This window comes from Rubinisphaera margarita, from assembly GCF_022267515.1.
GTDB classification, from domain to species: domain Bacteria; phylum Planctomycetota; class Planctomycetia; order Planctomycetales; family Planctomycetaceae; genus Rubinisphaera; species Rubinisphaera margarita.
Genome location: NZ_JAKFGB010000012.1, coordinates 980,418 through 1,038,088, shown reverse-complemented (window position 1 = coordinate 1,038,088; position 57,671 = coordinate 980,418). Strand labels below are relative to the sequence as shown.

General features: G+C 57.8%; 31 protein-coding genes (2 of these 31 cut by a window edge). 17 read left to right on the top strand and 14 right to left on the bottom strand.

The window, feature by feature from the left end; translation table 11 throughout:
- The 4 genes in view from L1A08_RS12350 to L1A08_RS12335 are tightly spaced (each overlapping or abutting the next) and all read left to right on the top strand, a layout consistent with a single transcriptional unit that may run on beyond the window.
- On the top strand, positions 1-2,211 hold the 3' portion of the coding sequence (locus L1A08_RS12350) for a transglutaminase-like domain-containing protein (protein WP_238756707.1). Its footprint begins 150 nt before the window's first position; the window shows 2,211 of its 2,361 coding nt (coding positions 151-2,361); its start codon lies beyond the left edge, outside the window; its stop codon occupies positions 2,209-2,211.
- Positions 2,208-3,194 (top strand): AAA family ATPase, encoded by a 987-nt coding sequence (locus tag L1A08_RS12345; RefSeq protein WP_238756706.1) that lies wholly within the window; start codon positions 2,208-2,210, stop codon positions 3,192-3,194. Before L1A08_RS12350 ends, L1A08_RS12345 begins: the two co-directional genes overlap by 4 nt.
- The gene (locus tag L1A08_RS12340) at positions 3,191-3,640 is read left to right on the top strand and encodes a hypothetical protein (protein WP_238756705.1); all 450 of its coding nucleotides are present in this window, start codon (positions 3,191-3,193) and stop codon (positions 3,638-3,640) included. Before L1A08_RS12345 ends, L1A08_RS12340 begins: the two co-directional genes overlap by 4 nt.
- Positions 3,633-5,195 carry a permease gene (locus L1A08_RS12335; RefSeq protein ID WP_238756704.1) on the top strand — a complete coding sequence of 521 codons (1,563 nt, stop codon included), beginning with the start codon at positions 3,633-3,635 and terminating at the stop codon, positions 5,193-5,195. The genes L1A08_RS12340 and L1A08_RS12335 overlap by 8 nt, the downstream gene beginning before the upstream one ends.
- Before the next feature lie 146 nt (positions 5,196-5,341).
- Here the strand turns inward: L1A08_RS12335 and L1A08_RS12330 are convergent, their stop codons facing one another.
- Positions 5,342-6,616, bottom strand: coding sequence for a right-handed parallel beta-helix repeat-containing protein (locus L1A08_RS12330; protein WP_238756703.1), 1,275 nt, complete (start codon positions 6,614-6,616; stop codon positions 5,342-5,344).
- A 310-nt stretch (positions 6,617-6,926) separates the two neighbouring features.
- On the opposite strand from L1A08_RS12330, the gene L1A08_RS12325 reads away from it, so the two are divergent.
- The 4 genes from L1A08_RS12325 to L1A08_RS12310 all read left to right on the top strand — a co-directional run bounded on the left by L1A08_RS12325 (position 6,927) and on the right by L1A08_RS12310 (position 17,750).
- Positions 6,927-8,972 carry a S9 family peptidase gene (locus L1A08_RS12325; RefSeq protein WP_238756702.1) on the top strand — a complete coding sequence of 682 codons (2,046 nt, stop codon included), beginning with the start codon at positions 6,927-6,929 and terminating at the stop codon, positions 8,970-8,972.
- Between the two features lie 553 nt (positions 8,973-9,525).
- Entirely contained in the window at positions 9,526-9,813 is a 288-nt protein-coding gene (locus tag L1A08_RS12320; protein ID WP_238756701.1) for a hypothetical protein, read from the top strand.
- Positions 9,740-11,230 carry a mannitol dehydrogenase family protein gene (locus L1A08_RS12315; protein ID WP_238756700.1) on the top strand — a complete coding sequence of 497 codons (1,491 nt, stop codon included), beginning with the start codon at positions 9,740-9,742 and terminating at the stop codon, positions 11,228-11,230. Before L1A08_RS12320 ends, L1A08_RS12315 begins: the two co-directional genes overlap by 74 nt.
- A 469-nt stretch (positions 11,231-11,699) precedes the next feature.
- Positions 11,700-17,750: a beta strand repeat-containing protein gene (locus L1A08_RS12310; RefSeq protein ID WP_238756699.1), complete on the top strand. Its 6,051-nt coding sequence runs from the start codon at positions 11,700-11,702 to the stop codon at positions 17,748-17,750.
- 78 nt (positions 17,751-17,828) lie between these two features.
- On the opposite strand, the gene L1A08_RS12305 is transcribed toward L1A08_RS12310, so the two are convergent.
- Positions 17,829-18,794 (bottom strand): DUF808 domain-containing protein, encoded by a 966-nt coding sequence (locus L1A08_RS12305; RefSeq protein ID WP_238756698.1) that lies wholly within the window; start codon positions 18,792-18,794, stop codon positions 17,829-17,831.
- Positions 18,795-19,013: 219 nt separating this feature from the next.
- Here L1A08_RS12305 and L1A08_RS12300 point away from each other — a divergent pair, with 219 nt between their 5' ends.
- The 4 genes from L1A08_RS12300 to L1A08_RS12285 all read left to right on the top strand — a co-directional run bounded on the left by L1A08_RS12300 (position 19,014) and on the right by L1A08_RS12285 (position 28,463).
- Positions 19,014-20,222 carry a GNAT family N-acetyltransferase gene (locus tag L1A08_RS12300; RefSeq protein WP_238756697.1) on the top strand — a complete coding sequence of 403 codons (1,209 nt, stop codon included), beginning with the start codon at positions 19,014-19,016 and terminating at the stop codon, positions 20,220-20,222.
- Between the two features lie 173 nt (positions 20,223-20,395).
- Positions 20,396-21,781: a DUF1501 domain-containing protein gene (locus tag L1A08_RS12295; RefSeq protein ID WP_238756696.1), complete on the top strand. Its 1,386-nt coding sequence runs from the start codon at positions 20,396-20,398 to the stop codon at positions 21,779-21,781.
- Between the two features lie 307 nt (positions 21,782-22,088).
- Positions 22,089-27,020: an FG-GAP-like repeat-containing protein gene (locus L1A08_RS12290; RefSeq protein WP_238756695.1), complete on the top strand. Its 4,932-nt coding sequence runs from the start codon at positions 22,089-22,091 to the stop codon at positions 27,018-27,020.
- A 225-nt stretch (positions 27,021-27,245) separates the two neighbouring features.
- Positions 27,246-28,463, top strand: a complete 1,218-nt coding sequence (locus L1A08_RS12285) for a right-handed parallel beta-helix repeat-containing protein (protein ID WP_238756694.1) — start codon at positions 27,246-27,248, stop codon at positions 28,461-28,463.
- 84 nt (positions 28,464-28,547) lie between these two features.
- Here L1A08_RS12285 and L1A08_RS12280 read toward each other — a convergent pair whose 3' ends face one another.
- Entirely contained in the window at positions 28,548-32,843 is a 4,296-nt protein-coding gene (locus L1A08_RS12280; RefSeq protein WP_238756693.1) for a tandem-95 repeat protein, read from the bottom strand.
- A gap of 515 nt (positions 32,844-33,358) precedes the next feature.
- Here L1A08_RS12280 and L1A08_RS12275 point away from each other — a divergent pair.
- Positions 33,359-34,090: a YebC/PmpR family DNA-binding transcriptional regulator gene (locus tag L1A08_RS12275; RefSeq protein WP_238756692.1), complete on the top strand. Its 732-nt coding sequence runs from the start codon at positions 33,359-33,361 to the stop codon at positions 34,088-34,090.
- A gap of 399 nt (positions 34,091-34,489) precedes the next feature.
- Here L1A08_RS12275 and L1A08_RS12270 read toward each other — a convergent pair whose 3' ends face one another.
- The 4 genes from L1A08_RS12270 to L1A08_RS12255 all read right to left on the bottom strand — a co-directional run bounded on the left by L1A08_RS12270 (position 34,490) and on the right by L1A08_RS12255 (position 41,144).
- The gene (locus L1A08_RS12270; RefSeq protein ID WP_238756691.1) at positions 34,490-35,530 is read right to left on the bottom strand and encodes an HtaA domain-containing protein; all 1,041 of its coding nucleotides are present in this window, start codon (positions 35,528-35,530) and stop codon (positions 34,490-34,492) included.
- Between the two features lie 118 nt (positions 35,531-35,648).
- Entirely contained in the window at positions 35,649-37,355 is a 1,707-nt protein-coding gene (locus L1A08_RS12265) for a TolC family protein (protein WP_238756690.1), read from the bottom strand.
- 184 nt (positions 37,356-37,539) lie between these two features.
- A complete protein-coding gene (locus L1A08_RS12260) occupies positions 37,540-38,985 on the bottom strand; it encodes an HlyD family secretion protein (RefSeq protein ID WP_238756689.1) in 1,446 nt (481 codons plus the stop codon).
- A 53-nt stretch (positions 38,986-39,038) separates the two neighbouring features.
- On the bottom strand, positions 39,039-41,144 hold the full coding sequence (locus tag L1A08_RS12255) for an ABC transporter ATP-binding protein (protein WP_238756688.1): 2,106 nt from the start codon (positions 41,142-41,144) through the stop codon (positions 39,039-39,041).
- A 387-nt stretch (positions 41,145-41,531) separates the two neighbouring features.
- Between L1A08_RS12255 and L1A08_RS12250 the strand changes: the two genes are divergently transcribed.
- Positions 41,532-41,888 carry a helix-turn-helix transcriptional regulator gene (locus tag L1A08_RS12250; protein ID WP_390896869.1) on the top strand — a complete coding sequence of 119 codons (357 nt, stop codon included), beginning with the start codon at positions 41,532-41,534 and terminating at the stop codon, positions 41,886-41,888.
- Between the two features lie 42 nt (positions 41,889-41,930).
- Here L1A08_RS12250 and L1A08_RS12245 read toward each other — a convergent pair whose 3' ends face one another.
- Positions 41,931-43,193, bottom strand: a complete 1,263-nt coding sequence (locus tag L1A08_RS12245; RefSeq protein WP_238756686.1) for a PQQ-like beta-propeller repeat protein — start codon at positions 43,191-43,193, stop codon at positions 41,931-41,933.
- A 137-nt stretch (positions 43,194-43,330) separates the two neighbouring features.
- Between L1A08_RS12245 and L1A08_RS12240 the strand changes: the two genes are divergently transcribed.
- The gene (locus L1A08_RS12240; protein WP_238756685.1) at positions 43,331-44,500 is read left to right on the top strand and encodes an FG-GAP repeat domain-containing protein; all 1,170 of its coding nucleotides are present in this window, start codon (positions 43,331-43,333) and stop codon (positions 44,498-44,500) included.
- A 15-nt stretch (positions 44,501-44,515) separates the two neighbouring features.
- On the opposite strand, the gene L1A08_RS12235 is transcribed toward L1A08_RS12240, so the two are convergent.
- Both L1A08_RS12235 and L1A08_RS12230 read right to left on the bottom strand, forming a co-directional pair.
- Entirely contained in the window at positions 44,516-45,019 is a 504-nt protein-coding gene (locus L1A08_RS12235) for a carboxypeptidase-like regulatory domain-containing protein (RefSeq protein WP_238756684.1), read from the bottom strand.
- A gap of 73 nt (positions 45,020-45,092) precedes the next feature.
- Complete coding sequence (locus L1A08_RS12230) at positions 45,093-46,049, bottom strand: DUF1559 domain-containing protein (RefSeq protein ID WP_238756683.1); 957 nt, start codon at positions 46,047-46,049, stop codon at positions 45,093-45,095.
- Between the two features lie 384 nt (positions 46,050-46,433).
- Between L1A08_RS12230 and L1A08_RS12225 the strand changes: the two genes are divergently transcribed.
- Both L1A08_RS12225 and L1A08_RS12220 read left to right on the top strand, forming a co-directional pair.
- A complete protein-coding gene (locus L1A08_RS12225; protein ID WP_238756682.1) occupies positions 46,434-47,726 on the top strand; it encodes a Gfo/Idh/MocA family protein in 1,293 nt (430 codons plus the stop codon).
- Between the two features lie 248 nt (positions 47,727-47,974).
- On the top strand, positions 47,975-50,131 hold the full coding sequence (locus L1A08_RS12220; protein ID WP_238756681.1) for a dienelactone hydrolase family protein: 2,157 nt from the start codon (positions 47,975-47,977) through the stop codon (positions 50,129-50,131).
- Positions 50,132-50,727: 596 nt separating this feature from the next.
- On the opposite strand, the gene L1A08_RS12215 is transcribed toward L1A08_RS12220, so the two are convergent.
- From L1A08_RS12215 to L1A08_RS12200, 4 genes are all read right to left on the bottom strand, one after another.
- Positions 50,728-52,194: a DUF1501 domain-containing protein gene (locus L1A08_RS12215; RefSeq protein ID WP_238756680.1), complete on the bottom strand. Its 1,467-nt coding sequence runs from the start codon at positions 52,192-52,194 to the stop codon at positions 50,728-50,730.
- A 10-nt stretch (positions 52,195-52,204) separates the two neighbouring features.
- The gene (locus tag L1A08_RS12210; protein WP_238756679.1) at positions 52,205-55,324 is read right to left on the bottom strand and encodes a PSD1 and planctomycete cytochrome C domain-containing protein; all 3,120 of its coding nucleotides are present in this window, start codon (positions 55,322-55,324) and stop codon (positions 52,205-52,207) included.
- A 214-nt stretch (positions 55,325-55,538) separates the two neighbouring features.
- A complete protein-coding gene (locus L1A08_RS12205; protein WP_238756678.1) occupies positions 55,539-56,957 on the bottom strand; it encodes a DUF1501 domain-containing protein in 1,419 nt (472 codons plus the stop codon).
- Positions 56,954-57,671, bottom strand: partial view of a serine protease gene (locus tag L1A08_RS12200; protein ID WP_238756677.1) — the 3' end only. The gene runs 1,556 nt beyond the window's last position; the window shows 718 of its 2,274 coding nt (coding positions 1,557-2,274); its start codon lies beyond the right edge, outside the window; it ends in the stop codon at positions 56,954-56,956. The genes L1A08_RS12205 and L1A08_RS12200 overlap by 4 nt, the downstream gene beginning before the upstream one ends.

Sequence of the window (57,671 nt, the reverse complement as noted above, 5' to 3'; positions counted from 1 at the left end):
GGTCTGCTGGTGGCGGGATTCTGCTGGCAGTCGATCCGCCGGCAATGGCAACCGAGTTCCGCCACCACGCTGATGGCTCTGCTCGTGATGGGACTTCCCCCGGTGATCGAGCCCTTTTGGCGGTGGTCGTTTCAGAACGGACATGCGTTCGAGATCCAGTTACTGATCGGGTTTCGGAATCTTTCGCTGCTCGGGGTGGTGTTTGCCCATGTCCCCCGATTTGAACGACTGGCGGTCTTCACGAGTCTGTTCTCCGTGCTGTTCTGCATTTCAACCTCGCAGGATGCCAGCATGGCATGGATTTGCGGGCTGTATCTGCTGACGGGCGTCACATGGCTCTCGACGACCTACTGGTCGGTATTGCGCACGGATCGAATTTCGGGCAGCATTTCGGTGGCACCGTGGTGGATCATGGCCGCTGCTTCGGTGCTGCTCCTCGCGGTGCTCTTCACGATCGCTCTGCCAACTTCCGTCCGGTTGCGGATGGTCGAAGGCTTCATGCCGAGTTCTGGGGGAACGGGATCTGCTGATGCGAATGCCCGGTCGGGAGTCGGTGATGGTGATGCGCTCGTCGCTGCAACACAGGAAGCACTTACGTTTGCGCCGATTGAAGATGCCCCGTTTCTCGAAAGCGATCAGCCAAGTCTCTACGACGTCTTTCAAGACACATACAGTCCGCCGAAGCCGCCCAGTCGGTTTGAACGAGCAGTGTCGTTGCCGCCGGATCTGTTCAAGCAGAATCATCATCGGATGGCTCAGGCCCGCAAGGCCTCCCGCAGCTTTTCGCTGGATCGTGAGCAGACGCAAAAGAAGGAGCACCGACATCTTAAAGACACTGCATCAGATGCATTGCTGCATCTCGTCGGGCCAGTTCCCGCTCACTTGAGGCACACAGTCTACGATCTGTTCGATGGAACCGAATGGTACCCCGCTGAGAAACGGACCTTACACGAACGGGCCCTCAAGGTCGAACAGCATGGTGACAAACCGTGGATCACCTGGTCGGACCGTCCTTATCCCATTCTGAATGTGCGGGCTGAGCGACACGCGCTCCGGATTCTGAAAGTAGACACGAATCGCGTCCTGGCCCCAGCGAATCTCAACGGCGTACATATTGACCGTTGTGACCGGGCGGATCTGTTTGAGTGGGCGCAGGAAGACGTCCTGGCCATGGAGCGCAGTTCCCTCCCGCCAATGAGTGTGATTCATGTCGTCTCAACGAGACTCGATTCCGACGAACTCTCCCGCAGCCGAACGATGCTCGGATTTGGACTCGAAGAATACCGGACCATTCCGGAAGGTCCGGGAATGCGGGAGATCCAGGCGGCGGCGCGGGAGTGGACACGTGGCACAACTTGCGGGTGGGACAAAGTGTGCGCCATCTGTGATCGGCTGCGGACGGAATATCGACTCAATCCCGATGTGCGTGTCCCCGACGGTTGCGAGAATCCCGTGCATTGGTTTCTCACCGAATCGCAGGAAGGGCCGGACTATCTGTTTGCCACCGCCTGCGTGATGTTGTGTCGGTCGATCGGCATTACGAGCCGGGCGGTCAGCGGACTTTACGCCGGCCCCAATCAGTTCGACTTCAGTACGCAGCAGACATCGGTCAGGGCGGAAGATGCTCACTGGTGGGCTGAAGTGTACGTCGGCAGTCAGGCCTGGGTCACTGTCGAGCCGACGCCCGGCTACGCCGTTCGCGATTTCCCGCGAGGATTCCTGGCACAGGCCGGGTTATGGACGTACCAGTTGGGCCGTCTGGCGATGATCTACTGGCCGTTGACTCTGTTCTCAATTGGTGCTGCCGCAACCGGAGTCCGTCAACGGTGCTCAATTCTCACCCGTTGTCAGACCTGGTGGTGGGACTGGAAGTATCGCGAGGCGGCTGCTTCGTCGGCACAGCTGCGCAGCATGCTGCTGGATGCCGGCCGCCTGCTGGATCGCAAACTGACTCTGACCGGGACGCCGCGTCCCGCGTCACAGACTCTGGCGACTTTTGTTACTCAGCTGCAGGACTCTGAACATGTTTCCGCTGACGTTAGCGGGCTCCTGAAGCGGGCCTTCGAGTGGGCCGCCTATTCCGAATCTGATCCTTCGCCGGTCGGACTTCCGGCCTCGAGAATACGGGAAATCTGTCGATCGATGCTGCATCGGCGTCGGACGAATCGTGACGAGGGGAACCTACAGCCATCAACGGGAACGAACTTATGAGTGCGTTAGAACTTCAAACTCCCGACCTGCGAGCCGAGGAGCTTCGCGAAAAGCTGATGCAATTGCGGCGGCGGCTCAATGCAACGCTCAAAGGAAAGGCGGACACTATCGAGCAGGTTCTCGTCTGCCTACTGGCTCAGGGGCATCTGCTGCTGGAAGATCAACCCGGATTGGGAAAAACGACACTTGCCAAAGCCCTGGCAGAAGGGGTGGGCGAACGTTTCGCTCGCGTTCAGTGCACGCCTGATTTGTTACCCAGCGACGTGACCGGCTTCAGCATCTTCAACCAGAAGTCGCATGAGTTCGAGTTCCGTCAGGGGCCTGTGTTTGCTGAACTTCTGCTGGCCGATGAGATCAATCGGGCGACGCCGCGAACGCAGTCGGCACTGCTCGAAGCGATGGCCGAACGCCAGGTGACGATCGACACGGAACGCTATCGGCTGTCTCCGAGTTTCTTCGTCATTGCCACGCAGAACCCCATCGAACAGCATGGCACTTACCCTTTGCCGGAAGCACAGCTTGACCGTTTCGCGATGAAACTGAGCATTGGCTATCCCGAAGCCGAAGATGAGATCGCCATGCTCAGCCGCGCGGTTTCTTCCGGAACGGACGAGGACGAGGAAATCGAAACCGGATTCGGCCCTGGAGACCTCCTGCTTCTGCAACAGGAAGTGGCATGCATTCCAGTGAGCCGCAACGTGCAGGAATACCTCGTGGCTCTCGGCCGGCTGACTCGGCGTCATGCCCGTGTTCATTTGGGGTTGAGTCCTCGCGGACTCCTGACGTGGCAGCGATGTGCCCAGGCCTGTGCCTATCTGGCCGAGCGGCGTTTCGTCACGCCCGACGATCTTCAGCACGTTGCGCTGCCGGTCCTGTCCGTCCGCCTCGGCATCGATGATCTCGATCCTGAACGTGTCATTCAGGAGATTATCAACGAAGTTCCCGTTCCCGTCGCTCCCAGCTCCGAAGGGACTCGATCATGAGTTTCATATACAAGACATACCCGAGACTCTGCGTCGTGGCAGCCTCGTTATTGCTTTCTGTCTTCAGTGGTTGCATATCGTCAAAAGAGGATGAAGAGCACGGCGAACACGTTATTCCTGCTCATAAGCCAGCCGACTTTGTCGTGGCGGTCGACATTCTTCATTCCCGCATTCATTCCAGTCTCGAGACCGAGGAATCGGTCCTGGAACTGCGGGATATTATCGGCTGGTTGCCTGAGCTGGCGGCGCAGACCGACCTTGCCAAAGACGAATGGGACCGGGTTCACGAAGTATCGAGAACGCTCGCCAACGTCGCCTGGAAGAATGGAGCCGTGACCACCGACGAGATCGAGCGAGAAATTGATCGGTTGCGTGTGCTGGCTGACCGGGCTGCCGAGATTGATCAATACAACTCCTTTGAAACGAAGGATGGCGACAATGTTTGAAGCGATCATCTGGGGGGCGATCCTCCGAGTGGCTCAAGCGGTCAGCCAGGCCGCTCCGTTCATTCTCACAGGCTATATCGTCGCTGCCGTCTTTCGGAAATGGATCGGCCCGACCAATCTGCGAAAGCTGTTCGGTGAAGGAACGTGGCGGGCCTTGCCGCAGGCCTGGGCGCTTGGCATGTTGCTTCCCGTCTGCTCGCTGGGCGTGATCCCCGTCATGCGGGAAATGAAGCGGGCTGGTTTGAGTAGCGGAACGATCCTGGCATTCGGACTGACCGCGCCCCTGTTCAATCCGCTGTCGGTTCTCTATGGACTGACGCTCTCGGAGCCGTTTACCATTCTGTCGTTCTCTCTTTGCTCTCTGCTCGTGGTCACAGTAATCGGAGTCGTCTTCGACTGGCTGTTCCCCCGGACTGCCGATTTGCCGTCCGAAGAGCCTCCGGTCCCGCAGGGGATCCGTCGGATCGTGGGGGTTTTCGTGGCCATGGGCCGTGAGTTCTGGAGTTGGTCGACGATTTACATTCTTATCGGGCTCACAGGGATTGTTCTGCTGAACGTAATTTTGCCCAAAGGCTCGTTTCAGTCTTCTGTCAACGGAGGGGATCTCTGGGCACCAGTTCTGATGACCGGCGTGGCAATCCCCGTTTACGCGACGCCGATGTTGGCGATGTCGCAGTTGGGGACGATGTTCCAGCACGGCAACTCGGTTGGCGCCGCATTCGTGCTGCTCATCCTCGGGGCGGGCCTGAATTTTGGAATCATGGCATGGATGCTGTGCGCCTACGGCTGGAAGCGATCGGCCGGCTGGATGGTCCTGTTGCTGAGCGTCGTCATCGGACTCGGTTATGCTTTAGAAAAGCCGCTCTATCCGACTGATATCGAAGCGGCCGACCACTCCCATGCGTTCGACGTCTACTGCTGTCCGTTTACAGCTGACGAGACTGCATACGCCTCCCAGGTCGTTCAGAAACTGAACGACGACCTTCGGGCCGAGGAACTGTTCAGCCTGTATGTCTTGTTAGCCATCGCGGTCATCGGCCTGGCCGTCCGACTGATCGGACGATCGTTCGATCTCGATCGCTGGTTGACATCCGCGGAAACTCCAAACGATCCGCCCGCTGGGAACTGGGATCTGGTGCTGCCCAACTGGATCCTTGGTGGCGTGTCGATAATGGGGCTGGTCGTCGCCAGCGTCGCGATGTGTTATGCCTACTATCCTTCTCCCGAGGAATGCCTGGACGAGATCTTTATCGTCAAAGGAGAAGTCCTTTCGGCGGCGATGAGCGGCAATGCCCCTCACGCTTTGTATTGGATCCCTGTCTGGGAAGACTGGAACCGGCGGCTGCAGGTCGGCGTTTACCTGCGGGGAATGGCTTTGAGCGACTACCATCGCATGAAGGCCCGGATTGTCCGCGATCAACTCGAGATGCTCGAACACGCGCTCGAAGACGATGAGCATGAGGAAGTCGCCCACTACACAAGGCAACTTGCCCGGGCCCACGGCCGGTTGACGCGGGCATATCAACCCGCGCCTTCGAGCACCGGGAAACTGTGACTATCGTTTCGAACTTCGCAAGCAACTGGCCGGACCTCCTTTGTCTACGCAGCGTGCGCGGCTGGCGAATCTTCGCATTCCGGGCGTCAGCCGCTGCGGGACGGAGAGCCGGATGGAGCAGGGCACGCAGGAAGCAGGCGTGAAACCTACCGAGCCGCGGACACATTCTCCTGAATGACGACTGCGTCCGTTCGTGGGCCCTCGACGAGTATCTTTGTGTTCTCGCCGATCAGCAGATTGCCACGGATAACGATGTTACTCAGTTCCGGTTCGGTATCGATGCGAATCGCGGCGATCTGATGGCTGTCCGTTTCGATGATGTTGTCGGCGATCAGGTAATGCGCGGTCGGAGTGTCGAGCTTGTCTCCGCGAGCTTCGTTAATTGTGATGTTGGCATTCCAGATCAGGTGGCGTTCTTCGCCGTTCTCCTTGCGTCCGTTGAGCGAGAAAGCGTTCCCAGTGACCACGCAGCGGAGAGAATCGGGAATCCACAGGCCTTCCCGCCCGCTCCCCTGGATCGTATTTCCGGTCAGCGTGCAGAACTGGCTGCCACGTTCAATCGTAACGCCGCGCGAACCGTTGTCTCGAATGACGTTGTTGACTGCCAGCACGTGCTGGCAGCTTTCCAGAAAATAGCCGCCCATTTGTGCGCGAGCGATGCGATTGTCGCTGATATGGCCGTTGCGGCAGAAATAGAAATGCGTACCGTCCGAGCGGGAGTTCTCCATTCGACAGCCCCTCACGACAAAGTCATGTACGTGATAAAGAGCGACAAGTCCCTGGTCCTCTCGAGTGGATCCTTTCTCCGGTCCTCTGCGAGTTGGAGGCGGCGCCTGGTAGTCGCCATAGAAGTTGCAGCAATTATCAATAATGGTGTCTTTGATCCAGACGTCAGTCGCTGGATGCTGCTCGTCGGCCGCGAAGATGCCAATGCCATTGCTGGAGAGATCGCGGATCTCCATGTTCTGGATTCGAATATTGCGGCTCGCCCCTCTCAGATGGATTCCCCGGATGTTCACGCCCGTTGACCACGAACCGTTGTGTCCCACGATGCTTCCGCCGGAGACTGTCAAATTCTCAATGTTCTCTCCGTAGAACAGCTGACCATCGGAGTCGCACTCTTCGCCGAAGATGAACTGAGCCCCCTGCAGTCTCAAGGAACAGTTGGATCGGATCGTCAGTCCCCGCGGATTGTCGATGAGGTAGACCATAGGAGCGAAGACGATCTCGCCGCCACGATCGGGAAGGGCATCAATCGCTCGCTGCAGGTGCTTCTGGTAGGAGACGGTACCATCTTCGACGTGGTCCCCGGGAAGGAAGTCGACGACGTGAATTGGACGGCGGTACTCTGCTGATCCGACAAGGGGATGCAACAGGATGGTGAACGTCGCCAGGAATCCGACCGAGAGAAGAGAGCGCATCAACGAACCTCGCAGGCGTGAAATGTCGAAGTGTGAGAGACAGGGGCTGATTTAACGTAGTCGCCCTTTCCTTGAGACGCCAGTCCCACAGCCCGGCTCGGGGCTCTGCCGAACTTCTGCGTAGAGCAAAGCTGCGCCGCTGCCCGTTTTGTATTGCCGCAGTGTCGAGGAGAGGCGGCCAGGTCCGAAACGAGTGAAACTCTCGGCGGAAATCTGCTATCATCCGTGACGTGGGGCAGTAGGATCTCCCCATACGATGCGACTGGTCGCTCGTTTTTCAGATTGCACCTTTCTTCTTTGAAGAGTTTCCATGTTGAACGCATTTAAGTACCACCTGATGGCGATTCCGTTGGCTATTGGTTTGGCAGTTTGTGGGAGCTTCGAGTCGAACGCTCAAGCCGAAACACCGTTGCTGGATCGGGAGCTGTTCTTTGGCAACCCGCAGATTTCGAGTGGCCAGCTGAGTCCTGACGGAAAGTTCATTTCATTCATGAAGCCGTATCAGGGCATCATGAATGTGTGGGTCAAAGAGTTCGCCGAGCCGTTCGATAAGGCTCGCCCGCTGACCGACAGCAAGCGTCCTTTGTATGGTTACACCTGGACCGAGGACGGCAGGTACATCCTGTTCGTGAAGGACTCGGACGGCGACGAGAACATCAATCTGTTCGCCGTCGATCCGAATGCGAAGCCCGCTGGCGGAAAAGAGACTCCGGAGTCTCGCAATCTGACGCCAATGAAAGACGTCACGACGCGAATTGTGCACGCCAGCCAGAAGAATCCCGATCTGTTGTGGGTCGGCCTGAATGATCGGGACAAGGCGTGGCATGACCTGTATCGGCTCAACATCTCCACTGGCGAACTGAGTCTGGTTTATAAGAACGAAGATCGCATCACCGGTTATGAGTTCGACTGGGATGACAACCTGCGGCTGTTGAGCCGCACGGATCAGGCGGGCAATGAAACCCTGTTGCGGAAAGATGGCGACGAGCTGGTGCCGATCTATGAAACCTCGGTGACCGAGAGCGCCGGAGTCCGTGGATGGGATCCTGAGAATGAGAACTTCTACCTGACCACCAACAAGGGCGATCTTGATCTGACAACTCTGTTCAAGATGAATCCAGAGACCAAAGAGCTGACGCTTCTGGAGAGTGATCCGGAGAATCGGGTTGATTTTGGCAGCCTGCGAGTCGACCGAAACACGCGTGAGATCATTTCGACTTCCTACACCGACGACAAGACGCGTTACTACTGGCGCGACAAAACCTGGGAAGCGAACTACAAGTTTCTCCAGGAGCAGTTCCCCGGTCGAGAGATCGCGTTCCAGAGTGCGACCAACGACTACAGTAAGTTTTTGATCGCCGTGCACGGCGACAAGTACGCAGCAGAGGCGTGGTATTTCGATGCGAAAAAGCGGGAGTTGATTCACCAATACACGCCGCGGCCGGAACTGAAAGACGTCGAAGAGCATCTCGCTCCCATGAAGCCAATCCGGTACGCGAGCAGTGACGGCCTGGAAATTCCGGGATACCTGACGCTGCCCACCGGCAAGGAGCCAAAGAATCTGCCGGTTGTGGTTCTCGTGCATGGTGGCCCGAAAGGCCCCCGCGATTCCTGGGGTTACGACGCTCAGGCTCAATTCCTGGCCAACCGGGGCTATGCCGTGCTGCAACCGAATTTCCGGGCCAGCGGTGGATACGGAAAGAAGTTCCTCAACGCAGGCGATCTGCAGTGGGGCAAGTTGATGCAGGACGACATCACCTGGGGCGTGAAGTATCTGATCAAGGAAGGCATTGCTGACGAAGACCGCGTGGCCATCATGGGGGGAAGCTACGGCGGCTATGCGACGCTGGCGGGACTGGCCTACACCCCCGAACTCTACGCCTGTGGAGTCGATATCGTCGGACCGAGTAATATCTTCACCTTGCTCGATTCAATTCCTCCTTACTGGGAAGCAGGGCGCGCCTTCCTGTATGGCATGGTCGGAGATCCGAGCACTGAGGAAGGCAAGAAGCGGATTCGAGAAGCCAGCCCGCTCTTCAGTGCAGACAAGATCTCGAAGCCTCTGCTGATTGTGCAGGGAGCAAATGATCCCCGAGTGAAACAGGCCGAAGCCGACCAGATCGCAATCGCTCTGCGGGATCGAGGACACGAAGTCAGTTACCTGCTGGCAGATGATGAAGGTCACGGCTTTGCCAAACCTGTGAATCGGATGGCCATGTACGCCGAGATCGAAGCTTTTCTGGCCGACCAGATCGGCGGTCGTTACCAGAAAGAGATGCCCGACGACGTCGCCAAACGACTGGAAGAACTGCGGGTTGACGTGAGCAAGGTTAAGTACGAAGCGGCCGAAGAGTAACAGGAGCAGAGTGGAAACTCGTTACTGGTGAGGACTGTTGCGATCGAAGGCGGAGCCATTCGCGCAACGTGAATGGCCGACTTTTTCTCCCGGCTTGGAATGGGGCAGTTCGAACCCACTCGAAGCCGGGAGTTCTCTTGCGCGTTTGTCCTCACAAGCTGGTCGCCGGCGTATCTGCAGAGAGTTCTTCTGGACGAACTCACCGGAGTCAAACCTCGTAGCAGAATCCAGTGCATCGAACGGCTATCCACTCGTGGCCGCTTCGACGAATTCTTTGGTGCGACGCTGTTAGGCACGACAATACGCAATCGGCGACATCCTGCCGCCGATACGGATCGCTTTAAAGGGCAGGCTTGAACGAAGGTGAGTCGGCAGCCTCGGCCGATCGCCGTCCCGCGAACTCGTATGGTTCTACACGCTGCTCGCAAGTCGGTACGGTGCGGCCCAAAGTTACCCTGAGGAAGAAGCGGCTGAACGTGAGTGGGATCAAGCGGTCCGAGACTATCATGCTAAGCAGGCTCTTTCAGAACGTGCTCCGGAACACGATTATTCAATGCCATCCCTCATCCTGCACACGATTGCGTGGCTGGCTCTTTCGGTCACGTTGGTGCTGGCTATCATCGTGATGTTCGCCAGTGCCGACATGGCCGATTACAAGCAGAATGTCGGGGTGTTTTACACCTGGAGCTTCGTCTGCACGATCATCTATTTCGCCGCCTCGTACTGGGCTCTGAAACGAACAAAGAAACTCAATCAGGCACACACGCATGAATTCGTCCCTCCCACTGAATCAACAGAACCTGTCGCGGCTTCCCGGGGAGATCACTCGCCCGGGGTATGACCGGAGTCGACTCACCACGGGAATTGTGCATGTGGGGGTCGGCGGTTTCCATCGGTCTCACGAAGCGTTCTATATCGACGAACTGCTTCAGTCAGGCGATGCGTCAGAGTGGGGGATCTGCGGCGTCGGATTGCGTGAAGCCGACCGCCGAATGGCGACGATTCTGCAGGAGCAGGACTATCTGTACACGTTGATCGTCAAGCACCCCGATGGTCATCGAGAGACTCGTGTGATTGGTTCGATCATTGATTTTCTGATGGGCTGCGATGACCCGACTGCGGTCATCGACCGGATGGCCGCTGAAGAAACCAGGATCGTTTCGCTGACCATCACCGAAGGTGGCTACAACGTGGATCCCGACACCGGCGAATTCGATCGCTCCAACCCCGATGTCCAGTACGATGTCACGAATCCAACAACGCCGCGACTGGTCTTCGGCTACCTGACGGCTGCTCTGCGAAAGCGGCGTGAAGCGGGACTGACGGCGTTTACGGTCCAGTCGTGTGACAACATTCAACACAACGGGAATCTGACACGTCGGATGTTGCTCGGCTTTGCCAGAATGCAGGATCCAGAACTGGCGGACTGGATCGAAAGCGAAGTCCATTTTCCCAATGCGATGGTCGACCGGATCACGCCGGTCACAACTGACGCCGACATCGAATACTTGAAGAGCGAGCATCATCTTATCGATCGGTGGCCGGTCGCATGTGAACCGTTCTGTCAGTGGGTGATTGAAGATCAGTTTTCCGCCGGACGTCCGGCTCTGGAGAACGTCGGCGTGCAGTTCGTTCCCGACGTGACGCCGTACGAGACAATGAAGCTTCGACTTTTAAACGCTGGGCATTCGGTGCTCGGCATTCCCGGGGCAGTGTATGGCTACCAGACGATCGACGAATGCATGCGGGACGATCTGTTCGCCACGTTCCTGCGACAGTTCTTCGACAACGAAGCGACGCCGGTACTCGATGCCGTGGCTGGGATCGACCTGGACGAGTACAAGCAGACGCTGGTCGAGCGATTTGGCAACCCGAGCATCTCCGACAATCTCTCACGAATCTGTCTGGGGAGTTCCAGCAAGTTGCCCGTGTTCCTGCTGCCGACGGTTCACGAGAACCTGCAGCGAGGCGGACCGATTGAGCATTCCGCTTTTGTTCTTGCCGCCTGGTGTTATTACAGCGACCATCACGCCGACCGCCACGGCAAGGCACTGGAGATTAACGACGATCAGGAAGCGGCGCTGCAGGAAGCAGCCCGAAAGACCGTGGACGATCCGCTGGCGTTTCTTCGCCTGAAATCCGTTTTTGGTGACCTGGTCGAGAACGAGAGGTTCGCGAATTCCTACGAACGGCTGGTCTCGGAAATCTATCGCAATCCGGACGTAACGGTATCGATGCGCGCGATCAACCAGACCTGAAACGACCTGACTGGTTAACTGGGCATGCTGAGCCGGCCTCATCGTCTGCCGATGGGCATCCCGGCTGGCGTAATCTTCTGGTGCCGACCAGATCGATCCACAGTCGGCGGCTGCCGCCCGCCTGCGCACTCATCGTGCTCCTCCTGGAAGATCCGGTCGCCGCGACGGATGCATCGTCGTTGACCGCTGTTTCTTTTCAGTTTCCGAAAGGTCTAATCCAAGGAACAGGAATGTTTGAATGTTCGCGATTTTTTTGAATTATGCCTTAGCATAGATCGTTCGGCCCTGTACGGTACAAGAGGCTGGAGAAGATGCCCCGATCGGGCCCACGTAGTTCAGGGCTGCTCCGGCTGTCGCGCACAAGATGCTGATGCCGCCGTGGTCTTCGAATCGATTGTCGCGCCATGTGCGGTCCCGCCTCAGCTTCCTGCCGACAGATGACTAAAGTTTAAGACAAGGTTAAAGACACATGCCTCGCTGGACCTCCTTTTCCAGTCGTTTTGCTCATTGTCCCATGTTTCAGGCCTTCGCGTTTCGCGCGTTACGGCAGGGTGCCGCCCGGCGGTTACGGCGGTCACACCACGAACGCTCTGTTGGTCTGACGGACAGTTGCGAAGCCCGCGTCCTGCTGGCAGCGATCACGGTCGATGATTCTGGCGGAGCGGACTATACGACGATCGGAGCTGCTGTAAGCAACGCTGCCGCCGGGGATGTCATCACAGTCAATGACGGCGTTTACAACGAGACGGTCCCGCTGCAGAGCATCGGGGCGGGCGGCACGCTCACAATTCAGGCGGCAAACCCGCAGCAGGCATTGTGGAACGATAACGGCATGGCGTTCACAGCCAGTTCAATTACCGGGAATTTCGTCATTTCGGGATTCGATCTCGGGAATTCGCTCATCGACGACGTGAGCGGCGTGATAACGCTGCACGATAATCGGTTCGACAATGTCTCCACCGGTCATGCCATCAGTGCGTTCGTCTCCGGCACGATCGATACCGGGCTACACGTGCTCGACAATCAATTCGTGAACGTCAGCACGTTCGATGCGATTGTTGCCAGAGCCGGCACGAGTGCAGGCGGAAGCCTGGATGTGGTCGTTGATGGAAACACTTTCAGCGGGTTGACTTCTGAAGGCCTTAGTATCGAGGAAACCGCTCAGCTCAGCGGAGGGACACTGACTGCGCGGGTGACCGATAATGTCTTCAGCAATCGAACCGGCTCTGGAACCGACATCTCGGCCATTGTGGGAGGGAACAACAGCGTTGGTTATTTCAGTTCGATTCTGATTGATAACAACCGCACGAATCTCGGCTCGGCTCCCGCTCAGGCTGGCGACGCCCTGTGGGTCGATTTCGATGGAGACAATACGACACTGCATCTGACGGTGTCCAATAACAACTTCAATCATCACGTATCGGGGATATACCTCGACGGGGACTCGACGGAGAACGGCGGACTCTTCAATTCCCGACTGGATGGGAACACGCTCGCCAATATTGAGTTCGAAGGGATTCATCTCCGGCCGTTCAGTGCTTCAGGAGGAAGCCGGACAGTCTGGAATTCCGTGGTGACAGGGAACACCTTAACGAACATCAACTCTTCGCTCTTCAGCGGTCAAGCCGGGATCGAAATCGAGGTCGATAATCCCTCCAGTCCTGATTACACGCTGAATCTCGATCTCGACGGGAACAACGTGTCAATGGCCAACGGGAGTTCGAATGCTCCGTTCGTTGTGGATGCGAATGCGACCAGTACTGCGACCGTAAACATTGAGCGGGATATCGCTTCGAACAACACTGGAGCCGTGACCATCGACGATCCCGGGATGATCGTCACGATGCCTTCGGCGAATGCGGTGACGGACAGTAATGAAGTCCGCACGATCTCCGGATTCGTGTTCAACGACAGCAACCAGGACGGCAACCAGACAGGGGAAGTCGGGGTTGGCGGCGTTCCGGTGACTCTGACGGGCACGCAGGCGGTCGGCGGTTCGGTCAACCTGACAACCTATACCGACATCAACGGCAATTATTCGTTCCCGTCCGTCGTTCAGCCAAGCGGGGCCGGCTACACGTTAACGGTCGGCACCACGCCTGAACTCAGCTCTTATACGTTGCAGAATGCGGTTGCGGATCACATTGACAGCGATGTGAATCCGACCAACGGGCAATTCAACGTGATGTTCGTCGGAGCCGGCCCTGCAATTGATGTCGACGCGGGACTGTACTCCATTCCCGATCCGAGCATCGATGGTACGTCTGGTAACGATACGTTCGATGTTTCCGTCGACGGAACTGAACTGGTTGTCGAACTGAACTCGACGGAAGTGTTCCGACAGGCATTGAGTGTGACCGACTCGCTGACTCTTAACGGGCTCGATGGGAACGACACCTTCAACATCGACCATTCCGGTGGCGTTGTCGATCTGCCCATCAACGTCGCAGGAGGAGCCCCATCGGGGATATCGGGCGATGTCCTGAGTGTCTCGGGCGGATCCTTCACGAATGTAACATACGATTTCACCAACGCCAGCGATGGCACGATCGATTACGACGGCACGTTGATCACCTACACCGGACTGGAGCCGTCCATCGATACGTCCACCGCGATGAATCGAACGTTCGAGTTCAATGGCGCGGCGGAAACAATTCAGCTGTCTAACAGTCTGGGCGATGGGGAAATGGTCATCGACTCCACCCTGGGAGCGTCAATGGCCTTTGCTGCTCCAACGGACACCTTGCGGATTGACTCCACCACAGGAACTGGCGCCGACGGAATTGAGATTCTCGAGCTCGATGGGACGTTTACGGGGAATCTGACCATTGTCGGCGACAGTGATTCCGGCGAAGAGGACAGCGTGACAATCGAGTCGAATGCTCTTTCAATCGGAGCCGGGAATCTGAGCGTCACGGCGAGCCAGATTCTTCTGGGCAACGACATCACGACCAGTTCGGGAACACAGACCTTCACCGGAGCCGTCCAGCTGACCGACGATGTGCAGCTCAACTCAACGGGGGGAGCCATCACGTTCGTCGGCACGGTCGATGCGGACCTGGAGAGCAATACCCGCATTCTCGCAATCGACTCCGGCTCAGGAGCGGTCGAGTTCCAGCAGACGATTGGCGGTAGCGAAGCCCTTGGAAGCCTGTCGGTTAATTCGACGTCGGGAACCGGAGCGATCACCGTCGGCAACATCGGAACCTCGATGGATGCCGGCATCACCGGCGAAACGACGTTCGGTAACTCCTCGGAAACGGCCTCGCTGCTTCTCGAGGGAGTCAACTACAACACGTCCGGCAATCAGATCTATCGAGCGGGCAGCGGTCAGGAGATTCTCATCGATGCTGAGGCTGCGGTCTCCTTCGTGGCGACCGAGGACACGATCACCTTTACCCGAACGGTCCGCCTCGGGGACGGCTCAGATCTCACGATCAACGCCGGGGTCGGCAGTGGAACAATCGTTCTGCTTTCAGGCGTTCGTGGCACGAGTGATGAGACTGTAGACGTGGCTGCCAACGTCGTCCAACTGGGGCAGGTCGGCAGCGGCAATGAGATCCTCTCTGTGCAGGTTACGGGAGTGATTCTCGACCTGAGGGGCAACATTGTGACCAGCAGCACGGCGTCGGGGAACTTAGTTTCGCTCGGCTCGTCGTTTACGCAGTTGCAGGTCGGGGGCAATGATATCACCATCGATACCTCGGCAGGAAATGGCGATATTTCCATCGGGACCATGCAGGGCGGACAGCGGAATCTGACGCTGAATGCCGGCGATGGAGACGTTATTGCGGGCGGTCAGTGGGGGCTTCCCAATCAGGAAATGCATACAGTCGCTGTTACGGCAAGTACTCTCACGCTCCGCGGCGGGATCGTGACGGCTGCCCGCGACGAATCCGGGACCGACGCGCCCGGGAATATCAACCTGAATGTCGACCTGATCAACTTCACGGCCAGTTCGAAGTTCACGACGACCGACGACACGGGCGGAAGTGTTGCCGATGGAACGCTGAATGTGTTCGGAGCCCCGTTCGATGCGAGCGGCTTCACAACGATCTTCGACGTGGGGACGACGGATCTTGTCCTGAGCAATGCGGCGAACAACTTCGGTACGCTGGATGTTACTGCAAACACCGCGACCATCGTCGATACCAACAGTGTGACAATCTCCGCGGCGACGATCGGAGCGACGACCGGAACGGGGCTCGATGTGACGTCGGGGGCGGAGCTGCACGTGAGTGGAGCGGTGACAACCTCGGGAAGCGATGTCGATCTGACAGCGACCGGGAATATCACCACACCGGGTGGCGCCAATGCCTTCGCAATCACTGGCGGAACCGTGGCTCTGAATGGCGATGTCGCCCCGGGGGCTTCGCCCGGCGATCTGGTGATTGATGGCGATGTGACCTTCAACGGCAGCGATTCCTTTGAAGTCGACATCAATGGAGCCACGCCGGGAACGGGCTACGACCAGGTGCGGGTGACTGGAGCCAATCGGACCGTCACGTTGAACGGCGTGACGCTGTCGGCCTCAATCGGCGGAGGTTATGAGCCAGCCGAGGGAGTGCAGATTGTTCTCATCGACAATGTCGAGGCCAGCTCAACGGTCAGCGGGACATTCGCGGGCCTCGCGGAAGGGGACAGCATCACGATCGATGGCTATGTGTTCCTGCTTTCCTATGCCGACGGAACGGACGGGAACGACGTCACTCTGACTTTGACGTCATCACCGTCTCTGTCGACCCAGAACTTCAACGCGGCGGAGAATCAAACGGCGATTGGAACCGTGGTCGCTACCGATGCCGATTCCCCCAATGACACGGTGACGTTCTCGCTGACCGGCGGGGGAGCCGATGCGGGGCTCTTCTCGATCACCGCAGGCGGCGTGCTCACCTTCGACAGTGCTCCGGATTATGAAGCGCTGGCGGATGCCAACATGGACAACGTCTATGAAGTCGAAGTCCAGGCAGCCGATTCGTACGGGAACAGCACCACAGCGACGATGTTGGTCACGGTGACCGATGTCAACGAAGCCGCCACGCTGTCCGTCACGAATGTGACCAGCACGATCTCGCAGGACGTCAACAACGCGAATCGCATTTTCGTCGAGAGCGTGAACATCATCGATGCTGATGCGGGGATGCAGCAGAATAATCTGTCGCTCACCGGAGCGGATGCGGGACTGTTCGAGATCGTCGGCAACCAGGTCTTCCTGATCGCCAACGCCGGTCTCGATGCCAGCTCGAACCCGGATCTGGACGTGCAGGTTGTCCTCGATGATCCGACACTCGGAAGCGGCCCCGAAGCGACCGCGGATCTTTCCATGACCGTTACCGATCCCAATGCGAATCCGCTGCCGGCACTCGGCTCGTCGTTCATCGGCATGACCAACGGAAACTGGTGGTTGGGCCGTCCGGATGCGAACGGAGACTACGACACCGCGATTGCAGTCGAAACGTCGTTCGCTCCGAACAATATCGCCCAATCCTTCCAGGGGGACTTCACCGGCGACGGGCTTGAGGATACCGCGATTCTGCTGACGAACGGTCAGCTGTACGTCGGAGCGGCGACTCAGAACGGGGAGTTCGTCTTCAGTCTCTGGACCACCCTGCGAACTTATGGAATCAAGACGCTGCAGGTCGGTGACTTCAACGCCGATGGAATGGCTGACATCGTCGGGGCCTTTGAATCGGGCTCCCGGGCTCGGTTGTGGGTCTTCGAATCGACTGGCACGGAGTTCCTGCCCGATGAGTATCGCCTCTACAACGATTACGCGGGGCTCCAGACCATGCTGGTCGGGGACTTCGACGGAATCAACGGAGACGACCTGGCGATCCTGAACGACACCGGCGTCTGGTGGGTGGCCAAGTCCGACATCGCCGGGACCGAGTTCCTATACGGCGAGTCCTGGGGACAATGGGACGCCAGCCGCACGATCACGAACTTCAACGTGGGCGACTTCAACGGCGACAATGTCGACGACATCCTCGGCGTCTTCGATATTCCGCTCGATCCGAATCGACAATCCGTTGTCGTCGGACTCTCGAATGGCGGTGGGTTCGATTCCGCGGTCTGGCGGAAAGTCCCCACTGATGGTTCGCTGAATGCGTTCCTGGTTGGTGACTTCGACGGCGATGACAGCGACGACTTCGCCCTGCTGGACAACTCCGGCAACTGGCGGACTGGCCTGGCCGATCCCACGAACGGACGCTTCATCGACGCCGACTGGGGCATGGCAATGATCGGTGGTTCGATCAGCACGATCAGCGTGGGCGACACGAATGCGGACGGCATTGCCGACATCCTCGTGCGTAACGACACCAATCGCTGGCAGTCGGCCGAATCGACGGGCTCGGCGTTCAATACGCGTGTGATCGAGCAATGGAGTCCGACGGCGAGCTGGTATAGCGTCCAGATCGGAAGCTTTGCGGCGGCCCCGGTGGCTGTTGCAGGCGACGTCGCAGAGACCGAGGAAGTCTTCGGCGACGAGCGTATTCTGGACCTGCTCTACGGAAGTTGATTGATGAGGCCTTGCGGGGCGGGCGCTTCGACCGAAGCGCCCGCGATCCTCGGACGTTGACTCGTCAACGACTCATCATCAGTGATGCGACGCGGCTGCCTTGTCCGTTGAGGGAAGCAGACGTTTCACGCCGGTGACGATCAACAGGACGATCGATCCGGCCACGAGTCCGATGATCGCGTTGAGCAGCATTTCCGTGACGCTGGCGAGAACCGCGCCGACGGTTGCGATCTCTGCGGCGTGATGGACGCCTTCTTCAATGAGATGATGCAGAACCGGGATGCCGTGCCCGATGATTCCGCCTCCAACCAGGAACATCGCGGCCGTTCCGGCGATCGACAGGAACTTCATCAGATAAGGGGCGGCTGTCAGGATCCCGTAGCCGAGCTTCTGTTTGAAGGTCGACTCAGGTCCTTCCGGCCCCGATTTGACGAGCCGTGTGCCAAGATCGTCCAGCTTCACAATCCCGGCGACAAGTCCGTAGACGCCGACCGTCATGAGCATGGAGATGGAAACCAGAACCAGTAATTGCGTGAGGAACGGCGAACTGGTGACCGTTCCCAGCGTGATCACAATGATTTCCGCCGAGAGGATGAAGTCGGTCCGAATGGCGCCTTTGATCTTCTGCTTTTCGAGGGCGACCATGTCGATCTCAGGCGTGACGACGGCCTCGTGCAGTTCCTTTTCATGAGCTTTCGCTTCGGCGGAGTGAAGGAACTTGTGGGCCAGCTTCTCGCATCCCTCGTAGCAGAGGTAGAGCCCGCCGATCATCAACAGACTCACGATGACCCACCCCGGCGTGAACGCACTCAACGCCAGCGCGACCGGCACCAGGATTGCCTTGTTGACGAGCGATCCCTTCGCCACCGCCCACACGACCGGCAACTCCCGACTGGCATCGACGCCAGAGACCTGCTGGGCATTGAGAGCCAGATCGTCGCCCAGCACGCCAGCCGTCTTCTTGGCCGCGACTTTGGTCAGGACAGCAATGTCGTCGAGGATCGTCGTGATGTCGTCGAGCAACATCAACAGGCCACTAGCCATGCGCTTCCTTTCAGCGTTTTTTGGTGCAGACGGTATGGCCGGAAGTGTAGCAGCGGAAACGCTGACGGTGTAGCGATGTCGAACCGAGTCAGGGAAGAGGAGCTTTATCGATTAGAGGGCTATCTCGTTCGGCACAGCTTCAGGGATCGTCTTTTTTGACAGGCGAGAAATTGGAACTAGATTTGAGAGTACACCACGACTCTCATTTGAAAAACTTCCATGGTCGTCGATCACGCTCCGAACCTGATTGCGTCGATTGCGGTTTCGTCTCCGCTGGAGTCGTACTCGCGTTCGTATTCGACACGGATCGATATTGACGATGAGTACGTGATCGAAACCGTAGGGACGGTGACTGCGCTGGCTGGCTATTTACCCAGCTGGAAGAAACTTGCCAGTGACTGTCTGGTCTCGAATCCCTTCTACGAGCCGTTTTTCCTGCTGCCGACGCTTCAACGTTTGCCGGCTGAAGGCCCGGTTTGTTTCGCCTTCGTATTCCGCAAGGCCGATTCTCGCGGTCAGGAAGACCAGCTTGTCGGGTTCTTCCCGTTAGAGAAGAGATCCAATGGCGTTCTGTCCCGTCCGCGCTGGAGATTGCTGACCAACAGTCTGATGCTTCGAGCCGTTCCGTTGCTTGGAACGGAGCATCCGGAACGAACGATCGCCGCATTCCTGACATGGGCCACACGCTCGGACCTGGGGCTGCTGGAGTTCGACCGCGTCCTGGCCGAAGGGGCTTTCCAACATGCTCTCATCTGTGCCTTTCAATCGACGGGCACGGCTCCCTATATCGTCGGACAGACCACAAACGCAGTTCTGACGAAACGGTCGGGGACTGCTGAGCCATCCAAAAAGGCAATGCGGGAGATTCAGCGGAAACGTCGCCGGCTCGAAGACATCGGAGACCTGCAGTGTCGCGTCCTCGACGAGCATGAGTCGCTCGATGCCTGGCAACATGGCTTCCTCCGGCTCGAGGCTTCGGGCTGGAAAGGGCGGGGCGGGACCGCGATGGTCCAGTCTGATCAGGAACGCGATCTGTTTTTGACAGTGACCCGTCAGGGATGGGCGCGACGGAAGCTGCAGATGTTCGGACTGTTTCTCGATGGTCGCCCGATCGCAATGAAGTGCAATTTGCACTCCGGCCGCGAAGGGATGGCCTGGAAGATCGCTTTCGACGAAGCTTTCTCGAAGTATTCGCCGGGGTTGATCCTCGAGGTGGAACACAAGCAATCGTTCGACCAGCAGTCGGAACTGGATCGAATCGACTTTTGTGCTCGCGCGAGTCATCCCCTCTGTCAGCGACTCCCGCACGAACAGCTTTGTATGCAGCGATTGCTTATCCCGTGTGGCTCCCTCAGAAGTGAACTCTACTGCAGTACGCTCTCTTTCCTGAGACGCGTCAAGCGACACGCCGAACGCTCGCGCCGATAATTCAGCCGACGCTCGGCAGTTGGATGCCCTTCTGATCTCGTTCTTCTGAAGGCGACGGAGGGGACTCCTCAGTAGTTTCGACTTCTCAATGCCTGCAGAAGTGGGTAATCTACAAAAGCGTGCTCGCCAGTAAAGATGTCTCTGACAGACATTCCTCACCTCTGGAGTCCTCGATGGAGTTTCACGCCCCAACCTCCTCTTCCTTCCCCACGGGAGCCGCCTCGCTCTCACGACGGCAGTCCCTGCAGGCCATCGGTGCCGGCCTGGCCGCTTTTTACTCTCCGCTCACTTCGATTGAATCACAGGTTCAGGCCGCGGTCCGCTCCGGCAGTGCCAAACGCGTGATCATGATCTTCAACTGCGGTGCACCGAGCCATATTGATCTCTGGGATCCCAAACCGTTCGCCGATTCAACGGTAAAAGGCGAGTTCCAGCCGATTGATACCAGCGTCCCGGGCATTCAGATCAGCGAGCTGCTGCCCGAGATGGCGAAACGGATGGACAAGCTGGCGATTGTTCGCAGTGTCCACCACAAGCACTCGGCTCATAACTCAGGAATGTACTGGTCGATTGCCGGGCGTCCGTACAAGCAGGATTCAACGCTTATTAATCCAAGTCCGGCAGATCTCCCGAGTTTCGGGACCTTGATTGGCTGGCTTGCGAAGAAGGACGGCTATAGCAAAGCGGTTCCGCCGTATGTCATCACGCCGAAGCCGCATTGCGATAGTTTCGTGTACCTGACACCGGGCCAGTTTGGGGGATGTCTGGGGATCAAATACGATCCGTTTGTGGTGAATGAGGATCCCAATTCGAGCAAATTCAAAGTTCGTGACCTGGCTCTGTCCCCCGACATGACGCAGACCCGGTTCGAGCGGCGGCTCGACTTTCTGGACCAAATTGGCTCGCTGAATCAGCCGATCCACTCTCCGACCGCGACCGAGATGGACACGTTTCGAGCCGAGGCGTCCCGAGTCATCAAGTCAGGGGAAGCCGAGCAGGCCTTCGATCTGTCGCAGGAGCCGGAGGATGTGCGTGACCGATACGGCCGGCACAGCTGGGGCCAGTCCCATCTTCTTGCAAGACGCCTGATTGAAGCGGGAACGAAGTTCGTCTCGACGGTCAATGGCCCGAGCATCACCTGGGATACTCATAAGGACAACTTCAACAGCCTGAAGAACCGGCTCGTTCCGCCAATGGAGAAGGCGTACGCGGCCCTGTTGGACGATTTGGAAGAGCGAGGGCTGCTCGATGAAACGCTGGTCATCTGGATGGGTGATTTCGGTCGGACGCCGAAGATCAATACCGATGGCGGCCGGGATCACTGGCCCGGATGTTATTCGGTGGTGCTCGCCGGAGGCGGCGTCCGCGGCGGCCAGGTGATCGGTTCTTCCGATAAGATCGGTGCCGCCCCAGAGACCCGCCCCGTGACGCCGGGAGATCTTCATGCGACCGTCTATAAGGCCCTGGGATACGAGCCGGCCGGAATGACCTATCAATCCGCCGATGGCCGTCCGATCGCGCTCACCGAAGGAACGCCGATTCCCGAACTGCTTGGCTAAGTGGTTCTGCCGGGGGCGTATTCATTGGAGAATACGGGCAACAGAACTCGACTGAACAAAATTGGGAACTTTTATTCCGAAGAGACTTCTGACGATGGATTCCGGGTATTTCTGGCATGTATAGTCGTGCACATGTTTTTCTGAATACCAACGATCCAAGTGTGTACGTCAAGAAGGTCTTATGTTCGTTCGGAAGTTTGCGCTCGCCCCATTTCCTTTTTACTCCTTTCGTCAGACTGCTTTTGAAGTCCTCTCTCGAGGTGCTCAGCGTCGTAATCGGCGATTTCGAGAAGTCTCTCCGCTGGCAATGGTAGAGCGATGTGAAGATCGCCTTCTGCTCACCGATTTAAGTGTCAGTATCACGGAGGATGCCAGTTCGATCGTCACGGGCGAGAGCATTCGCTACACGGTTCTGGTGACCAATAATGGTTCAGAAGATGTATCGGGAGTCGCTCTTGAGAGTGCGATCTCGTTCTTCGGCGGAACGTACAGCATTTCCGGCGAGAGTCTAACGTTCCCCGGCGGTGGCAGCGGCACCCTGGTTCCCGAGGCGGATGGCCCGGATCTCGAGAATCTGTCTCTGGCGGCGGGGACGTCGGCGAGACTGACTTACACTCTCACGGCTCTCTCGGGAGCGGGCACCGTTCTGAACACATCCACCGTCGCGGGCAGCACTCCGGAAGACACGGATCTCTCGAACAACACGGTGGTCAGGATCAATTCGGTCGACGTCCCCACGACCGACCTGGATGTCAGCCAGACGAGCAGCGCCGCCGAAATCGCCACTGGAGAGGGGACGGTTTACTCCGTCGTCATCAGTAACCGAGGGCCCCAGGCGGTCTCCGGGGTTTCCTTTGTGAACACACTCGCCTATGCCGGCGGAAGTATCTCCGTCTCGAACGAATCGCTCAGTTTCTCAGGAATCAGCAGTGCCACGCTGGTCATCGAGGCGAACGGACCCGATTTGACCGACCTGTCGCTGGCGAGCGGAGAATCCGCGACCTTGATCTTTACAGTGACTCCCACTTCGGGCACGGGCGCGATCATCAGTTCGTCGACGGTTTACGGAGGAACGCCGGCAGATACGAACTATTCGAACAACTCGGCCGTCATAGTGACTCCGGTGAACGCTCCGGCCGCCGATCTGGCCGTGTCGCAATCGGAGAGTCGCGATTCCATTTACTCCGAAGAGAGTACGGTTTACACGGTCGTGATCCGGAACAACGGCCCGCAGGCCGTCTCTGGCGGTTCACTTGTCGACACAATCAGTTTTCCCGGTGGCACTTATACTGTCTCCAACGAGAGTCTGGTCTTCTCGGGCACGGGAAGCGGGACCCTCGTTGTTAAAGATGATGGACCTGATCTATCTGACCTGACACTCGCCAGTGGAGAGACGGCGACCCTCACGTTTACTGTTTCCGCGGATTCAGGGACGGGCAGTATCACGAATACGGCAACAGTTTCCGGGGGTTCTCCTTTCGATCCGGATGAAGCGAACGATACTTCCGTCGAAACCACAACGGTCAATCCGATTCCGGCAGATCTGTCGGTGACTCGATCAGGGAGCAATGCTTCCCTGCTGACCGGCGGAAGCGCGGTCTACACGATTGTTCTTACAAACAATGGTCCGAAGCCAGTGACCGGGGCCTCGCTGACGGACACAGTTTCGTTTACGGGTGGCACTTATACCATTTCCGACGAGAGTCTGGTCTTCTCCGGGAGTGGAAGCGGAACGCTGATTGTCGAAGCAGACGGCCCCAATCTCACCGATCTGTCGCTGGCCAGCGGGGAAACCGCGACGTTGCAGTTCACAATTTCGATTGTTGACGGAACGGGTGTGCTGACCAATTCGGCGGTGGCTGTCGGAGGTGCCCCCGTGGACGATAACAGTTCGAATAACGAATTGGTCGAACAGACTATTGTTATTCCACTCGAAACGATCGTGGTGACGACGGTCGCCGATGAGAATGATGGAACGATTGATTCGAGCAGGGGAGCCGGCGTGTCCCTCCGGGAAGCCCTCCTGGCGGCGAATCTTAATGCTGATATTAATACGGTCACGTTCCATGAAAGCCTGAATGGCAGTGAGATCCTGCTCACTATTGCGGGGCGGGGCGAAGACGGCGGGGCGACAGGCGACCTCGACCTCACTCAGCCGATCATCATCGCAGGGAACGGGCAGACCGAGACGGTGATCAACGGGAATGATCTTGATCGCGTTTTCGACATATTTAACCCGAGCGATGTCCAGTTCGAGTTTCGTGATTTGACGATCACCGGAGGGGATCTGCTGATCGCGACCAGCGGCAACCGGTCGGGAGCCGGAATCCGATCGCAACGGGGAGACCTGGTCCTCAACAGAGTCACGATGACCGACAATCATACCTACTCGAGTGGAGGAGCGATCTCATTCCGTTCCGGAGCGCTTGTGGTAACTGACTCCGTTTTCACAGACAACACGGTTTATATCGGGAATGGGGGCGTCTTCGATAACGGTTTGGGAAGTTTTACGATCTCGGGCAGTCGGTTCGAGAGAAATCTCGCCGATCGAGGCGGCGCGATTCACAGCACCAGCGGCGTGAACTCAATCACCAATTCGGTGTTCATCGACAATGTTGCCGAGTCGAGAGGGGGCGCTTTCTCGAGTATCGGTAGCGACCTCGTGCTTCATTCCAGTCTGTTCGAAGGAAATGAAGCGGCCATGGGAGGAGGAGCGTTCTACACGTATCTGACCGACCTGGAGATCATGAACAGCACGTTCTCCGGCAATACGTCCGGAACAAACGGAGGGGGCCTCGAACTCTACGGAGGTGATGTCCGCATCGTGAATTCCACGGTGACAGGGAATGTTGCGCGGTCCGGCAACTCAGGCTCCGGTCAGGGGGGCGGTATCAAACTGTGGGACAGCTTCGGAGAACGGTATCTCTTCAATTCCATCATCGCCGGGAACTTCGCCGGTACGACCCCGGATGATCTGGGGACGGAAATCGGAAATCTGCATACGTCCAGTGCCTATAACCTGATCGGCGATACCAGGACGGCGGAAGATTTTACCAACGGCACGAATGGAAACATTGTTGGCGTCGACGTGGCAGAGGTCCTTGATCCGCAGCTTGCCGATAATGGCGGGTCAACGCGGACTCATAAACTCATCGGAGCGACTGCGATCGACGCCGGACTGAATTTGTTTGCGATTGACGAAGATTCCAACGCACTGCCTTATGATCAACGAGGCGAAGGCTTTGAACGCATCGTCAATGGAATCGTCGACATCGGAGCTTTTGAGTTTGCTCCAGCCACACCGGTTCTGCTCGAACAGAGCTTCATCGCCGCCGAGAACCAGGTGCAGGTGGGCACTGTTGCAGCAAGTGACGGCGACCAGCCGCGTGACGAATTGACCTTCACGCTCACCGGCAATGGTGCCGATGCCACATTGTTCGCAATCTCTCCGACTGGCGAGCTCAGCTTTATTTCGGCTCCCAGTTTTGAAACACTCGGCGATGCGGATAAGAACAATGTTTATCAGGTCGAAGTCCAAGTCGAGGACCAGTACGGGGAAGTTGCTGTCGCCGTGATGTCGGTGACCGTTCAGGACGTGAACGAACTGCCGACTGTTGCTTTAGAGAACGCAGTGACTGAGCTCCCGGAAGACGCGGACACGACCTCGCGACTGAAAGTGGCCGATATTGTCGTTAGCGATGACGCACTGGGAACGAACAGCCTTTCGCTGACCGGTTCCGATGCTGACCTGTTCGAGGTCGATGGGGGAGTTCTTTATCTCTCGGCGGGAACTCAACTCGACTTCGAGACGAAGTCGCTGCTCAGTGTCACTGTTGAGGTCGACGATGCTGCGCTGGGGAGTTCGCCAGACTCCAGCGTGTCGCTGACGATCACAATAGGCGATGTTGCGGAAGGACCGTTTCGCCATCCGGAGTCGTCGATTGTCGGTTTCGTGAACGGAAAATGGTGGATGGCGCGACCGGAGGACAGCGGAAACTACACGAATCAGGTCGCAGCTTCCGGTCCAGCCAGTTCCTTCCAGAAGACGCTCCAGGGGGATTTCAACGGGGACGGCCTTCAGGATCTCGCCGTCTGGCTGCACAATGACCAATGGCGCATCGGTCTGGCCGATGGCAACGGACAGTTCACATTCACGACGTGGACGACCTGGGGACATCCCGACATCAAGGAGGTCCACGTTGGGGACTTCAATAACGATGGAAAGGATGACATCATCGGGCTCTTCCGAAACGGCACTCGCGGACGCTGGTGGGTTGGGCAGTCCGATGGTTCACGATTCGTCAATCGTCACTGGGGTGACTACGGGAATTACGACGGCATAGAGACTGTGCTCGTTGGAAACTTCGATGGTCTGAAGGGAGACGATCTGACCGTGGTCGCGACCTCGGGAGTGGTCTGGATGGTGAAGACGAGCAACACTCGCTTCCAGTATCTGAACTCTCATCGCTGGAATCTTTCCAATGGATTCGAGTTCGCCCAGGTCGGCAACTTTAACGGAGACTCGCGCGATGATGTCCTCGCCGTTTTCGGCACCGGTCGGGAACGCTACGTGGTCGTCGCCAAATCTATTGGCGCGGCTGATGGCTTCTACAGCGGTCTCTGGTCGACATGGACCGTGAACGATGCTCTCTCAGGCGTGGTTGTGGGGGATTTCGATGGCGATGGACGGGACAGTGTGGCGGGCCTGTTCAATGGTACGAATGTCTGGATGGGACAGTCGACCGGACAACGGTTCCTGATGGCTCACTGGCTCGACTGGACGGTGTCGGCCGGACGTCTGCATGATGTGATGGTTGGCGACAGCAACGGCGATGGACTCAGCGATCTGTTCGCGCGAGCCGCCGATGGGACCTGGCACGCTGCCGAATCGACCGGAGATTCGTTTGTCGATCGTCCCCTGTCGGAATGGTACGCGGCCCTCGATTGGCGGTATGTTCATATCGGACGCTTCGCCACGCCGCCTTCTGTTCCTTACACACCTGCTGCTTTCGAGATCGCAGTCGATACTTCCTCGCCACCTCCGATTGCCGTCCGGCAAATCGATCAGTTCGCGGGGCGATGGGTTGTGAGTGCGGAGGACCGATCTTCAGACCTTCCTGAAGCCAACAGATCGTCTTCAAGCTCCCCACGTTCGGGGGAAGGCTTGAAGGTCGATGCTGAATTCGAAGAGTTCAGCCATCTTGGACTCCTCGAGTATCTCGATGCTGTGGCCCGTTAACGGGCCGACGACGGACATGACGTCGTGAACAAGGGCTGGTCGACTCACGAAAAGAGAAGCTCTCTTGGCTCGACGCACGTTTCCGCTCGAGTGGAACGATGGAACCCGTGCACTGGAACTCATCGACGATCTCCGGCAAGATAAGCTCGTGATGTGAGCGTGAACAGGTCGCCGATCTGTCAGCCTCACATGAAGTGAACGTCGATTCTTCCCAGGAGCTGCAGCATGATTCGAACACTCGGAATTCTCTTCGTGATTTCAGCAGGCATGGTCTGGAGCAGCGTCGCTCAGGAGAGCCATCCGAAAGCAACTGATCAAACGGCCAAACTTCCCGGCGCCCGACCGGAGATCAATGCGGCCGAGTATCCGTCGCTGCAGGCCGCGTTTGACGCCATTCCGAGCGAAGGGGGAGTCGTACGCATTCCTCCGGGAACGTTCGAAATCTCCGAGCCTCTAATCCTGTCGCGGGGCGACGTGCTGATCGAAGGAGCCGGGACCGCGACACACATCAAGAATATTAACACCGACGGCAAGCCGGCTCTTCTCGTTGCGCACTCGGATGGGGAAAAGGTCAAAAGCGCCGACAGGCTTTGGCGAGTCATGCTGAGCAAGTTCCGGATCACCGGGCAGGAGAAAAGCGGACACGGGATCGAAGCGGTTCTCGTTAACGAGATCTTTCTGCATGGCGTTACGGTCAGTTATCACGGAGGTGACGGGATCCGGCTCGATCGCTGTTACGAAGACCCGCGTGTCAGTTCCTGTCTGATTACCTACAACAAGGGAACGGGCCTGGATTTGCCGGGGTGTCACGACATTGTCGTCTCTGGCAATCAGTTTGAAGAGAACCAGGATGCGGTCCACTGCTTCGATGCCTACAACCTGTGCATGACTGGGAATTGCGTCGACGATCATCTTGGCGACGGCGTCGTCATCGAGAACACCTACGGCTCGGTCATTTCCGGGAACATGATCGAAGAATGTGAGAAACGGGCAATTGTCCTGGCGCGAGACTGTTACGGCATCACGCTTTCGGCGAATGTCATCGCTCACAACGGTGGCGGTATTGATCTTGTTGATGCCCACGGCTGTGCGGTTTCCGCCAATACGTTCCCCCTGCTGAAGACTCCGATCAAACCGAAGGACGGTTCAGAACCGACTCTGGTCAATACCGGCTGCCTGCGAATCGGACCGGACAGCGGTCGGATTACGGTAACGGGCAACAGCTTCAGCGACAGTTACATCGGCGAAGGAGCCGTCCGGCGGAAGGTCAATGATCAGCTTTCCGGCGGTCTGGTTCTCGAAGGGACCCGCGATGTGAACATCTCCGGCAACACGTTCTCCAGTGTTCCCAAAGCGGTTGAACTACGCGGTGAAAAGAGCGAGAACATCCATTTCAATGACAACCTGCTGATCGATGCCCCCAGCGATCTGGCTCAGGAGTAACGAACGCGCTCCCTCGACCGGTCAGATGAAATTCCTGGCCGGTCGAGGGATGCTGATCGTCTGGGCTGCAACCCTGGGTGCGGCTTAGCGAAGGTTGGCAAAGCTTTCGCCGCGCAGTTCCCGTCCGTCGTTCAACGTTCCGGAGAGTTCGACAGGTACCGTCCCGGGGTTCAGTCCCGAGCGATCAAACTCGAATTCAACGACAAGATCATCCCGTCCATCTCGGTCCACATCTGAGTAGGAGATCTTCGGAGTCTGCCATCGTCCTTTGGTCTTGAGCTGCATCAGCTGCCCGTCGATTCTCAGTTCGAGACTGCTCACGTCGACATCGCTCAAGTTGAACTCGGACGTTGAGAGCAGGGCGACCTTAACCGTGCGTGTCTTCCGAAGGCGGAGCTGATTGTCGGAATCCTTCGGGGAGAAGTCGATCTCGGCCGACAAAACCTCTGCTTCATCAAGCAGGTTGACCGTGACAGCAGCCGAGGCGGTCAGGCTTCCATCGGTCACACTGACCACGAGGTTGAACGTGGGAGTCGTCTCAAAATCGAGCGGAGCGGAATCGACAACGGTGATTTCGCCGGTGACTGCGTTGATCGCAAACGCTCCGGCTTCATTTCCGGAAGTGATCGCATAGGTCAGATCCGACGAATCAATGTCGTTGCCGGTGACCGCGCCGACCGCCGTCCCGACGTTGCTGTTCTCCGCCAGACTGAACGTCGCCGGTTCCAGACTCGGGGCATCGTTAACCGGCGTCACATTGAGAGCCACAGTCGCGGGAGTGGACGACTCGGTTCCATCACTGGCGAGGAATGTGAAGGAGTCCGAACCGAAGTAGTTCGCATTCGGCGTGTAGCTGTAATTCCCCGAAGCGGTGAACTGCAGAGTTCCGTGAGCGGGCTGCTGGACAAGGCTGAAGGTAATGGCGTCGCCATCCACGTCCTGACCCTGAACACTGCCGGTCACGTTGCCATCTTCGGAAACGTCATTCTGACTGTCGAAGGCAATTGGAGCATCGTTGATCGAACGGATCCGAATCAGATACTCGACGACTGAAGACGTGGCCGTCCCATCGTTGCTCACGAAGGTGAAGTGATCGTCGCCGTGGTAGTTCGCATCCGGCGTGTAGGTGTAGGCTCCATCAGGGGCCAGCTGCAACGTTCCGTGCGCGGGTCCACTGATCAGCTCAAACGACAGCGTATCGCCATCGGCATCGAAGCCGGTCAGTTGACCGGTAACGACGCCGTCTTCACCCAGCAGGGCCACGCCTTCATAAGCAATCGGCGTATCGTTCACGGACTGAACGTCGATATCCACGGCCGCGAGATTTGAATCTTCGGTTCCATCGTTGACACGGAATGTGAACGAGTCGGTTCCATGATAGTTTGCGTGCGGGATGTACTCGTACGATCCGTCAGCATCGAGGATCAGCGTTCCGTGATTCGGCTCCTGCACGAGGCTGAAAAGCAGTTCGTCTCCATCGATATCGTTCGCGGTCAGTTGTCCACTCGCCGATTGATCTTCATTCGTGATGATTGTGCCGCCGACCGCGACAGGAGTGTCATTCGTTGGAGTGACATTGAGCGTCACGAAGCCGAGACCGGACTCCAGCGTGCCGTCCGTCGCCCGATAGGTGAAACCATCGGTCCCGGTAAAATCGGGATCCGGCGTGTAGTCGAACGATCCATCCGCCCGGAAGGTCAGAGTCCCATGTTCCGGGCCATCGACCAGCGTGGCGGTGATTTGATCTCCGTCGAGATCAAAGTCGTTAAAGAGGACCGAGCCGACGTCACTCCCGTCAACATAGTTGTAGTTGATGGCTCCGGTCATTCGCGGAGCACCTTCGTAAGACGCCTGCCAGAACGTCGCGGCGAAATTCTCGATGGATCCATCGTCGGCAGTGACGAGCTGGGTGATTGTGAACTCGCCGACGGACGTGTTATAGCCGCGGTGCTGGCCACTGATCGAGAGACCGGGGTCTTCGGCATCCTGGAACGGATAGCGAGTCGCTCCCGTATAAGTGCCAGGAGACAGCGTTTCTCCGGCCGGAGCGGCGAAGTCGACCGACCAGTAGTCGCTCGTATTCGTGTAGCTGCGAATGGAGAAGCCGATGAAGCTGTTGGTCGACGATCGGTAAACACTGAAGTGCGCGTTCTCCGGAGAGTAGTCGAGTGTCTGGCCGGCTCCGACATACTCGCCGGATTCGCTGACGAAGCCGAAATCGGTTTGCGGAACGATGAAGCTGATGGAGCCGTCTTCGGGAACATCGTAGCTGTCGACAATCGCAATCGGAGCATCGTCGACCGGCGTCACTGAAATCCGCGCGGTTCCCTGGCTGTAACTGTAAAGCTGGCCGTCGTAGACCGAGTACCGGAACTCATCGGTCCCATAGAAGTTCGCATCAGGGGTGTAGGTGAATGTGCCGTCGTTCTCAAAGACCAGCGTGCCATGGCTTGGCTCTGTCGTATTGGCGAACGTCAGCACGTCTCCGTCGATATCGGTGCCGATCACCTGCCCAAATATATGACGGTCTTCAGGCGTGGTGAAACTGTTGAACTGAGCGGACGGACGATCGTTCACGGGGAGCACGTCCAGCCCGATCATTGTCGACTCGCTGGATGCGGTCCCATCGCTTGCGCGAAAGCTGAAGAAATCCGCTCCGTTGTAGTTGGCGTCGGGACGATATGTGAAGGTTCCGTCCGACCGGAATGTCAGCGTTCCAAAGAGGACATCGTTGACCAGTTCGTAGGTCAGAGAATCTGCCACGTCGGCGTCGGTCGCCTGAACTCGGCCATTGAACATGCTGTCTTCATTCAGCTCGAAGACGGCGGTCTCAGCAACAGGAACATCGTTCACGGACGCGATGTCGAACGAGATCTGCTGTTCGGTCGTTGAAGTTCCATCACTCACTCGGACCGTGAACTGATCGATGCCGAAAAAGTTGGCGTCGGGCTGATACTCGAACGTGCCACCCGGATGCAGGGTCAGACTGCCATGCGACGTGGTGGTTCCCTCAGAGAAGGTGAGCGGATCGTTCTCGAAGTCGGAAGCCTGGATCCGACTTGTAATCCCGTAATCTTCCGTTCCGCGGAAGGTCTGAGCGGAGACCATCGGGGGGCTGTTTACATCTCGCACGGTAATGTAAACCGTCGCCGGTGCGGAATCGGCCTGGCCGTCGTTGACGACGTAGGTAAAGGTGTCGAGGCCGGTATAGAAGTCATTCGGGTTGTAGAAGAAGCGTCCCCCGACGCTGCTGTACTGCATGAATCCATTCTGCGGCATGCTGATCACGCGATACGTGAGTGGATCGCCGTCGGCATCCGTCCCGACCATCTGGCCGGAGATATCCTGCATTTCGTCCGTCTCAAGGTACACATCCTCAGCAACGGGGCGAGCGTTCCCGGTGATCGAGCCATCGGTGGGCTGATCGATCAGCAGTCCAATCCATTTCAGGCTGTCGTTGCTGCCCGATCCGAGCGTCATGTTGATCCCGAAGCGTTCATCGTTCGCCACAATTCCATCGACCGCTCCGGTGATGTTGAAATCGTGCATGTCCCACAGGTTCCCGTTGCTCGCGCGACTTGATTGTTCGCTGGGCACGGTGGTTCCATCGAGGAACTCGGGATGGTCGTCGAAGACAACCGGCGGGGCCGACGAATTGATCGCGCTGAAGAGCAGCGACGCGTCGACGTGACTTTGGCCATCGGCAACGATCAACTGAGCGTTCAGATCGCCGCCGTTGTAGTACATGTTCTCTGCCTGAAGCGTGAGAACTCGGCTCTGGTTTCCGAAATACAGATGAAGATCGCGATTATTGTCAGCATCGCCATCGTCGAAAATGACAATCAAACTGGCCCCGTTGGCCGAGTGCCCCGGCTTCGCCGAAAGATCGTCCAATTGATAAGTGCCATTCCCTGTGACGTACTGACTGACATTGGCCAGAAATGTCTGACTGCCACCAGGGCCCCACCCGGCTGTGTCACTCGTGCCCCGAGAGAATCCCGTGATCGACTGACCATTGAACTGGATGGTGGCATTGTCGTAGACGCCATCTCCTCCCCAGTTGGTCTGATCAATACCATGCCAGACGAGCCACGCCTCGGCAACGTTTCCCGAGATGCCGTCGATCTGAATCTCGCCGCTTCCTCGACTGATCGGGAGGTCCGCGACGGGAGATTCTTCTGAGTATCTCGAAATGCCCGAGACGCCCGCTGACGTCCAGTCGATGTTGTTGAAGTATTCGAACGGCAGCACAGAGTTGAGGACGATTCGTTGCTCCAGAGCGTCAACGGCTCTCAGAACAGTGCCTCCACGACGATATCGTCGTTTCTGCTTACCACGAGAAAGGGCCAGACCACAGAGCGAGCGCAGTTGGATGGACATCACCAACTTCCTCCCGGCTGAGAAAGGCAGCATCAAGAATGCCGCAAGTGTCGTTAGTTCCCGCAGAGAAACGGGATAATGAAGATCGCCCGACATTAACACCCGCTTATGGGACCAGCAATGTTGATCGATTCGATATTTAGGAATTTCCATGATCTTCCTGCCGGACCTATGTGCTGCTTGCCACAGCGGTTAGGGAAAATACTGACAGTCTTCGCTCTGGCATGAACGTCCGGCTATGGCGGATTTAGGACGCGGTTTCGCGCGGGGCTCTGACTGATCACTCTGGCGACCCCAAAATGCCAAGGATACGAGGGGGGAGCAAAACGTGGTCGGTTTCTGGAAGCCTCCTGCGGGAGAATGGATTTGGGGACAGGAAAACGCTGCCGCCGTGCATTCTTGCAGCTGGAATGATGGCTTAACGTGCCGGAATCGAATACAAAGGAGGCGGTCAGACCCGGATGTCGGGGGCCAGTTCTGCAAACCAGTTCCGCAAGTACGAGTAGATCTGTCTCATGGGAAGAAGTTTCGAAAACCGCAAGCATTCCATTGCGAAGACCGCCTCACAGAAGTCCAAGCTCTACTCCAAGTACGGGAAGATGCTTTACGTCGTCGCGAAGAACGGGGTGCCGGAGCCGGAATCAAATCCGCCTTTAAAGAACATGATCGAGAAGGCGAAGCGCGAACAGGTGCCGGCTCACGTCATCGAAAAGGCGATTGAGAAGGCCAAGGGAGCGGGCGGAGAAGATTACTCCGAGGCCCGCTACGAAGGGATTGGCCCCGGCGGCAGCCCGGTCATCGTCGACTGCCTGACTGACAACCCGAATCGAACCATTACCGATGTCCGCAACTGCTTCGTGAAAGGGGGCGGAAAGCTCGGCAGTGCCGGCTCGGTCGCTCACTTCTTTGATCACCTCGCGGTGCTCTCTTTCAAAGGCGACGACGAAGACCAGGTCCTCGAACTGATGCTCGAAGGCGATGTGAACGTCGATGAAGTCGAAAGCAATGATGGCCAACTGACCGTCTTCGTCTCTCCGAACGACTTTTTCAAAGCCAAGACGATCCTGCTCGAAGCCTTCCCTGAGATCGAATTCGACGTCCAGGAAATTGCCTTCGTGTCGCAGACCAACACCGTCCTCGAAGGGGAAGACGCTGCCGCTTTCGAAAAATTCCTCGACCTGCTCAATGAATGTGACGACGTCCAGACCGTGCACCACAACGTGGTGATGACACCGAACGAAGCGTAACGCCGATCGCCTCGCCCGCTGGCGACCTGACCCGTGCGCGACATGTCCGCTGAAACTGTCTCCATCCGAAGCGTCAGCGAGGTTAGTCGACGTCAGCCGTCACTTGGGCCGGTCCCTCACTCACGTTTCAGGGTGCCAAACACGCGACTGCATGTGAGTCTGTAGTAGTCTGCCCATCGCAATTTGTCAGCCGAGGGGTGCCACTACTGGCTTGCCCAGCAGTGCGATCTCAAATTCGACGACTGACAGTTATCGACGGCCAAACAGTACAGTGCGTGATGTGGTCAGGTAGAAATCGAATGGGGCGTTGTGGCGTAGCGGCGACATTGGTTGCGTGCGCTGAAGTTGACCTGATGTGTCAATACGCGTCCCCCCTTTCTCGATTCCTGATCCGAAGAGTTACGGCAGTTCGAACTCCTTCAGGACCGCCAGTTTGTGTTCGGGCGAGAACGTGGGGTGTCCGTTAAAAAACAGCTCGTTCGTTTCCGCCACGTAACGTGGGCAGCTGACGTAGGGGGGAATCAGGTCATTCTCGATCTTTTCCGCTTCGGTGAAGGGGGCATCAGTCGACTTGCGATGCAGGACCATCGGCTGCGGGGTGGAGGGGGTATTGATCATCGTCAGCATCGTCAGGCCGTCGCTGGTCAGCGAGGACCAGCGGAAATACTCTCCGCTGCGGGCGGCCAGTTGCTGCTCAAGCAGGGGCTCTGGAGTGGACCAGCGGGAACGGAGTGTTCGACGGCTTGAACTCACGATTCGAGGCGGACGGCTGCTCGTGTCACGGAAGCAGATCGTCAGACCGTCCGGGCTCAGGAAAGGGTATTCGGGCTCCGGGAAGCGGACAAACTCAGAAACAGGTCGCGCTCGACCAAAGTCCTCATTGAGGCTCTTCCGTTCGACGGAGTGAAGAATCGACTCGTTCTTGCGATTCTGGTCCAGATAAATTAGCTCGGTCCCATCGCCGGAAACCGCGGGTGAGCGTCCGGGGAATAACGGGGTGGCACCGGTGAACTCGGAGGCGGGATCCTTCCGGGACGCCGTCCAGATCCAGACGGCGTCCTTAAATGGCTTCTCGTAGAACATCGTCAGCCCATCTGCGGTGAGACTTGGATAGTCTCCGTCCAGCTCAATCGCATCGGATGCAGGCTCGAGGCTTCTCGCAAAGATCTCGGTAATGGTGCGACTCTCATCAAGTGTCAGTCGAGCCTTCATGCCCGATTTCACGTCTGCGAGTGTCGCCGGTTTGCCGTTGATCTCCACCCGCAGCATTGGTGAGATTTTGAGATCAGTCGTAGCCGGACCGAGCACACTGTCGTGCGTGAAACGGATTCCGTCTTTCGCGACGAACTCAACGGAGCCTTTCATCTCCGAGGCGCTGGCAACTGTTGAGACAATCAGGAAGAGCAGGAACGGGGCTGCCGCTGACAGACCAACTTTCATGAGAGGACCTTCCGATCACGGGGAAGAGGCGTCTGGACGGATGGCCATTTATCGTGGCGACTCAAGCCAGTCTCGTCAAACGACCGGGGTCATTGCGAAGGAAACTCTCGCCTGGCAATCAGAGTCCAGTTGCAGCGGCGGCCATGCCGAGGGCGGCGGCGTAACGGGCTTTAGCGACATGGTACTCCCGCAGGGCCTTCACCTCGCCTTCAGCCGCTTCAATGGCGGACTGCTCGCGAAGGAAGACAGTGAGCAGTTCAGACTCACCCAGTTCGAACTTTCGTCGTTCGATGCGGGCCAGATCCTCGGCGAGTTCGCGGGCGATACGAGCTTTCTCCGCCCGCTGGTAGGCGGCATCGAGAGCGGTGTAGACGTTGCGGACCTCGGCTGCGATTTTGTCCTGCATCAGCGACGTCTTGAAGGCCAGTTGAGTCATCTTCGCTTCGACCTGTTGAATCTTTCCTTTGGCCTTGCGGCGTTGGAGTGGCACATCAATGAGGACTCCGACTTCGAGTTCCGGGTCGGTCTTCGTATCGGGCAAGCTGGTCGGATTGCCCAGGTCGTTGGACGAGACGATGAATGTATCGACGTTCGCCAGGAGGTCGTTCCGAGCCTCGGCGAGATCGACTTCGAGCTTTCGGCGATTGAGGTGATAGGCGTAGAGTTCCGGCCGTTCCGCCAGCGCGATCTGGATATCCGCATCGAGCCGAAGCGGATCAACCGGTTCCGGGGCAGGGAAGTCAATCAGGCTGTTCAAGCCGAGAATGAGGGGCGTGCTATCGACCGCACGGTAGAAGATCGAAAGTTTCACGGCCGCCTGCTCGACCTGACGGAGTTCCTCCAAAAGAGTCGCTTCGCGAAGAGCGATGGTGCGTCGATTGTCCTGCAGGACCGGGGGATCGTATGCACCCTGCTCGACGAGCCGTTCGATGCGACGGTTCCGCTCGACGGCGATATCGAGAGCCGAGCGACCAATCTGGTAAATCTGTCCATAGGCGACCCAGTCCCAGAACGCGACCGAGGCTTCCTCCACAGCCGAGATCACCTGAGCCCGAATCTCCGGTTCCGCATTACGAATATCGAACTCCGCCCGCCAGATCTCCGCGCGGCGAGCATCAATCGAGCGGTTCCGGTTCAGGGGCTGTTGAAAGCCGAGCTTGAACTCTCCGCCCGTGTTGGTTTGTCGGTAGCCGTACCAGTCTGGAAAACTGCCGCGTCCGAGACGATAGCCGCCGTAGATCTCACCGCCGCCCATCAGCGGCTGCATTAAGGCAATGTTCTGGCGGTAAGTCTGATAGTAGCTCAGCACGCGATTCTCGGTCGAAGCCTTGAGCTTGGTATCGAAGGCTCCCCAGGCCTCAATCGCGTTCCCCTGGGCCAGCATCGTCTCGAGATAGGCGCTCTGCACGAGCGGATAGGATTCGTGGACTGACTGAACAACGGCTCCGAGACTGACTCCGTCCGAAAAACGATCCTCCGCTGGTTCCGGTAGAGGCATCACCTCCGGCTGTTCGGTCATCTCGGGAACCTGAATGACGGACGACTCTTCGTCGGGAACCGTTAACTGTTGAGGAGTATTCTGCTCGATGCTGGAAGCGATCTCGTGAGCGACAGGGCGAATTGTCCCCGCGACCGCTGATTCAGACGGAGACTGGTTCTCGCCGCTGGACTCCTGCGTAAGCGTAGCAATTCCTGAGGGAGCGGGCGTTTTCTGGTCGGTGAAACTTCGAGGAGCCGAACGGCATCCGGCGAGAGCGATCGCCAGCATCAGCAAAGCCACGAAGTGGCGAAGCCGGTCCACTTCCGGAGCTGCTGGGAAGAGCATAATAGAGTTCCGAACATCCGTTTTCGGGGGAGCAAATCGCGCCACGTGCAGCCATCCTGGCTTAACGATCTAATCGTCCACAGCCGGGCGATGGCTCCAGTTGAGCCGCTTTCTCCAGCGAACCCCTCGAAAGGAAAATCCGCCTGACCCTTACATTTTGCCATGCCTGCTTCTCTGCGCGGGGTTACGGCTTGGGAAGTTTGGGGACTTTGATCTCGTCCTTTCCATCTTCCACGTCGAGCGAAGGCGGGAAGCCGTTCATGCGACGCCAGATCTCATACCAGAGGGGCACCTGATCCAGTAGAACCCACGCGTTCACTCTCACCCCCTGCCGGAGATAGTGGTCGTCTGGCCACGAGTGGTCGATTTCGTCGGGCAGGACCAGCGTTCGGAACTGGCCCTTTCCGTTGTCGGAAGCATCAACCGAAACGACGGTGCCGCCGAAGGTTCCGACTGCGACCGACGGCCAACCGGCGAACTGAACCGCCGGCCAACCTTCGAACTGCAGTCGCACGTGCCGCCCCGGAGTCACGAGCGGTGCATCGCGTCCCGAAAGGAGCACCTGGACGGCTCGGTCCTTGGTTGCCGGGACGATTGTGCAGAGGGGATCGGATTCTTTAAGAATCTTCCCGCCCTGGTTGGGGGTGATTTGAGTCAAATAGCCATCGAATGGTGCGGTGATTTCGTTGGGTTGACGAGCGACCTGAGTCTCCGCTTTCAGCAGATACTCCTGAGCTTTGTTGACCTCCGATTCCGCCTTGGCCAGTTCGCTTTCCGCTTTGGCAATCTCGGCCTGCGATTTCTGGACAGCCGCTACGGCGTAGTCGATATCGACCTGGGCCTTTTGAGCTTTGGCTTCACGGTCATTCTTCTTGGCTTCGAGCTCGTTGTTCGCCGAGTCGACATAGTCCCGTGATTTGGCCATCTTGGCTTCAGTCTCGCGAAGTTTTCGCTCGGCTTCCTGAAACTTCAACTCTGAGACGATGTTCTCTTCGAACAGCTTCTTCTGGCGATCGTAATCGGCTTTGATCTGGGCGAACGCCGCCTGGTGTTCGACGAGCTGGTTCTCTTCGGCTGAGACCTTGTTCTTCGCCGAGGCGACCTCGGCATCCGCTGAGGCCAGAATGACGTCCTTAGCCGAGCGATAGGAACGAAGCTGAGCCTCTTGCGTAGCGACCATCGATTTCACGACTGCGAGATTTCTCTGGTTCGCATCGCGAATCATTTCGGCTGCTCTGAGTTGCGCTTCTGCGGCAGTGCGTTGAGCTTCCAGTCGATCGCTGTAGGACGCGTCGATGTCCTTGACGACGGCGATCAGGTCACCCTTGTGCACAAACGCGTTCTCGTAAATGCCGTCGCCCCAGCGTTCGATTCTTCCTTTGATCGGCGTCTCGATGACCTGTTGCCGCTCTCCGGGAGAATAGGCAATCACATTTCCCGTCCCAGAGATCGACTGTTGCCACGGAGCGAACGCGACGAGAAAGAACAGAAAGACGAGCGTAGCCAGCAGGACGCGTCCGCAGAGCCGGGCGATGCGTGAAGACCGGGCCAGACGCAGTGATGGCATCAACGATTCATCGTAGGCCACGGGAGCCAGTGGAGAGACGCGCTGGCGGGTCATTTCACTCATGATTTATCTCGATCAGTAGTCTCGGTCGGTAATTGAACGCATCCGAGGAGGGCTCAATGCGAGCCTGGTGTGTCCTGCAGACTCCAGACAGAATTCAGGCAGGCAGCGATATCACGGCGGCCAGTTGTCACAACCGTGACGAGTTGCCGCTTCGGGGCAAGCAGGCAGCTCAAAGCCCGTTCGAGATCATCATCAGGCAGGCTGTCGAGGGCACGGTTAATCAGCAGAATATGCGGGCGTCCGACCAGAGCCCGGGCCAGCATCAGCAACTGCAGCTGATTGCGGTTAAGGGGATGCCCGGTGGAATTGAGTTTCGTGTCGTATCCGTCGGCGAGATGGAGGATATCATCGGCCAGTTCCAGCTCGGTGGTAATCTCACGGACGGCTGCAGGGGAGATCTGGAAGCGGTTCAGGTCGACGTTCTCTTCGATGGTTCCGCTGAAGATCTCAATATCATCAACCAGCGCGACCCGTTCGCGGAGAGTGTCCGGCCGGAAATCATCCGGCGAGAGTCCGTCGATGAGAATATGCCCTTCGTGAAGATCGTCGAAGCCGTAAATCGCGTGCAGCAATTGCTCGCCGCTCATCTGATTCTCCTCGAGAATTGCCAGCGTTTCTCCAGGCGACAGGATGATGGATCGTGATCGACCACCGATCACGACATCTTCCAATTGCAGGGAATGCATGTGCCCCGGTGGCGAAATTAACCCGGACGGCTTCTCCGTCTCCAGATCAAAAAGGACGCCGAGCTTGTCGACTGAAGCCAGCAGGTCGTAGAAGCTGGCAAGGTGCTTCCCGAGTTTCGCAAATCCTCCAACAATGACAGCGACGATCAGTTCGGCGGCCACAAGCTGGCCGAGGGTCAGTTCGCCAGAAATGACCAGCCAGCCGCCGAGACCGAGTAGCAAAGTACTGCTCGCCGCCTGAAGGAAAAGGGCGAAGATAATCTGTCGCATGAGGACCGAGAAGTGCTCACGACGAGCCGAGAGATACGCGGCGATAATGGTGTTGGCGCGATCGGCTGCGAGTTCCCGCCCCGCCGAGGTATGAAACGCGACGGGACAGCGAGCGAGCTCTTCAAACCAGGCGGCGGCCGCGTACTTCTTCTTCGATTCATCGATCGCCGACTTCACTCCACCGCGACCGAGCACGAACACGATGAAGGTGATTGACGCCAACAGCACGACGTCGAAGCCGAGCAGAAACGGATGGTAGAACGCCAGGACGACCATCCCGATGAACGTACTCAGCAGCAGGCCGACACCATCGAGGAGTAATGAGGTCGTGACCTTCTGCGTGAGCGCGATATCGAGAAACCGATTCACGGTTTCGGGGACGTCATGGCCTTTCAGTTTGTTCTGACTGGTTCGAGGCAACCGGTAGGAAAGGTCGGCTGCGACGCGTGCAAACAGCCGACGTTCAATGATCTCGACCACGTAGGTCTGCAGACCAATCACGGCTGCAGAAAATGTCAGGAAGGACATCAGGAGGATCGCAAGTACGATGACCGGCTGCAGAAACCGGCCGAATGCCACCGTGTTTACCAGGGATTCGACGGCGATTGGGGTTGCCAGCGTGAGTAAACCGACAACGAAGGCGAACACGACCACGAGCCAGATGTCTGACGATTCTGGCCTGAGAAGCTGCCAGACACGTTGCAGTGGCTTGACCTTGGCCGGTCCCATCGATTTGACCAGATGCTTCTGGTCGGGATCGATCACGACGCAGCGAATCATCCCTGTTCCGCCGCCACTTTTGAGGAGGGAGCGAACCTGCTTGAGCCGGACGTTCCTCCGCTGTCCTTCCTTGCGAATGGAAATCGAACGCTGAGAGCGGCCATCGATAACGACGGGATGAACTCCGCTCTCATCATGGTCGGGCGCACACAGCAGGATGGCTCCTTCGCGTGCCAGTTCAATCGCCTCGGCAACCGTGCAGTCAACCGCCTGGGCGCGTACGCCAACGCTGTCGAGCGTTTCGGTCGTCCAGCGCCACCACAGCTCCCGGGCATCGCCGGCCCAGAAGTTCGTGGCCGAATGGAACGCGCGTCGCAGTTCCACCCGGCTGATTTCTGGCATATGAACGACGAATTGCTCGACGGCACGCAGAACCGCTCCTTCGGCTCTTGGTCGATTGTCTACCGTTTCCACAACTGCCATGCTGATCCTTTATTGAATCCTGCCCTGTTCCTGCGAGCTGGAAAACGTCTTATGATAGGCCGCACGGACGTCCGTGCGAGTCCGGTTCAGTCGCAAAGAGTGGCCGGAGGTGGAAAATTCGTCCAGAGATCGGATCGCTGGCGACCATATCTGGCAGATTGTAACATACGACAGTATTATCGGCAATAAAATGTCGTGTAAACAGTGTCGCCTGAGACTGCCCAGAGCCCCAAATGGCCCTATAACTTCATTGTCGGGCGACGGCAGCCGTTTGTTTCGTGAATTTGCTTTCGCAATTGGGCTGATATACTGTTTGCTTCCGCCCCCGTCGCTTCGGTGAACGCCGACCAGCGAAGGAACTCGACTCTCTTTGCCCGCAAGACTGATATGCCTCGAAAGAAAACAGCAGCGGCCGCATCATCTCCCGTGTTTGCGGAGAAAATGACGATCGCTCCAGCAGTTGAGGGGCCATCAAATCGCTGGACGTTCCTCACGAACCACTCTCATGTCTTGATCGTCCTCAAGTCGAATCCGGATATGGTTCTCCGGCAAGTGGCTCTGCATGTCGGAATTACCGAGCGAGCGGTGCAGCGGATCGTCCAGGATCTCGAGGACGAAGGTTTTCTCAAGCGGGAGAAAGTGGGGCGGAAGAACCACTACGAGATCATCACCGACCAGCCTCTGCGTCATCCGCTGGAATCGCATCGGACGATCGGCGATCTGCTGAGCCTGATCACCGATTAACCGACGATCTGCGGACGCGGAGAGGCAGGATCAACTTTCGGTTCATTCCCCAATGCACCACAGGCCTTCGGTCGTCCGAATAAAGATTCTGCCATTTGCCACGGCCGGCGTGGAATTCGAAGAGCCGGGCAGTTTGTTTCTGGAGACCTCTTTGAATTCGAGCGGACTGGCCTCGAAGACTGTCGTGACCGCGTCCTGATTGTTCGCGTAAACAAGATCACCGACTTTCACGAGTGAAGACCACATCGATCCGATCGCACGATCCTGCCACACGATTTCACCGGTCTCGATGTCGATGCACTCGATCGTTCCCGGACCGGCATTCGGGCGGAGCACGTGACCTTCGATTACGACGCCGCTTCCAATGTTCTGCGGCTGCCGATCGTTTCGCCAGAGGCGATGTGTCTCTGTCACATTGCCGGAACCGCCCAGGCGGATCGCCATCGCGGGTCCCCTGAATCCGCCGGTGACGAAGCAGAGCCCATTGTCGATGACTGGGGACGAATAGGCCAGATCGCCCCGGTCGTGTCCGACCCCTTCACAGTACCAGAGGATTTCTCCCGATTCCGGTTCATAGGCAACGACTCTTGTGCTGTGGATAACAATGAGGTGCGTCGTTTCGCCGTGAGTCGCCAGAACCGGGGTGCTCCAGGAGCCCATGTACTCGCCCGCTGCATTTCGCTCGCCGGTACCCGATTGCGGCTCGTCCTGTCGCCAGCGAAGTTCTCCGGTTTTGAGATCGAATGCGGCGACGAACACCTGCCGACCCGGTCCGGAATGCAGGATGACGAGATCGTCGAAGAGAATCGGCGAGGTGCCGAACCCCCACATGTGCCGAAACTCTCCGAGGTCCCTGGACCAGGTCGCGTTCCCGACATGGTCGTAACAGTGAAGGCCGGCCGACCCGTGCCAGACGACGACAAGCTTTCCATCGGAGGCGGGTGTTGTCGGGGCGTGCGGATTCGTTTTATGCGTCGGCATCGCCCGATCGATTGTGACCGTGCGTTTCCAGAGTGACTCTCCCGACTCTTCGTCGAAGCAGAGCAGGCTCCGTTGCCGTCCCTCATCGTCTTCTGCGGCGGTCAAGAACACCTTGCCATTCGAGACGATTGGACTGCCATTCCCCGCTCCCGGCAGCTCTGCTTTCCATCGCACGTTCTCGTCAGCAGACCACATAATCGGCGCCGACGATTCGGTGGCCACGCCGTTGATGTTTGGGCCTCGGAACATGGGCCAGTCCCCGGCGAGCGAAGCATTACTCATCCAGATCCCAATGAGGGCCGCCAGCGTCATGAGTCGTTTCATGCGGAACTCTCCCCGTGAGTCTAAGAATGTCTGGTGCATCATATCGCGACGCTTGTGAATTTACGTCTTTGACGACACCATCATTTGAAGAACGTTCTCGATCGCATCCATCGCCTGTCCGGAACCGAGGTCTGATCATGTCGCGTACAATGTCGCTGCTCCTGGTGTCGCTGCTGTGGTCCCTGCCAGCCCGAGCCGCCGAGATTCCCGAGTTCAAATGGCGAAAGGTTGAGATCGACACCATTCAGATCGGTTACGGCGTTCAAATCGCGGACGTGGATGGGGATGGTCGAGAAGACATCGTGCTTGCCGATAAGGAAACCGTGCAATGGTATCAGAACCCGGACTGGCAGAAGCATGTCATCGCGGAGAAGTTGACTGAGCGGGACAATGTCTGCGTGACCGCCCGCGATATTGACGGGGATGGAAAATGCGAGATCGCTGTTGGTGGACAGTGGAACTTCCGCGAAAGTCTGAAAGACGGCGCCGTCTTCTACCTGATCCCACCTGAGGATCGCACACAGAAGTGGACTCCCGTCAAACTCTACAACGATCCGAGCACGCACCGCATGCATTGGATTCGCGCTCGCGACAACGAGTATCGGCTGGCGGTTAAGCCGCTACGGGGACGGGGCAGCATGGATGGCGAAGGCCCGGGGCTGCGGGTTCTAGAATATATCAGGCCCGAGGATCCGCGAGCCGACTGGAAGCACGAGGTCATCTGCGATTTCATGCACCTGTCTCACAACTTTCATCCGGTCAACTGGGACGATGACGCGGAAGAAGAGCTGATCGTCGCAGGGAAGGAGGGGGTCTGGCATTTCGATCGCGAAGAAAGCGAGTGGGTAGCCGAGCGTCTCACGGAGAACTTTGCCGGCGAGATTCGCGATGGGCGACTTCCGAACGGTCGAAGATTCATTGCCACGATTGAACCGATGCACGGATCGGTCGCCGCCGCTTATGTTCAACCGAAAGACGGGGTCGCTCCCTGGGTCCCGCTGAAAGTGCTCGATGAATCCCTGAAAGACGGTCACGCTGTCGCATGTGCCGATCTGCTCGGCGTCGGTTCGGATCAGATCATCGTTGGCTGGCGTGGAATGAACGATCCCGGCGTGCCGGGCATCAAGTTGTTTACTCCGCTGGACGACAGCGGAAGTTCCTGGCGCGAGACTCGCGTCTCAGGAGAAGAAGTCGCCGTCGAAGACCTGAAGGTTGGCGATCTGAACGGAGACGGCCGCATTGATATTATCGCCGCGGCCCGTCAGACGAAGAATCTGGTCATCTTCTTTAACGAAACCTCTCGCTGAATCGCGTCGTGTGATTCAGGTCGGGGCAGGGAAGTCCTTCACCTTCAGTTCGAAGTCGTGAGTGAAACCGGGTGTCGCCTCGACCTCGACCTGTTGTTGTGTCTTCTCGTAGTCGCTGAGCTGTGACGGCAACGATTCCTTCGCTCCGAGTGCCATTGCATCGGCATCGGTCGTGCCGGGCGGAACAGCGGCCCCGTCTGGCATCGTGAGCCGGCTGATGGTGACCTTATATGTACCGGGGAGTGCACCCGTTGCCTGGGCATCCACGCCACCCGGCCGAGCGGTGATGAGTTGATACTGGCCAGCCTCATCCGTCACTGAGGTCGCAGTCTCCCCGGATTGTCCTCCGGCAGGAACGAAGGTAATCAAGGCGCCCGGCAACGGAGCACCATTCACGGTCACCTTGCCGGTCACACTGACCAGATCGGCTGCGAACTCGGGGACTTCCGTCTTCGTTCCGCAACCGGCAAGCAGGACGATGGACAGGGTGAGAATACGCTGAAGGGGCGCAGTCCGCATTCGTTAGCCTCCTCGATGAAACGGGAACATCAGGCAGAAGTTTAATCAAACAGCTATGCCAGAGCATGAGGATCTAGAACTCGCCGATAACGGTTCCATCGGCGATTCGCTCCAGAGACGAACGGATACTGCCGGCGACATTTTCGCTGAGGAAGCGAACACTGCCATCGGCCAGAACCATCTGCATGCCGCCGTCGTGATAACTCCCGGTCCAGCCCCAGTCGCCCAGGTTCGGTTTGTGATCGACTCCCGATCGTACGGTGAGGTTTGGTGGCGCCGAAGAGAGGCTGAGTCCGACCTGCACCCATCCGCGGGCGCCCCAGTTGGCGTTCTGTCCGTTCCCGCAACAGGCTTGCCGCGTCTCCAGGACCATGGCCGTGTTCGTTGTCCCGTCAGTCACATCACGAATGCGGCAACGGCTACCGTCTTCGAACATCGCTTTGAGCGAGTTTGAGCGTTCGACCCAGTAGTTGCAGTTCTGATAGGAGTTTCGATAAGTGCTGAAGTCGTAATTGGTCCTGTGCTTCTTACTCTGATTCGGGGGATCATAGGAGCTCGATAACGTCTGGCTCGTGGGGCCGGGGTCCGACGGGCAGATGAAGATGTCGAGGTCCCGGTCGATCAATGCCGCGTTGGTCGTTGCTTCTCCACTGGCGAGCGGAATACTGCTTTGCACCTTTGTGTGGAAAGCGCGGTTGAAGTCGAGCTGATCGTAAAGGTTTCCGTACTCCAGCCCCGGAAGCAGCATGACAAGACCATTGAGATTCATGGCCACATTGGGAGCGGTGCCCGAAGAGTCGCAGTCCCCTGCGCCAATCTGCCCGGGAGGGAAGACGCTGAATGTGTCGTGATAGTTGTGGAGAGCCAGACCGATCTGTTTCATCTTGTTCTTGCAGGAACTTCTCCGGGCGGCTTCCCGGGCCTGCTGAACCGCTGGAAGCAGTAGTGCGACCAGAATCGCGATGATCGCGATCACCACAAGCAGTTCGATCAGTGTGAAAGCAGTGCGCCGCTGCTGAGAAAGCAACATCAAGAAACTCCTGGAGCTGAGAAGGCATCGTGAAAAGACGTGTCGAACTCTCTGATTCGATGGGAATGCGCTCCACCACTGGAGAGAGAATGCAGTTTCCGCGCCCGCCGTTGTCAATTTTACAGCGGAAGTCGAAAGGTACGCGGATCGTGGCATGTTTCCATGGAAAGTAGTCCTCCCATCCACACGTGCTTACATCCGCATGATCAATTCGAAGGCACGGCGGCCCATGTCTTCGGCAGCTGAGGTCCTCCGGGGTGGGCCGAGTCGCGGCAAGCTGATCTCTCCCCAAAGTGGCAATGAGCGGTTGCAATGCTCATACTGTTACCGTTGACCTGTTTCCCGTGTCCCCCCCCGTTCTGAATGTCTTTTCGGAGATCTGTCATGGCTCAACTGTCTCGTCGCTCGTTCCTGCAGAAGTCAGCCGTCGGTGGATTGTTCATGGGGCTCTCGGCAAAGAGTTATCGGGCCACCTTTGCCGCGGTTCCGCCCAGCGAACAGGTCCGGATCGGCATGATTGGGGTCGGGAACCAGGGTGGCCCGAAGAACAATATGAAGTACTTCCTGAACAACATCGTGGCGCTCTGCGATCTTGATCAGAATTATCTGGGGGAAGCGGCTGGCTTCCTCGATCAGCAGATCGGCCGGAAGGCGGTCATGACCGACGACTATCGCCGTCTCCTCGATTCCAGAGACATCGACGCCGTTGTTGTGACTGTTCCTGATCAATGGCATGCTTTGATGACGATCGAGGCCTGTCAGGCGGGGAAGGATGTTTATTGCGAGAAGCCGCTGACACTCGTCGTCAACGAAGGCAAACCGATGATCGCGGCGGCCCGTAAGCACAAACGAGTTGTGCAGACGGGGACGATGCAGCGAAGTGGCGAGGAGTTCAAACTTGCCGTCAGGCTGGTCCAGGAAGGTCTTCTTGGCAAGATTTCTTCGGTAAACGTTACACTACCGGGGCCGAACTGGATTGCCCGGGCTGGTAAGCCAGTGCCTGACAGTGCACCGCCGGAGGGGTTCGATTTCAATCGCTGGCTGGGTCCGGCTCCACTGCGTCCTTACAACCAGAATCGCGTCCACTACCTGTTCCGTTTCTTCTGGGACTACAGCGGAGGGCAGCAGACCAACTTTGGCGCCCATCATCTCGACATCGCCCAATGGGGCCTGGGGATGGACGACAGCGGTCCGGTGACCGTCGAAGGCTCCGCCGTCTATAACCCGGATGGCTGGTACGAAACTCCCGACTCAACCGACATCGTCTACACCTACTCGAACGGTGTGAGGCTGAACTGTCGTCAGAAGCCGGGGACGCCCAGCAAGGAGCAGGGGACTGAGTTTGTCGGAGAGAAAGGCAGTCTGTTCGTCTACCGTGGCGGACTCATTGCCAACCCGCCGGAACTGCTGAAGGAGGTCGAGGTTCCCAGGATCGTGAACTCCGACGCGAACTTCGCGCACGTCCAGAACTTCATCGACTGCATCAAGTCCCGCGAAACGCCGGCGGCTGATATCAGCATCGGGCACCGCTCGGCAACGGTCTGCCACCTCGGCAATATCGCCGTACGCACCAACAAGAAGATCAACTGGGATCCGCACAGCGAAACTATCGTTGGCGATACCGAAGCATCTGAATGGCTGACGAAGGAGTACCGCAAACCGTGGACTCTGGCCTGACCGAGGATGCTCTCGCAATTCGCCGGACGCGAGGAGCAACGCTGCCCGCTTGCAATTGCCAGAGTAACCGATGTCCGCCCAGCCGCGCGGACGACGAGATTCATTCCATCTATTGACGCAACACCCGGGAAAGCGACGTGATCATGGTCCGATTCCGTTTTCGAGCGATTTTGGTTGTCATCCTCTGCCTGACTTGCCACCTCTCAGTTCACGGAGGCGACCCGCTTGCGGGGACTACTCCTTTGACCATGACCGGCGATCTCGCCTCTGAGATGGTCGACGGAATCGATCGATTTCTACGGGACGAGATTGATGCCAGTATCGCCGACAGGGCGAACCATTGGTCTTACGATTTCTCCTCGACTGATGCTTTCAATCAATCGATTGTCGAGAATCGTCAACGCCTCGCTTACATCCTGGGGGTTCGCGAACAGCGCGAGAAGTTCGATGCCCCCGAACTTCTCGCAACGACGTCTCGACCGGCACTCGTCGCTGAAACAGATACTGTCGACGTCTTCGCAATCCGCTGGCCGGTCCTGAAGGGGATTCATGGAGAAGGCCTTCTGCTGGTCCCCAGAGATGGCAAAGTCTCAGCGAACGTTGTCGTTGTTCCCGATGCCGATCAGACGCCGGAGCAGATCGCGGGACTCTCGCCAGGTCTCGAGTCACAGTCCCAAGTCGCATTGCGACTGGCCGCTGCTGGGTGTCGGGTGATCGTCCCGACGCTGATCAGCCGTGAGATAGAAGCCCGAGGAGCTCCCGGGCATGCGAAGCGGGCGAAAGTTACGAATCGAGAGTATATCTACCGAGCCGCGTTTGATCTGGGACGCCATGTCATCGGTTATGAACTGCAGAAGGTGTTCGCCTGCATCGACTGGTTTTCGAAGGACGCCGGCGTTGACGCGGAAATCGGTGTGGTCGGTTATGGCGAAGGAGGGATGCTTGCACTCTATGCGGGGGCCCTCGACTCGCGAATCGACCGGGTGCTGGTTAGCGGCTACTTCGGACCACGTGAGCGGATCTGGGAGGAGCCACTCGCTCGCAATGTGTTCGGGCGTCTCGATCAGTTCGGCGACGCGGAACTCGCCACAATGATCTGGCCACGGCGTTGCATCATTGAGCACGCGAAGGCTCCCGAGGTTGTTCTCCCGACGGAAGGCGGAGCTCCCGGAGCGATCTCCACACCATCGGCCGAAGAAATCAAGGGAGAGATTCAGAGGGCGGTTCGACACGAACACATCGAATTTGGGCCGGAAGAGTCTCCGAAGTCATTTGGTTCGGTGTTGGACCAGTTCTTCCTCGAATTGACGGTCCCTTCGAGCGAGAACACTCTACGAATTCTGCAGCCAGCGGATGCGGCATCGCAGCAGGAGCGTCAGCAACGCCAACTCGCCGAGTTGATCGACTACACCCAGCAGCTCATTCCAGAGAGCCATTTCGTTCGTCAGGAGTTCATGAAAGAGCTGGAAACGAACTCGCTGACGGAGCATGAAGCCAGAGTCGAAGAGTATCGCGAGATTTTTCGACACGATGTGATCGGTCACTTTGACCATGACCTGCTGCCGTTCAATGCGCGAACCCGCCGGACCTGGGACGAGCCGGAATGGACGGGCTATGAAGTGATGCTCGACGTCTTCCCCGATGTCTTCGCGTACGGGGTGTTACTGCTTCCCAAGGATCTCCCGCCAGACGAGCGTCGTCCGGTCGTCGTGTGTCAGCATGGGCTCGAAGGGCGACCGACTGATCTGTTTGGCATGGAGCATCGAGCCTATAAGGACTTCGCTTCCGAACTCTGCAAGAACGGCTATATCGTTTTCTGTCCCCAGAACCCGTACCTCTTCCAGGATCGCTTTCGGACTCTGCAGCGGAAATCGAATGCGATCGGGAAGACGCTTTTCTCGACCATCGTGCCGCAACATCAGCAGATTCTGAACTGGCTGAAGACGCAGCCGAATGTCGATCCTCAGCGAATCGCCTTCTATGGTCTCAGCTATGGCGGAAAGTCGGCCATGCGGATTCCGGCTCTGGTGACCGACTATTGTCTGTCGATCTGCTCCGGCGACTTCAACGAATGGGTTCTAAAGAACGCCAGCACACGGCACAAGTTCAGCTATGTCTGGACCGGCGAGTACGAGATCTGGGAGTTTGATCTGGGAAGTACCTTCAACTACGCCGAGATGGCCGCCCTCATTTGCCCGCGTCCATTCATGGTCGAACGGGGCCATTTCGATGGTGTCGGCGACGACGAGTGGGTCGCCTTTGAGTATGCCAAGGTTCGCAACCGCTATCAGGCGAAACTCGGCATCGGTGATCGCACCGAGATCGAATGGTTCGTCGGCCCGCACGCCATTAACGGGGAGGGGACATTCCGTTTCCTCGACCAGCATCTGCGGCCCGGGCGATAGCACGATCCGATAACACGGTACGGCGACTTCTTCGCCGCCACTGGCGAGGACTTCGCCTCGCGCCGGTCGGCTTTCGCGGAAACACGCCCGTTTTAATGCCAAATTGGGCAATTCTCGGTGCGGCACGAGGCTTGCTGTTAAGTAAATCAGGCAGCTGTGGCCGGTTCCTCTAACACACCCCGGCTCAGCGGCCTGAACTCCCGAAGCGGGCAAAGCGACCCATTTCCCCTTCGGACACTCTCGCGCAGTGGGGAACATCCGGTTTCATTCCGGCTCCTGAAACCGGACCCCCACTTCGTTTTCTTCTTCCTGTCCGGCTCAGTTCCGCGACGCGGAACTCGGCTCTTGTCCGGCAGATTCTTCTGGAGTCTTTCGCCGATTCCGACTACGATTGAAGCAACGATGATCAACGTTGACCGTAGTCGAGCTGAGGGGGAACGATGATTGACGCTCCTGAGTTCCTGATACTCGTGATTGCTTTGGCAGTCGCCATCTTTCTCGGCATCCATTACCGCAGTAGACGCCTGCGCAAGCCCGGCGATTCCGAGTAAATCGCAAACACTTTGTCCGGCTTTCCGGAACGGCGCCCTGCGAGGTCAAGCAAGAACGTCGTGAACCACTTTAGGTGTTTCCACGCCGGTCAGTCGCTGGTCGAGTCCCTGGAAGCGGAAGCTCAGACGGCGATCGTCGATCCCCATGCAATGCAGGATGGTCGCATTGAGATCATTCAGGTGGACCGGGTTCTCGACGACGTTGTAGCTGAAGTCGTCGGTCTCGCCGTAGGTGAGTCCTTTCCGCACGCCGCCTCCCGCCATCCACATGCAGAAATTGCGCGGGTGGTGATCGCGTCCGTAATTCTCTTTCGTCAGCGTCCCTTGTGAATAGACCGTGCGGCCGAATTCGCCGCCGAAAACGACGAGCGTATCTTCAAGCAGACCTCGCTGTTTGAGGTCTTTAATAAGGGCCGCAGTCGGCTGATCGACGTCTTCGCATTGATTGCTGATCAGCTTCGGCAGATTGTTATGCTGATCCCAGCCACGATGCAGAATCTGAACAACTCGAACACCACGTTCGATCAGTCGTCGGGCCAGAATCGCGCTCGAAGCGTACGTCCCCATTTTTCCTACGTTCGGGCCATACATTTCGAGCGTTTCCTTCGATTCGCTTCCAAGATCGGTCAGTTCGGGAACGCTGGTCTGCATGCGGAACGCCATTTCGTACTGGGCGATTCGCGTCTGTGTTTCCGGATCTCCTAATCGCGCATGTGTGGCCGCGTTCAATTGTCCCAGAGCATCGAGCATTTTACGGCGATCCTCGCCACTTACGCCGGGTGGGTTGCGAATGAAGAGGACAGGATCGCCGGTGCCTCGCAGAGCGACGCCATTGTGCGACGTTGGAAGAAATCCGCTGCTCCACATCCGCGTGAAGAGCGCCTGGGCCTGGCTTCCTGCCGGAAAGGTCGGCGTGAACACGACGAAGGCGGGAAGGTCGTTACTCTCGCTGCCGAGGCCATAACTCAACCAGGAGCCGAGGCTCGGCTTTCCCGGAATCTCGCTGCCGGTCATCACGAACGTGCAGGCGGGATCGTGATTGATGGCTTCGGTATGCACCGACTTGATCATCGTGATGTCATCGGCGATCTCGTGCATGTGCGGCACCAGTTCGCTCATCAGGATGCCGCTTTGTCCACGAGGCTTGAACGCGAATTTCGAAGGGGCGACCGGGAATCTCGCCTGGCCGGAAGTCATCGTGGTGATACGTTGTCCGTTGCGGATCGAATCAGGCAGATCCTTGTCGTAGTGCTCCTCCAATCCCGGCTTGTAGTCGAACAGGTCCAGCTGCGAGGGAGCCCCATTCATGTGCAGATAGATCAGTCTTTTCGCACGAGGGGCGAAGTGCGGCAGTCCCGGTAGAGGCGGATGGACTTGACCGGTACTTTCTACCGCAGCGGCGGTCGACGAGCCAGACAGCATCGCGTAAGCGAGACCGCCGAGGCTGAGGCCGCTAGAGGCGAAGAACTGGCGTCGCTGTGCCAGCTTGAAGTAGTCGATGGCAGGTTGCATGGCGAGGGGCTCAGTTCTTGTTGATCGTTTCGTCGAGATTCAGCAGCAGGTTTGCGACGAGTGTGTAGGCCGCTAGCTCTGAAGGATCGAGCTTTTCGTCCGGTTTGCTCTCTCCGAAGGTGATAACTTCCTTCGCACCGGCGGCATCGTTCTGGTAGCGTTCGCGATAGTCCTTCAGAAGAGATGCCACAAGAGACAGTTCGTTATCGGTTGGCGGACGTGAGGTGGTCACTTCCCAGCCCCATGCGAGGCGAGATTCCGGTGTCGAACCGCCCGCTTTCATCATCCGTTCAGCGAAAGCACGGGCGGCTTCGAAGTATTGCACGTCATTCATCAACTGCAGCGCCTGGAGCGGAGTGTTCGTCCGCTCTCGCCGGGTACAACTTTGCTCCCGACTCGGGGCGTCGAATGTCGACATGAAGGGCGGGGGGGCTGTTCTTTTGAGGAACGTATACAGACTACGGCGGTAAAGGTCCTCGCCCGTGCTCTGCTTGTAGAACCGGGTGTTGCTGCCACCAAACGCGACGGGTTCCCAGATGTTGTCCGGCTGGTAAGGGAAGACTCCTTCGCCCCCCATCTTGTCGACAAGCAAACCACTGTGGAACAGTGCCTGATCACGGAGCACCTCAGCCGACAGTCGCAGGCGTGGACCGCGGGCGAGATGGCGATTCTCCGGATCCCGTTCCAGTACGGACGGCGTCACCGTGGAATCCTGGCAATAAGCTTCGCTTGTGACGATGAACTTGATGAGCCGTTTGATATCCCAGTCATGCTCCACGAAATCAACCGCCAGCCAGTCGAGCAGTTCCGGATGCACGGGCGGTTCGCCCTGCAGGCCGAAATCGCCGCTTGTTTTAACGATCCCTGTGCCGAAGAACTGCTGCCAGAACCGGTTCACGGTTACGCGAGCCGTCAGAGGGTGTGTGCCGCTGACCAGCCAGTTCGCCAGGTCGAGGCGGTCGTAGTCACCGTCCGCGCTTTCGGGCAGAGGGGGAAGAAACGCCGGAACGGTTCTCGAGACTTTATCTCCCGGCTTATCGTAGGCGCCACGAATCATCACGAAGCTCTCACGAGGCTTATTCAGGTCGGCCATCACAAGCGTGACGGGGACATCGCTCTCCTTCTTGTCGATCTCGGTCTGCAGCCTGGTTTTCTTCGACTTCAACGCGGTCAGGTCATCGTCGACTCCGGCGTAGAAGTTCTCAATCCAGAACTCGTAGATCTGTCTCGCTTCGTCGTCGGACCATTGTGCTGGCTGCTTGCCACGGACCAGGTTTCGCAGATCGTCCGGAAGATCGTTGTTCCGTTTCCCCTGATTCTTCTTCTTCCAGACTTCGAATGACCACGAAGGATCGTTCGCTCGATCGATCTTGGAAACGACGCCCAGGCGATCCCAGCTCACCGTGCCCGCGAACTGGGTAAAGGCGTATCCGGTTATTTTCTGCCCCGGCTTGAGTCCCATTTTCGCGGCAGGAACTTCAAGCCGAACCCAGCGGCCGGCTTCGGGAAGTTCGCCCATCAGGACTTTCTCAGTCGAGTCTGATTTACCGAACGGAATCTTCTCTTCTGTTCCCCAGACCGCCCGATGCTTCCAGCCATCGGTATGGAACTGAACCATGATCGCTTCAGGAAGGTTCTCCGGGTCGAGATAGCAGTGGGTGAAGATCGTTCCGCCAGAGGGAACGGAAAACTCGGCGCCGCTGCTGAAGAAATCCTGTTCCAGACCACCGGCCGTCCGCTGCAGTGCTTTATCGCCACTGAGCACCGGTCCGTCGCCGGACGAAATCAACTTCAGTGGAGCTCCGGATGACTGGACGTTGGCGCCGGATGGAAAACCATCTTCGAACCAGACCGTTTCGGTTTCTTCCGGCTTTGGAGTCGGTTCAATCGTGGCCGGATCGGAATAGTCGAAGCTGGTCACCGCTTTCCGCACCTGCAGTTCGACCGTTTCGAGATCCTTCCGAAGTGCGGCGATAACGGCCTTCTCCTCCTCAGAATAGAGTTTGAGAACCGGTGGAGTGTCTTCTTTGTTCCCATCCATCGCGGGGTCGGCCGCACTGTGGAAGAAGGCGTAGAGGGAATAGTATTCGTGGGTTGAAAGTGGATCGAACTTGTGGTCGTGACAGACCGCACACCCGGCCGTCATCCCCATCCAGACTTCCGCCATCGTGGAGGTCCGGTCGACTGCATAGCGGTAGATCCACTCTTCATTGATGCTGCCGCCCTCGCTGGTCGACACGTTGCAGCGATTGAACCCCGAGGCAATCTGCTGTTCACGCGTCGAATCGGGAAGCAGGTCGCCGGCCAGTTGCCACCGCGTAAATTCATCGAACGGAACATTGTTGTTAAAGGCCTGAACGACCCAGTCGCGGTACGGCCACATCGAGCGAATGTTGTCCAGATGCAGTCCGTGTGTATCGGCGTAACGGGCGAGATCGAGCCAGCTTCTCGCCATGTTTTCCCCGTAAGCCGGAGTCTTCAGCAGGCGATCGACGAGGTGCTCGTAAGCCTTGGGACGTTCGTCGGCCACGAAGTCTCGGACTTCATCGAGCGTCGGAGGCAACCCGGTGAGATCGAGAGTGACTCGGCGGATCAGTGTTCGACGGTCGGCTCGCTCATTGTGCGGCAGGTCTCGTTCGCGACGACTGCTGTCCAGAAAGGCATCGATCGGGTGATCGAATTCAGAAGCTGGAAGCTCGGTTTTCTTCGGAGCCACGTAGGCCCAGTGCTCGCGATACTCGGCTCCCTCTTCAATCCATCGGCGGATCACTTCTTTCTGATCAGCGGTCAGCTTCTTATGCGACTCTGCGGGTGGCATGATCAGATCGGTGTCGCTGGTACTGATTCGTTCCCAGACAAGGCTCGCTTCTGGATTCCCGGGAACAATCGCCGGCGAGCCGTCGCGGTCCGCTGTGGCATCGATCGCGTTGTCGAGTCGCAGCTCAGCTGCCCGCTGTTCCTCGTCCTGTCCGTGACATGCGTAGCAGTTGTCAGACAAAATGGGAATGACGTCCTGATTGAAGTCAATCCGCGATTCTTCCGCGGTTCCGAGCTGACAGAACGCGAGCGAGTTTACTAACGCAAACACTGCGGCAGAGAGGCGGCGGGCCGGGGCAACTGTTCTGGTCATAATCGGATTCACCCTCGGGATCAGATATGCGGCGAGACCGGCGGAACCGGAAGTCGCTCAACGGCAGGCAAGCAGCCCGAAGACTGTGGCGGCTGGACATAACAGATCAGCATAATTTGACGTGAAAATCAAGAGGAATCCCCGCCATCCGGTCAAGCGAGAAGCCTCGGCGTTACGGCGACGAGGCTTCTCGAGGAGAGCGTTCCTGCTGGTCTCAGCCGATCAGTTCCGGAATGGCTTCGCCGTGGTCCACGATCGGTGTCGGGCGTCCGTTGAAGTCTTCGATAAATGTGTTTTTGTAGTCGATGCCAAGATGATGATAGATCGTGGCCAGAAAATCTCCGGGACCGCAGACCCGCTCGATCGAGTCCTCCCCTTTGGCATCAGTCGCCCCAATGAAGCGACCGGTTTCGATACCGCCGCCTGCCCAGAGGTTGGAAAACGCTCGTGGCCAATGATCGCGGCCCGGCTGTTTCGTTCCGGCCGGAGCACTCGCGTTCCCGGCTCCTGTACTTGGCTGGTAGCTGATCTTCGGCGTCCGGCCGAACTCTCCGGTCACCACGACCAGAACGCGCTCATCGAGTCCACGCTCGTAGATGTCCTCAATGAGAGCCGAGACCGCCTGGTCGTAGGCATCGGCTCGAAAGCGAAGCGCATCGAAGACATGATGGTTCACAGCGTGATCATCCCAGTTGCTGACACGTCCGCAGAGAGGACCGTGCAGGCTCGACGTCAGCACATCGACGCCAGCTTCCACCAGCCGCCGAGCGAGCAGCAGCTGCTGTCCCCACGTATTTCGGCCGTAACGATCGCGGGTTTTGGCATCTTCCTGACTGAGGTCGAATGCCTCTTTGGTCTTTGGATTCGTGAGCAGCGTCATCGCCTGGGATTCGAACTCGTCGAGGGCGGCCAGTTCGCCGGCTCGATCGAAGGCCCGTTCCATCGTGTCGAGGTTCTGCCGCAAAGTCTGCCGCCGCTGAAGGTGCCGCACCTGCGACTGATCGGAAAGTCCGATGTTCGGGACCGTGAACTCCGGCTTGCTGGGATCGCCGCTGACCACGAATGGGGCGTACGCATCTCCCAGATAGGCCGAGCCGGTGTAGCTGGTCGGAGGATTGACGCCGACGTAACGAGGCAGGGGATTGTCGCGCGACCCCGCTCCGGCTCGAACGTAGTTAGCGACCGACATCCAGTCCGGCAGACGCGGCTTGTTCTTGTCTCGTGTGTCCGAGTCTCCGGAAAGCAGCTGCATTGAACCGGCGGGATGGCCGCCTGCGGACTGTCTCATGGAGCGGAGGACGGTGAACTTGTCGGCGATGGCCGCCTGCCGAGGCAGGAGTTCGGAAAACAGAAGCCCTGGAACCTTGGTCTCAATTGTCGCGAAGGGACCGCGATACTCGCTGGGGGCATCGGGCTTCGGATCGTAGGTATCGATGTGGGAACATCCACCCGGCTTCCAGACCATGATTACGGCGTTCTTCTTCCGCTCGGGAGCAGGCGTGCCTTCCGCCCTCAACCGAAGAAGACCAGGAAAGCTGAGAGACGTGAAGCCTGCCAGACCGAGTCGGAGAAAATCGCGGCGAGCTTCCGGCCCGGCGCAATAGCGTGAATAACTGTCAAAGAACTGACTCATTTGCTGACGACCTCCTCAGCGGGGGTGACACGAATCTTAATCGGCGGAGTCACAACGATATCAACGATATCCTTGGGAGCGGCTTTCCGTGTGGCATCCTGCAGACGTTTTTCAATCGCCTTGATTTCGGCTTCGCCGGCGGTGCGACTGGTTTTCAGTTGCGCCAGCGATTTCTCAAGTTCCGGCTTCGCGTCTTCAGCGGCCGCCTTCAACTTCTCGGTGGCTGCCTGTTCCTGAGCCTGCAACTCGGCGGTCTTCCGCTTCGCCTCTTCCAGTTCGGCTTCAATCCCGGCGACCATCTCCGGGCAGTAGCTGTATTTGGCGACTGCGCCTCCGTAGAAGGCGATCTGATAATCACCGGGTTTCGTCTTCAAGGCCGCCAGATCAATAACGGCTTCCGAAGAATCGGAATCGAGGGAAATATCGATGACCGGAGTTCGCTCAAATCCGGCTCCAAATGTCTTGAATCCGAGGTTCTTGCCGGAGAATTCGCAACGGCGAACGTGCTTCAGGGGAATAGTGAGTTTCTCGCCGGCTTTGGCTTCATAAACGCGTTCTTCGGCAGCGGCGATCGAGATCGGAGCCGCCTCGGCATCGCTGACAGAAACCGGAACATCGGCGAGCAGACGGGGAGCAGGAGCTTCACGCCAGTGGTCCGGGACGGGCCAGGCCATCGAAGCCAGTTCGGCCCGCCGGGTGATCTTCTTCCCGTTC

What these genes read in the sequence shown, in the direction of transcription:
- L1A08_RS12345 (WP_238756706.1), top strand. Translation starts at nt 2,208, where the DNA reads ATGAGTGCGTTAGAACTTCAAACTCCCGACCTGCGAGCCGAGGAGCTT.
- L1A08_RS12340 (WP_238756705.1), top strand. Translation starts at nt 3,191, where the DNA reads ATGAGTTTCATATACAAGACATACCCGAGACTCTGCGTCGTGGCAGCC.
- L1A08_RS12335 (WP_238756704.1), top strand. Translation starts at nt 3,633, where the DNA reads ATGTTTGAAGCGATCATCTGGGGGGCGATCCTCCGAGTGGCTCAAGCG.
- L1A08_RS12330 (WP_238756703.1), bottom strand. Translation starts at nt 6,616, where the DNA reads ATGCGCTCTCTTCTCTCGGTCGGATTCCTGGCGACGTTCACCATCCTG.
- L1A08_RS12325 (WP_238756702.1), top strand. Translation starts at nt 6,927, where the DNA reads ATGTTGAACGCATTTAAGTACCACCTGATGGCGATTCCGTTGGCTATT.
- L1A08_RS12320 (WP_238756701.1), top strand. Translation starts at nt 9,526, where the DNA reads ATGCCATCCCTCATCCTGCACACGATTGCGTGGCTGGCTCTTTCGGTC.
- L1A08_RS12315 (WP_238756700.1), top strand. Translation starts at nt 9,740, where the DNA reads ATGAATTCGTCCCTCCCACTGAATCAACAGAACCTGTCGCGGCTTCCC.
- L1A08_RS12310 (WP_238756699.1), top strand. Translation starts at nt 11,700, where the DNA reads ATGCCTCGCTGGACCTCCTTTTCCAGTCGTTTTGCTCATTGTCCCATG.
- L1A08_RS12305 (WP_238756698.1), bottom strand. Translation starts at nt 18,794, where the DNA reads ATGGCTAGTGGCCTGTTGATGTTGCTCGACGACATCACGACGATCCTC.
- L1A08_RS12300 (WP_238756697.1), top strand. Translation starts at nt 19,014, where the DNA reads ATGGTCGTCGATCACGCTCCGAACCTGATTGCGTCGATTGCGGTTTCG.
- L1A08_RS12295 (WP_238756696.1), top strand. Translation starts at nt 20,396, where the DNA reads ATGGAGTTTCACGCCCCAACCTCCTCTTCCTTCCCCACGGGAGCCGCC.
- L1A08_RS12290 (WP_238756695.1), top strand. Translation starts at nt 22,089, where the DNA reads ATGGTAGAGCGATGTGAAGATCGCCTTCTGCTCACCGATTTAAGTGTC.
- L1A08_RS12285 (WP_238756694.1), top strand. Translation starts at nt 27,246, where the DNA reads ATGATTCGAACACTCGGAATTCTCTTCGTGATTTCAGCAGGCATGGTC.
- L1A08_RS12280 (WP_238756693.1), bottom strand. Translation starts at nt 32,843, where the DNA reads ATGTCCATCCAACTGCGCTCGCTCTGTGGTCTGGCCCTTTCTCGTGGT.
- L1A08_RS12275 (WP_238756692.1), top strand. Translation starts at nt 33,359, where the DNA reads ATGGGAAGAAGTTTCGAAAACCGCAAGCATTCCATTGCGAAGACCGCC.
- L1A08_RS12270 (WP_238756691.1), bottom strand. Translation starts at nt 35,530, where the DNA reads ATGAAAGTTGGTCTGTCAGCGGCAGCCCCGTTCCTGCTCTTCCTGATT.
- L1A08_RS12265 (WP_238756690.1), bottom strand. Translation starts at nt 37,355, where the DNA reads ATGCTCTTCCCAGCAGCTCCGGAAGTGGACCGGCTTCGCCACTTCGTG.
- L1A08_RS12260 (WP_238756689.1), bottom strand. Translation starts at nt 38,985, where the DNA reads ATGAGTGAAATGACCCGCCAGCGCGTCTCTCCACTGGCTCCCGTGGCC.
- L1A08_RS12255 (WP_238756688.1), bottom strand. Translation starts at nt 41,144, where the DNA reads ATGGCAGTTGTGGAAACGGTAGACAATCGACCAAGAGCCGAAGGAGCG.
- L1A08_RS12250 (WP_390896869.1), top strand. Translation starts at nt 41,532, where the DNA reads ATGCCTCGAAAGAAAACAGCAGCGGCCGCATCATCTCCCGTGTTTGCG.
- L1A08_RS12245 (WP_238756686.1), bottom strand. Translation starts at nt 43,193, where the DNA reads ATGAAACGACTCATGACGCTGGCGGCCCTCATTGGGATCTGGATGAGT.
- L1A08_RS12240 (WP_238756685.1), top strand. Translation starts at nt 43,331, where the DNA reads ATGTCGCGTACAATGTCGCTGCTCCTGGTGTCGCTGCTGTGGTCCCTG.
- L1A08_RS12235 (WP_238756684.1), bottom strand. Translation starts at nt 45,019, where the DNA reads ATGCGGACTGCGCCCCTTCAGCGTATTCTCACCCTGTCCATCGTCCTG.
- L1A08_RS12230 (WP_238756683.1), bottom strand. Translation starts at nt 46,049, where the DNA reads ATGTTGCTTTCTCAGCAGCGGCGCACTGCTTTCACACTGATCGAACTG.
- L1A08_RS12225 (WP_238756682.1), top strand. Translation starts at nt 46,434, where the DNA reads ATGGCTCAACTGTCTCGTCGCTCGTTCCTGCAGAAGTCAGCCGTCGGT.
- L1A08_RS12220 (WP_238756681.1), top strand. Translation starts at nt 47,975, where the DNA reads ATGACCGGCGATCTCGCCTCTGAGATGGTCGACGGAATCGATCGATTT.
- L1A08_RS12215 (WP_238756680.1), bottom strand. Translation starts at nt 52,194, where the DNA reads ATGCAACCTGCCATCGACTACTTCAAGCTGGCACAGCGACGCCAGTTC.
- L1A08_RS12210 (WP_238756679.1), bottom strand. Translation starts at nt 55,324, where the DNA reads ATGACCAGAACAGTTGCCCCGGCCCGCCGCCTCTCTGCCGCAGTGTTT.
- L1A08_RS12205 (WP_238756678.1), bottom strand. Translation starts at nt 56,957, where the DNA reads ATGAGTCAGTTCTTTGACAGTTATTCACGCTATTGCGCCGGGCCGGAA.